This window comes from Thalassospira sp. MCCC 1A01428, assembly GCF_002115825.1.
In the GTDB taxonomy this organism is placed as follows: domain Bacteria; phylum Pseudomonadota; class Alphaproteobacteria; order Rhodospirillales; family Thalassospiraceae; genus Thalassospira.
Genome location: NZ_JFJZ01000009.1, coordinates 115344 through 172431, shown reverse-complemented (window position 1 = coordinate 172431; position 57088 = coordinate 115344). Strand labels below are relative to the sequence as shown.

At 54.0% G+C, this 57088-nt stretch carries 54 protein-coding genes (1 of these 54 running past the window's edge); 19 read left to right on the top strand and 35 right to left on the bottom strand.

What is annotated here, in order from left to right; genetic code table 11:
• Positions 1-85 precede the first annotated feature (85 nt).
• Positions 86-988: an AraC family transcriptional regulator gene (locus tag THS27_RS10170; RefSeq protein WP_210402876.1), complete on the top strand. Its 903-nt coding sequence runs from the start codon at positions 86-88 to the stop codon at positions 986-988.
• A gap of 106 nt (positions 989-1094) precedes the next feature.
• On the opposite strand, the gene THS27_RS10165 is transcribed toward THS27_RS10170, so the two are convergent.
• The 3 genes from THS27_RS10165 to THS27_RS10155 form a co-directional block, all read right to left on the bottom strand.
• Positions 1095-1700: a UbiX family flavin prenyltransferase gene (locus THS27_RS10165; RefSeq protein ID WP_085590425.1), complete on the bottom strand. Its 606-nt coding sequence runs from the start codon at positions 1698-1700 to the stop codon at positions 1095-1097.
• Positions 1701-1968: 268 nt separating this feature from the next.
• Positions 1969-2892 carry an NADP-dependent oxidoreductase gene (locus THS27_RS10160; protein ID WP_168184866.1) on the bottom strand — a complete coding sequence of 308 codons (924 nt, stop codon included), beginning with the start codon at positions 2890-2892 and terminating at the stop codon, positions 1969-1971.
• Entirely contained in the window at positions 2892-3377 is a 486-nt protein-coding gene (locus tag THS27_RS10155; protein WP_085590421.1) for an ester cyclase, read from the bottom strand. The genes THS27_RS10160 and THS27_RS10155 overlap by 1 nt, the downstream gene beginning before the upstream one ends.
• 92 nt (positions 3378-3469) lie before the next feature.
• Between THS27_RS10155 and THS27_RS10150 the strand changes: the two genes are divergently transcribed.
• On the top strand, positions 3470-4378 hold the full coding sequence (locus tag THS27_RS10150; RefSeq protein ID WP_085590419.1) for a LysR family transcriptional regulator: 909 nt from the start codon (positions 3470-3472) through the stop codon (positions 4376-4378).
• Between the two features lie 33 nt (positions 4379-4411).
• On the opposite strand, the gene THS27_RS10145 is transcribed toward THS27_RS10150, so the two are convergent.
• Positions 4412-4996, bottom strand: coding sequence for a TetR/AcrR family transcriptional regulator (locus THS27_RS10145; protein WP_085590417.1), 585 nt, complete (start codon positions 4994-4996; stop codon positions 4412-4414).
• A 156-nt stretch (positions 4997-5152) separates the two neighbouring features.
• Between THS27_RS10145 and THS27_RS10140 the strand changes: the two genes are divergently transcribed.
• The gene (locus THS27_RS10140) at positions 5153-5914 is read left to right on the top strand and encodes an SDR family NAD(P)-dependent oxidoreductase (protein WP_085590415.1); all 762 of its coding nucleotides are present in this window, start codon (positions 5153-5155) and stop codon (positions 5912-5914) included.
• 285 nt (positions 5915-6199) lie between these two features.
• Here the strand turns inward: THS27_RS10140 and THS27_RS10135 are convergent, their stop codons facing one another.
• On the bottom strand, positions 6200-7180 hold the full coding sequence (locus tag THS27_RS10135; protein ID WP_085590413.1) for a GlxA family transcriptional regulator: 981 nt from the start codon (positions 7178-7180) through the stop codon (positions 6200-6202).
• 107 nt (positions 7181-7287) lie between these two features.
• Between THS27_RS10135 and THS27_RS10130 the strand changes: the two genes are divergently transcribed.
• Entirely contained in the window at positions 7288-7929 is a 642-nt protein-coding gene (locus THS27_RS10130; RefSeq protein WP_085590411.1) for an HD domain-containing protein, read from the top strand.
• A gap of 80 nt (positions 7930-8009) precedes the next feature.
• Here the strand turns inward: THS27_RS10130 and solA are convergent, their stop codons facing one another.
• The 6 genes from solA to THS27_RS10100 all read right to left on the bottom strand — a co-directional run bounded on the left by solA (position 8010) and on the right by THS27_RS10100 (position 14224).
• The gene (gene solA, locus THS27_RS10125) at positions 8010-9197 is read right to left on the bottom strand and encodes an N-methyl-L-tryptophan oxidase (protein WP_085590409.1); all 1188 of its coding nucleotides are present in this window, start codon (positions 9195-9197) and stop codon (positions 8010-8012) included.
• Between the two features lie 162 nt (positions 9198-9359).
• Positions 9360-10886, bottom strand: coding sequence for a histidine ammonia-lyase (gene hutH / locus THS27_RS10120; protein ID WP_085590407.1), 1527 nt, complete (start codon positions 10884-10886; stop codon positions 9360-9362).
• Positions 10873-11658 carry an ABC transporter ATP-binding protein gene (locus THS27_RS10115; RefSeq protein ID WP_085590405.1) on the bottom strand — a complete coding sequence of 262 codons (786 nt, stop codon included), beginning with the start codon at positions 11656-11658 and terminating at the stop codon, positions 10873-10875. The genes hutH and THS27_RS10115 overlap by 14 nt, the downstream gene beginning before the upstream one ends.
• 117 nt (positions 11659-11775) lie before the next feature.
• Positions 11776-12510, bottom strand: coding sequence for an ABC transporter permease (locus tag THS27_RS10110; protein WP_085590403.1), 735 nt, complete (start codon positions 12508-12510; stop codon positions 11776-11778).
• A gap of 9 nt (positions 12511-12519) precedes the next feature.
• Entirely contained in the window at positions 12520-13242 is a 723-nt protein-coding gene (locus tag THS27_RS10105) for an ABC transporter permease (protein ID WP_085590401.1), read from the bottom strand.
• Positions 13243-13378: 136 nt separating this feature from the next.
• Positions 13379-14224: a transporter substrate-binding domain-containing protein gene (locus THS27_RS10100; RefSeq protein ID WP_085590399.1), complete on the bottom strand. Its 846-nt coding sequence runs from the start codon at positions 14222-14224 to the stop codon at positions 13379-13381.
• A 214-nt stretch (positions 14225-14438) separates the two neighbouring features.
• Between THS27_RS10100 and hutC (THS27_RS10095) the strand changes: the two genes are divergently transcribed.
• A complete protein-coding gene (gene hutC, locus THS27_RS10095; protein ID WP_085590397.1) occupies positions 14439-15239 on the top strand; it encodes a histidine utilization repressor in 801 nt (266 codons plus the stop codon).
• Positions 15240-15275: 36 nt separating this feature from the next.
• On the opposite strand, the gene hutC (THS27_RS10090) is transcribed toward hutC (THS27_RS10095), so the two are convergent.
• Together hutC (THS27_RS10090) and THS27_RS10085 are read right to left on the bottom strand one after the other, a co-directional pair.
• Positions 15276-16019 carry a histidine utilization repressor gene (gene hutC, locus THS27_RS10090; RefSeq protein WP_085590395.1) on the bottom strand — a complete coding sequence of 248 codons (744 nt, stop codon included), beginning with the start codon at positions 16017-16019 and terminating at the stop codon, positions 15276-15278.
• Positions 16020-16123: 104 nt separating this feature from the next.
• Positions 16124-17476 carry a formimidoylglutamate deiminase gene (locus THS27_RS10085; RefSeq protein ID WP_085590393.1) on the bottom strand — a complete coding sequence of 451 codons (1353 nt, stop codon included), beginning with the start codon at positions 17474-17476 and terminating at the stop codon, positions 16124-16126.
• A 217-nt stretch (positions 17477-17693) separates the two neighbouring features.
• On the opposite strand from THS27_RS10085, the gene hutG reads away from it, so the two are divergent.
• Genes hutG through THS27_RS10070 form a run of 3 tightly spaced genes read left to right on the top strand, consistent with a single transcriptional unit; the run spans position 17694 to position 20782 of the window.
• Entirely contained in the window at positions 17694-18500 is an 807-nt protein-coding gene (gene hutG, locus THS27_RS10080) for an N-formylglutamate deformylase (protein ID WP_085590391.1), read from the top strand.
• Positions 18501-18503: 3 nt separating this feature from the next.
• Positions 18504-20177, top strand: a complete 1674-nt coding sequence (gene hutU / locus THS27_RS10075; RefSeq protein WP_085590390.1) for a urocanate hydratase — start codon at positions 18504-18506, stop codon at positions 20175-20177.
• 2 nt (positions 20178-20179) lie between these two features.
• Positions 20180-20782 (top strand): HutD family protein, encoded by a 603-nt coding sequence (locus tag THS27_RS10070; protein ID WP_210402875.1) that lies wholly within the window; start codon positions 20180-20182, stop codon positions 20780-20782.
• 238 nt (positions 20783-21020) lie between these two features.
• Here THS27_RS10070 and THS27_RS10065 read toward each other — a convergent pair whose 3' ends face one another.
• Positions 21021-21749, bottom strand: coding sequence for an SDR family NAD(P)-dependent oxidoreductase (locus tag THS27_RS10065; protein WP_085590388.1), 729 nt, complete (start codon positions 21747-21749; stop codon positions 21021-21023).
• Between the two features lie 133 nt (positions 21750-21882).
• Between THS27_RS10065 and THS27_RS10060 the strand changes: the two genes are divergently transcribed.
• Positions 21883-22821: a LysR family transcriptional regulator gene (locus tag THS27_RS10060; protein ID WP_085590386.1), complete on the top strand. Its 939-nt coding sequence runs from the start codon at positions 21883-21885 to the stop codon at positions 22819-22821.
• A 57-nt stretch (positions 22822-22878) separates the two neighbouring features.
• On the opposite strand, the gene THS27_RS10055 is transcribed toward THS27_RS10060, so the two are convergent.
• From THS27_RS10055 to glpD, 17 genes are all read right to left on the bottom strand, one after another.
• Entirely contained in the window at positions 22879-24882 is a 2004-nt protein-coding gene (locus THS27_RS10055) for a sigma-54-dependent Fis family transcriptional regulator (RefSeq protein WP_085590385.1), read from the bottom strand.
• Between the two features lie 98 nt (positions 24883-24980).
• The gene (locus THS27_RS10050; protein WP_085590383.1) at positions 24981-26054 is read right to left on the bottom strand and encodes a 2,3-butanediol dehydrogenase; all 1074 of its coding nucleotides are present in this window, start codon (positions 26052-26054) and stop codon (positions 24981-24983) included.
• Positions 26051-26419, bottom strand: coding sequence for a carboxymuconolactone decarboxylase family protein (locus THS27_RS10045; protein WP_085590381.1), 369 nt, complete (start codon positions 26417-26419; stop codon positions 26051-26053). The genes THS27_RS10050 and THS27_RS10045 overlap by 4 nt, the downstream gene beginning before the upstream one ends.
• Entirely contained in the window at positions 26419-27207 is a 789-nt protein-coding gene (locus THS27_RS10040; protein ID WP_085590379.1) for an SDR family NAD(P)-dependent oxidoreductase, read from the bottom strand. The genes THS27_RS10045 and THS27_RS10040 overlap by 1 nt, the downstream gene beginning before the upstream one ends.
• 95 nt (positions 27208-27302) lie before the next feature.
• Positions 27303-28415 carry an acetoin dehydrogenase dihydrolipoyllysine-residue acetyltransferase subunit gene (locus THS27_RS10035; RefSeq protein WP_085590377.1) on the bottom strand — a complete coding sequence of 371 codons (1113 nt, stop codon included), beginning with the start codon at positions 28413-28415 and terminating at the stop codon, positions 27303-27305.
• A gap of 2 nt (positions 28416-28417) precedes the next feature.
• Positions 28418-29425, bottom strand: a complete 1008-nt coding sequence (locus THS27_RS10030; protein ID WP_085590375.1) for an alpha-ketoacid dehydrogenase subunit beta — start codon at positions 29423-29425, stop codon at positions 28418-28420.
• A gap of 69 nt (positions 29426-29494) precedes the next feature.
• Complete coding sequence (locus THS27_RS10025; RefSeq protein WP_085590373.1) at positions 29495-30472, bottom strand: thiamine pyrophosphate-dependent dehydrogenase E1 component subunit alpha; 978 nt, start codon at positions 30470-30472, stop codon at positions 29495-29497.
• A gap of 25 nt (positions 30473-30497) precedes the next feature.
• Complete coding sequence (locus THS27_RS10020; protein ID WP_085590371.1) at positions 30498-31511, bottom strand: ATP-NAD kinase family protein; 1014 nt, start codon at positions 31509-31511, stop codon at positions 30498-30500.
• Positions 31512-31962: 451 nt separating this feature from the next.
• Positions 31963-32817 carry a tetratricopeptide repeat protein gene (locus THS27_RS10015; RefSeq protein WP_246832918.1) on the bottom strand — a complete coding sequence of 285 codons (855 nt, stop codon included), beginning with the start codon at positions 32815-32817 and terminating at the stop codon, positions 31963-31965.
• A gap of 31 nt (positions 32818-32848) precedes the next feature.
• Positions 32849-35104, bottom strand: coding sequence for a methyl-accepting chemotaxis protein (locus tag THS27_RS10010; RefSeq protein WP_085590369.1), 2256 nt, complete (start codon positions 35102-35104; stop codon positions 32849-32851).
• A 245-nt stretch (positions 35105-35349) separates the two neighbouring features.
• Positions 35350-37104 (bottom strand): ABC transporter substrate-binding protein, encoded by a 1755-nt coding sequence (locus tag THS27_RS10005; protein WP_085590367.1) that lies wholly within the window; start codon positions 37102-37104, stop codon positions 35350-35352.
• Positions 37105-37243: 139 nt separating this feature from the next.
• On the bottom strand, positions 37244-37516 hold the full coding sequence (locus THS27_RS10000; protein WP_085590365.1) for a DUF2160 domain-containing protein: 273 nt from the start codon (positions 37514-37516) through the stop codon (positions 37244-37246).
• 24 nt (positions 37517-37540) lie between these two features.
• A complete protein-coding gene (locus THS27_RS09995; protein WP_085590363.1) occupies positions 37541-38344 on the bottom strand; it encodes a carbohydrate ABC transporter permease in 804 nt (267 codons plus the stop codon).
• A 1-nt stretch (position 38345) separates the two neighbouring features.
• Positions 38346-39218 carry a carbohydrate ABC transporter permease gene (locus tag THS27_RS09990; RefSeq protein WP_085590362.1) on the bottom strand — a complete coding sequence of 291 codons (873 nt, stop codon included), beginning with the start codon at positions 39216-39218 and terminating at the stop codon, positions 38346-38348.
• 14 nt (positions 39219-39232) lie between these two features.
• Positions 39233-40327, bottom strand: a complete 1095-nt coding sequence (locus tag THS27_RS09985; RefSeq protein ID WP_085590360.1) for an ABC transporter ATP-binding protein — start codon at positions 40325-40327, stop codon at positions 39233-39235.
• A 15-nt stretch (positions 40328-40342) separates the two neighbouring features.
• Positions 40343-41443 (bottom strand): ABC transporter ATP-binding protein, encoded by a 1101-nt coding sequence (locus THS27_RS09980; RefSeq protein ID WP_085590358.1) that lies wholly within the window; start codon positions 41441-41443, stop codon positions 40343-40345.
• Positions 41440-42981, bottom strand: coding sequence for a glycerol-3-phosphate dehydrogenase (gene glpD, locus THS27_RS09975; protein ID WP_085590356.1), 1542 nt, complete (start codon positions 42979-42981; stop codon positions 41440-41442). The genes THS27_RS09980 and glpD overlap by 4 nt, the downstream gene beginning before the upstream one ends.
• A 416-nt stretch (positions 42982-43397) precedes the next feature.
• Between glpD and THS27_RS26630 the strand changes: the two genes are divergently transcribed.
• The 3 genes from THS27_RS26630 to THS27_RS09965 all read left to right on the top strand — a co-directional run bounded on the left by THS27_RS26630 (position 43398) and on the right by THS27_RS09965 (position 45372).
• Entirely contained in the window at positions 43398-43769 is a 372-nt protein-coding gene (locus THS27_RS26630) for a hypothetical protein (RefSeq protein WP_139835538.1), read from the top strand.
• 75 nt (positions 43770-43844) lie between these two features.
• Positions 43845-43973, top strand: coding sequence for a hypothetical protein (locus tag THS27_RS27585; RefSeq protein WP_256376780.1), 129 nt, complete (start codon positions 43845-43847; stop codon positions 43971-43973).
• Entirely contained in the window at positions 43933-45372 is a 1440-nt protein-coding gene (locus THS27_RS09965) for a TPM domain-containing protein (RefSeq protein WP_371455425.1), read from the top strand. Before THS27_RS27585 ends, THS27_RS09965 begins: the two co-directional genes overlap by 41 nt.
• A gap of 73 nt (positions 45373-45445) precedes the next feature.
• On the opposite strand, the gene THS27_RS09960 is transcribed toward THS27_RS09965, so the two are convergent.
• From THS27_RS09960 to THS27_RS09945, 4 genes are all read right to left on the bottom strand, one after another.
• Positions 45446-45754 carry a hypothetical protein gene (locus THS27_RS09960; protein WP_085590351.1) on the bottom strand — a complete coding sequence of 103 codons (309 nt, stop codon included), beginning with the start codon at positions 45752-45754 and terminating at the stop codon, positions 45446-45448.
• Positions 45755-45756: 2 nt separating this feature from the next.
• Positions 45757-47094, bottom strand: a complete 1338-nt coding sequence (locus THS27_RS09955) for an acyclic terpene utilization AtuA family protein (protein ID WP_085590349.1) — start codon at positions 47092-47094, stop codon at positions 45757-45759.
• Positions 47091-48956, bottom strand: coding sequence for a TRAP transporter fused permease subunit (locus tag THS27_RS09950; protein WP_085590348.1), 1866 nt, complete (start codon positions 48954-48956; stop codon positions 47091-47093). The genes THS27_RS09955 and THS27_RS09950 overlap by 4 nt, the downstream gene beginning before the upstream one ends.
• A gap of 62 nt (positions 48957-49018) precedes the next feature.
• A complete protein-coding gene (locus THS27_RS09945; RefSeq protein WP_085590346.1) occupies positions 49019-49987 on the bottom strand; it encodes a TAXI family TRAP transporter solute-binding subunit in 969 nt (322 codons plus the stop codon).
• A gap of 137 nt (positions 49988-50124) precedes the next feature.
• Between THS27_RS09945 and THS27_RS09940 the strand changes: the two genes are divergently transcribed.
• The 7 genes from THS27_RS09940 to THS27_RS09910 all read left to right on the top strand — a co-directional run.
• A complete protein-coding gene (locus THS27_RS09940; protein ID WP_085590344.1) occupies positions 50125-51054 on the top strand; it encodes a LysR family transcriptional regulator in 930 nt (309 codons plus the stop codon).
• 226 nt (positions 51055-51280) lie between these two features.
• Positions 51281-52270, top strand: a complete 990-nt coding sequence (gene dctP / locus THS27_RS09935; protein WP_085590342.1) for a TRAP transporter substrate-binding protein DctP — start codon at positions 51281-51283, stop codon at positions 52268-52270.
• Between the two features lie 145 nt (positions 52271-52415).
• On the top strand, positions 52416-52904 hold the full coding sequence (locus THS27_RS09930) for a TRAP transporter small permease (protein WP_085590340.1): 489 nt from the start codon (positions 52416-52418) through the stop codon (positions 52902-52904).
• Positions 52901-54331, top strand: coding sequence for a TRAP transporter large permease (locus THS27_RS09925; protein ID WP_085590338.1), 1431 nt, complete (start codon positions 52901-52903; stop codon positions 54329-54331). The genes THS27_RS09930 and THS27_RS09925 overlap by 4 nt, the downstream gene beginning before the upstream one ends.
• Positions 54332-54336: 5 nt before the next feature.
• Positions 54337-55209 (top strand): oxaloacetate decarboxylase, encoded by an 873-nt coding sequence (locus THS27_RS09920; RefSeq protein WP_085590452.1) that lies wholly within the window; start codon positions 54337-54339, stop codon positions 55207-55209.
• Positions 55210-55401: 192 nt separating this feature from the next.
• Positions 55402-55932 carry an RNA polymerase sigma factor gene (locus THS27_RS09915; RefSeq protein ID WP_246832917.1) on the top strand — a complete coding sequence of 177 codons (531 nt, stop codon included), beginning with the start codon at positions 55402-55404 and terminating at the stop codon, positions 55930-55932.
• Between the two features lie 243 nt (positions 55933-56175).
• Positions 56176-57088, top strand: partial view of a FecR domain-containing protein gene (locus THS27_RS09910; protein WP_085590336.1) — the 5' portion only. 47 nt of this gene lie beyond the right edge of the window; only the first 913 of its 960 coding nucleotides appear in the window; the start codon lies at positions 56176-56178; its stop codon lies beyond the right edge, outside the window.

The following is a 57088-nucleotide window of genomic DNA, read 5'->3' as shown; positions in this document are numbered from 1 at the left end:
TAATGAGTCCTGAGCCTAGTTCCTGCTTTGTACTTTTTACCGTCTCGGGCATTCTCGCCCTCTAACCTGATCGGCGGAGGACTGTTTGAACCAATCTGAATCCCTTGCAGAAATTGTCCGTATCATTGAACGCTTCGTTAACGAAGATGGCCAAATCCCGACAGCGATCGACAATCTTATGATCGGTCGCAAAACAGCAACCAATCAACCCGTTCATACCGCCCAGTGGCCCTGTTTCGCCATGATTGTACAAGGGGCAAAACAGGCGACAGTGGGCACACAAAAATTATCCTATGGGCCGGGCGATTATGTGGTGGTCTCGCTTGATATGCCGGTTGAGTCATGGGTTGTTCAGGCAACCCCCGAAAAACCGATGTATGGTTTGGGCATGGCAATTAACCATGATGCCCTGAAAACCGTGATGACGCGGATCGCCTTTGATAAACGGCACCTTGATAAAAATCCCGGTTTTGGCATTGCCGTGCACAAAGCCCCTGATGCCTTGCTTGATGCGGTGTTGCGGATGATGCGTTTGCTTGAACGCCCCGACGATGTCGCAGGTCTGGCCTGCCTGATAGAGGAAGAAATTCTTTATCATTTGTTGCGCGGGCCGTTTGGGGGCACGTTATTACAAATTGCCACTGCACAAAGCCCGGCCAATCGCATCGCCGGCGCAATTGCCTGGCTGCGCGAAAATTTCAAGCAACCCCTGCGTATTGAAGACCTTGCGAAACATGTTGGTATGAGCGCATCATCCTTGCATCACCACTTTAAAGCAATTACCGCGATGACGCCGATGCAGTATCAAAAGCAGTTGCGTTTGCGAGAGGCACGCCGGTTGATGCTGGTGGAAAAACAGGATGTCGGCATGGCCGGGTTTTTGGTGGGGTATGACAGCCCGTCACAATTCAGCCGGGAATATAGCCGGTTGTTCGGCCTGTCGCCGTCGCGCGATATTGCCGCCCAGCACCGCCCCGCGCACACGTAACGCGGCATCCAGCACAAACCGTTTTGCAGGATCGTGCAAGAAAAACAGCCCAAAAAGGGCGAAAAAACCTCAATTAAGCTTGAATTTGTGTCTTTTTAGACCCCGGTTAGTTTGTAAACTGGCCGGGGTCTGTCATTGGGGCTGTCTCGTTTTCTTCGGTCCAGCGTTTTACGACGGGCAGGTGAATGTCGAGCAGGTCCAGGGCGCGGCCGGTGGTTTGAGTGACCATTTCATCGATGGTTTGTGGGCGGCTGTAAAAGGCCGGAACCGGAGGCATGATGATGGCACCGTTTTGGGTGGCTTGCTGCATAAGGTTTATATGCCCGGCATGAAGCGGGGTTTCGCGCAGCATAAGGACAACCCGGCGCCGTTCTTTCAGACAGACATCAGCAGCACGGACAATCAGTTCGTCGTTATAGGAATTGGCGATACCGCTAAGTGTTTTGATCGAGCAGGGGGCAACCAGCATTCCGGCGGTGCGAAATGAACCTGATGACACAGCGGCCCCGATATCGCGGTAATTATAGACCACATCGGCATAGGAACGGATTTCGTCGGCATCCATGTCGATTTCGGCAAGGGCGGTGCGCAGGGCCGAGGGGGAAATAATGGCATGGGTTTCGATATCGGGGACATCACGTAAAAGCTGAAGGGCGCGCACGCCATAGATAACGCCCGAGGCCCCGGTAATGGCGATGATAACCCGCTTCATGTGATGCTCTTTTCAACTGTGATCTGTATTTACCGACGGGCGGTAAACAGGTGGTATCCTTGTTACGCGCAATCTTGTCGCAGATGGCACCGGTTTCAACCATTTTCTTGTTCAATGTGAAAATGATGGCCGTTCATTACCCGGTGAATGAACCACATTATGGCCGGAAATACGACAGGTTACAGATACGACAAGGCCGCCGCCCTGCGAAGGGCGACGGCCAGAAGTGTTTTTTGGGTAGCACTGTTACAGGATAGCCCCGTCCGGATCAGGAGGTTGAGGCGACCATAACAGGTTTGCCTTTGAGGGTGCCGTTAGCGAAATCATTAAAGACAGCGATGCTATCGGCAAGGGCGAATGTCGTGATATTTGGTACGGCAAGGGGCGAGGCAAGCGCCATATTGGCAAGGTTTGCCAGAATGGCGGGATCTGTTTGCAGGAAAACAAAGCCTGTTTTAAGTGCCTTGGCGGTTGCCGTGGCTTCATCAATCGGGACGGAGACAGTGGCAATATGGGTGCCGGGCTGCACGTGATTTAAAACAGCTTTTTGCAAATGCCCACCGGCTGTATCAAGCACATGGGCGGTTTTTGTCATGATGTCGGCAAGGGCGGGGTCGGTTGGTGATACCGGCGTAGCACCAAGATTTGCAACACGGTCCAGACCATCGCCCAAAACATAAATTGGACCCGGACCTTGAGACCGTGCCAGCAAGATTGCCGCCCGGGCCACGGCCCCTGTGCCTGTAATCAGCAAAGGTGCATTTGGCCCGGAATTTAACGTATTAAGAGCCAGTTGCGCAACGCCGGCCGGGGTCGGCAGGCAGGCCGCTGTGGCGGGTGCCAGCCCGGACGGGCACAGCGCGATTAGAGTGTGGTCGAGACAGATTATGTCGGCCATTGCGCCGCCTGCCGTGGGATCAGCACGGCCCAAAACAGTATCACCAATGGCAAAGTTTTTGACCTTGCCGCCCACTGCGATAATTTCACCGGCGAAATCGGTGCCGGGAATGTAGGGGAAGGTGAGCGGGAAAAAGGCCTGCATGACGCCTTGGGACAGTTTGGCGTCAAGCGGATTGAAAGCCGCCGCCTGAACCCGCACGAGAACGTCGTTTTCGCCGGGTGTCGGGTCGGGCAAGGTAACAAGTTGGGCAGACGAAGCCGGTTGGTAGTTTACGACCTGAAGGGCCTTCATTATGCGTCTCCCTGTCCGAGGTTGGGCCATGTACCGATTTGGGCGAACAGGCCAAGCAGGTCTTCGAGGTGCCAGGTGCGTGACAGGCGGTCGCCGGTAAATTCGTGAAATTCATGAATAACGATATCGATGGGCTTGCCAGTCGGGGCGATGCCCATAAGCGGGCCATTATGGGTGCCGGTCATGCGCAGGCGCACTGCGGCGCGGTCGGCCTCGGCGATGATGTTTTCGATGGTCAGGGCCAGGTCGGGAAGGGCAGTGCGAAACATGCGAAAGACGGGTTTGATACCGTCGCGGCCCGGTTGCTGGCCGGGGCCCAGCGGGATGTCATCCCAGTTTTCGGTCAGGGCATGGTCAACAAGATCGACATCGTCGGTTGCAAGGGCCGCATACAGATTTTCCAGGGCGCGTTTTTGGCCGTTGGTAAGTGCCATTGCTTGGGACGAGGGAACGGTTGGAAGGGTTGGAAGGGTTGGAAGGGTCATTTCAGGCTCCGGTTCAAATTATGATGACCTGAAGGTAGGGAATGAATTACCATAATTGAAATCAATAATAGTTATTTGGAATTATCAATTTTATGAATTATGCGGGATTTGATTTAAACCTGATTGTTGCGTTTGATGCCTTGATGGCGGAACGCCATGTGACACGGGCCGCCCAGCGGATTGGACTGACGCAACCCGCCCTTAGCGCCGCCCTGAACCGGTTGCGTCATATTACCGGCGACGAGCTTTTTATTCGGGCACCAAAAGGGTTAATGCCCACGCCCCGCGCGATGGAGCTGGCACCGGCCTTTCGCACCATACTGGCAACGGTGGATGGTGCCTTGTCCTTGCAAACCGATTTTCAGCCTGCGGTGTCACAGCAGGTGTTTTCGCTGGCTTTGGCGGAACATCCTGCGCAGTTATTGCTGGTGCCACTGGAAAAGATGTTGCGTGACGTGGCCCACGGTGTGGATTTGCGTATTCGCGCCTTGCGTAATCGTCAGGATGCCATTCGGATGCTTGATGAAGGGCAGGCTGATTTGGCGATTGGGGTATCGCCGGGCAATGAAGCCCGTATTTTATCGCGACATTTATGGTCTGAGGAATTTGTTGGCATTGCCCGCAAGGGAACCGATGTTTCGCGTTTTGCCCGGTCGATGCGGGAGTATGCCGAAGGGCGGCATGTGCTGTTTTCGCCCGAAGCCGAAGATCGCGGCCTTGTGGATGCAGCCCTTGCCAAAGAGGGGCTTAAGCGCCGCCTTGCTGTAACAGTGGCTTATACATATGCGGTGCCGTCGCTGGTGGCGCAAAGTGACATGCTGGCAACTGTTTTAAGCGGAATTGTGCATGCCAGCGGGTTTTCTGATCGGTTAACTGTTTTTAAGCCACCCTTTGAATTGCCGGGTATTTCCTATCAGTTGCTTTGGCATCGCCGTACCGATGCCCACCCGGCACATTGCTGGTTCAGGGACGTGATTGGACAGCTATGCAGCAATTTTTAGGAAAACCGGCGGGGACGGGTGTTATACCCGCGGTTATGCCGATGGCCAGGTAGACAGGGCCTGTTCCACGATTGTTTCCAGTTTTTCGCGGCTGAACCCGGCCTTTGCTTGCACGGCCATGCCATGTGTTACCGTCATCAGGAATGCGGCCAGGGCGGCGGGTTTCGCTGTTTGAGGCAAATCGCCTTCGGCCTGGGCCTGCTCAAACCGTTTGCGAACTTTTTCTTCGCCATCGGTGCGGGCGTCGATCAGGGCCTGACGCACGGGTTCGGCGTCGTCCGAACCGGCAAGAACACCATTAATGCCCAGGCACCCGGGATGTTCGGGATAGCGGGTATTGAGATCGATTGTTTTATAGAGCAGGTGGGTGGCAACTGCGCGTGCGGTTGGCAATTGTAATGCTTCGGGGATGAAATCCAGATAACGGTCATAATAACGTGTCAGAGCGTGGCGAAACAGTTGTTCCTTGTTGCCAAATGCGGAATACAGCGCCGGGCGTTCAACGCCGGCAGCTTTTGTCAGGTCAGCATAAGACGTGCCTTCATAGCCTTTGCGCCAGAATACGCACACGACGGCATCAAGTGCTTTTTCTTCGTCTATCTTGCGAGGACGTCCCATTAATTCGCACCAATCGTTTTCATAAGGACCATTATTAAACTGCTTGACAGCTTGTGTCCAGTTTCGTAACAGTCATTATATTAATGATCGTTACAAAACTAAATCCCGGATTTTTCCCATCAGGAACGCCGGGATTTTACAAATTAAGGATTGGCTATGACCAAATCTCTGAACGGAAAAGTTGCTATTGTTACCGGTGGATCACGTGGGCTGGGTGCTGTGATTGCCGAACAGCTGGCGGAGCGCGGGGCCGCTGTTGCCATTACATATGCGACATCGGCGGACAAGGCAGAAGCCGTGGTGGCAAAGCTGAAAGCTAAAGAGGCGCGGGCCATTGCGATTAAAAGTGATCAATCAGACCTTGCATCGGCAAAGCCGTTAATTGATGCTGTCATGGCCGAGTTTGGCCAGCTTGATATTCTTGTTAACAATGCCGGTATCGCCATTCAGGGCCACAAGGTTGATGATCCGGCATTGGACGGTGATGCCTATAACCGCCAGTGGCAGGTCAATGTACTGGGCACCATCGCCAATACCCGGGCTGCTGCCCCGAAAATGAATGATGGCGGGCGTATTATTTTTATCGGATCGCTTTTGGGGGCATATGTGCCATTTCCCGGTGTGGCTGATTACGCTGGAACAAAAACCGCCCTTGTTGGTTATGCCCGCGGGATTGCCCGTGATCTTGGCCCGCGCAACATTACCGTGAATGTTATTCAGCCCGGCATTATGCCCACCGACATGGCAGCCGACGTTGCCGGTGAACTGCCCAACCGGGATGCCATCCTTGATATGCACCCGATCCGGCGCATTGCCACCCTGGAAGAAGTGGCCGATGCCGTTTGCTTTATGGCCGGGCCATCGGCCGGTTATATTACCGGTGAAACCCTGAATATGGCGGGCGGCTTGGGTATTTAAGGGCCACCGGTACCCTTATTTCCGGAAAATAACATGACTGAAAAATGCGATGCAACGTTAAGCGTGCACGCGGGCTGGCCCCGAGGTGCCTGACCTGGAAAATGCCGAATTGTCGGGGCCGAAGGCCGAGGCGATGATCAAGGCAACAGACTGGTTTCGGGCAATCAGGGTTAGTTGATGTAAAACAGTCAGACTTTAATAACCTTGTATTGGAAGCGGCAGAAATCCTATGGTTTCTGCCGCTTTTTTGTGTATGGAAACCGGCGTGAAAACGCTTTCACCTTGTTAATCGGTATGGATGATACCGTGACGTTTGCGATAGTCCGCCGGGGTGATGCCAACCCGCCGGACAAAGGCACGTCGGAACGTATCGATATCGCCAAATCCACACAGGGATGCGACCTGTTTGGGGGCAAGATTACCATCGTGAAACAGGGTTTTGGCATGTTCGATCCGCACATTTTCAATCCAGTCGGCCGGGGTGAGGCCCACTTCATCATGAAACAGCCGGGAGAAATGGCGCGGGCTTAAGCCGCTGCGTGCGGCGAGGGAGGCGACGGTGTGTTTTTTGTCTGGCCGGGTGCTGACCCAGCGCTGTACTTCCTGCAAGGCGGCGCGACCGGTTGGTGCGAGAGTGCGGTTACGGCGAAACTGCATTTGCCCGCCCGGACGTTTGAAAAACATTACCAGTTGAGCCGCGATATCCTGGGCGAGGGCGGGGCCCAAATCCTCGGTCACCAGCGCAAGGGCCAGATCCATGCCAGCGGTTACACCGGCAGCTGTGCGTAACCGTCCGTCGCGGGTATGAATGGCATCAATATCGAGAATGATATCGGGAAAGTGCAGCTTTAAGGTGTCGGCGACGGCCCAGTGCGTTGTAACCCGGCGATGGTTGAGCACCCCGGCATGGGCCAGAAAAAATGCCCCGCTGCACACCGACCCGTAGCGACGGGTTGTTTTTGACATATGCGTTAGCCAGGTTTTAAGTGCCAGCGAGGGTGTGATCTGATCAGCGTGCGGGGCGCCTGCTACCAGCAGGGTATCAATACCGGTGCATAGAGTATCGGCAATGGTTAAATCCGGCAGGATTTTTGTGCCTGATGACGTAGTAAGTGACCCCGTATTTTCGGTGATGATTTTCAGGTCATAATAAACACTGCCACGTTGGCGATTGGCTTCGGCAAAGACATCCAGCGGGCCTGAAATATCAAGCATCTGGGCACCATTTGCAGCAAAAATGGCCACGGTTCTGGTTGACGGGGGCATGGCGACCGTATTTATCCTGTTTTGGCGGAAATCGTCGTATTACGATAATTGAGGACAGAATAGGCAAGGCGATACACTTTGGCAATTCACAATTAACGGAGTTGACCATGACCGCTTCACTTGCCGAAATCGCCATTCCTGATAGCGCCCTGACGCGCGAGATTACCGAATTTGTGCGCGACACTGAAACCGATCTTTTGTTTCACCATTCCAGCAGGGTTTATTATTTCGCCGCCGCGACGGGCCAGCGAAAGGGTATGACATTTGACGCCGAACTGCTTTATGCCGGGGCGATGTTTCATGATATGGGCCTGATGCCCGGTCACAGTAGTGCTGATCAGCGATTTGAGGTTGACGGGGCCAATGCCGCGCAGCAGTTTTTAAAGGCGCGCGGCATTTCGCAGCAGGATATCGATATTGTTTGGACATCCATTGCCCTGCATACCACGCCGGGCATTCCGGAACATATGCACCCGGTTGTTGCGCTGGTCACAGCCGGTGTCGAGATGGACGTGCTGGGTATGGAATATGAAAAATTCCCCGATGATCAGCGTCGCGCCATTGTAAAGGCCCATCCGCGCCAATCCCGTTTCAAGGAAGAGATTATTCAGGCGTTTTACGATGGCATTTGCCACAAACCGCATACCACCTTTGGCAATGTCAAAGCGGACGTGATCGCCGATAAGGAGCCCCATTTCCACCGGCATAATTTTTGCCAGGTTATTCGTAATTCACACTGGGCAGGCTGAACATGATACGGCCCCGCAACCGGGTAGTTGCGGGGCCGATCAGGTAGATTTGGCGAATGTGTTTTACCGCGTTGCGGGTATCACCGCGGTAAAACAAGCTCTTCGGTTTTTGTGGCTTTTGCGTGTTCGGCGGCCTTGATCAGGCGATCAAATGTAAAGGCATCCACGGGTAAATCGGTGCCGCCTTTGGTGGCCTGGTCGGCTAGAATTTCGCCGATGACGCTGGTAAATTTAAAGCCATGGCCGGAGCAGGGGGACGCGACGATAACGCGGTTTTCGCCGGGGAGATGGTCCAGCAGGAAATCTTCGCCCGGTAACATGGTGTAGCGGCAGGTGGTTTCGTTTACCCGCCGACCGTCCATGCCGGGCAGGCTTTTGGCGGCAAAGGTGTCAAGAAGGGCGCGGTCAGCGTCGTTGACGGCGGGGTTCGGGGCATCGGGGTTGATGCTTTCCATGAAATGGGCATGGCGGCCAATTTTTACACCATCCGGGCCGATTTCGGGAAAGCCGAAGAACGAACCGTTTTCGCCTTCATCGCGCAAGAACGCGGGCATACGGACCGGGTCGGTGGCGAAACCGTTGGCCGGGCGATACCATGCCACCACCTGACGGATTGGATTGGCGATGTTTTGCAAGGCTGGAATTAATTGCGAGATCCACGACCCGGTGGCAACAATGACCTTGCTGGCACGATAGGTATGTTCGCCCGCAACAATGTTAACGCCATTATCATCGGGGTCGATCTGATCAACCTTTGAGCCCATGTGCAAGGCGGCCCCATCGGCAGCGGCCATGCGCAGATAACCCCAGATGGCGGCTTCGGGTTTCAACCAGCCACCTTGCGGGTCAAGTAAAGCAATTTCATCGTCTTCCAGCCCGAAAACCGGAAATCGTTTACGCATTTGATCTGCGCTAAGTTCATCGCAGGATAAATTGTGCATGTTGCAAGAGGCGCGCGTGCCGGTGATGATTTTGCTGTCGGGTTTGCCGATTTGCAACACGCCGGTAACGTGCAAAATGCGTTCGCGCAGGCGGGTTTCAAGGCTGCGCCAGTTTTCATAGGCACGGTGTAGCAAGGGGACGTAGCTGGGGTCTTCGAAATAACCAAGGCGGATCAGGCGGCTGTCGCCATGCGACGAGCCAAGGCCATGAGCGGGGCTGGCCGCCTCGAACCCGATAACCCGGACACCGCGGGCTGCCAGAAATGAGAGGGCGGCACTGCCCATGGCACCAAGGCCAATTACGGCAACATCATAGCGGGTAGTCATGGGGCAATCCTTTTGGTTTTACCGGTTATACCCGGTTTGATGGCAGCAGGTTTTGATGACCCGGATTTTATATCTTTGCCAGTGATAACAGCCAGTTTTTATTAAGCAGGCACAGCAAACAGGGAAGCGTCGGCTTTGCCCTGTTTGCACGGCACATACGATTTAGGCTGGCGCCGGTATGGGGGCCGGTTCGCTGGTCGCAATAAGGTGGCGCAAGGTTTCGAGGTCGTTACCAAGGGCGTGGTCGTCGCCATAGCTTGGCAACAGATTGCGGACCTGATCATAGATGGCGTTCGTACCCGGTGCGCGCATTTCGGCCCCGTTTTTAACATCGGCAGCAACCAGATCGGCGGCCTGAACGGCAGCGAGCAATTCAATTGCCAGAACCTGTTCGGTATTATCGAGCACCTGAAGCAATTTGTTGGCCGCCGCCGTGGGATGGGCAAGGTAGTCTTCCTGAAGGGCGGAAGTAATGCCGCCATCAAGGCTGGCGGGCGCGCCCAGACGGCGGTTCTCGGCGGCAAGGGCGGCCGCGGTATATTGCGCAATCATAAGGCCGGAGCCAACACCGGGATCGTTGGTAAGAAAGGCGGGAAGGCCGCTGACCAACGGGTTTACAAGCCGGTCCAGACGCCGTTCAGACAGCATGGAAAGCTGGGAAATGGCAATGGCCAGACCATCAAGCGCCAGGGCAAGGGCCGGGGCAACGGCGTGAGCCTCGGAGGCGACCTTGGGGTCGTCCGGGGTGCCATGAACGATGGGGTTGTCGGTAACGGACGCCAGTTCCTGATCGACGATTTGGGCGGTGTTGGCAAAAACATCGCGGACAGCGCCGTGGGCGTGAGGGGTGGCACGCAGGCTGAGCGCATCCTGGGTGCGTTTGCCCAGGGAAAGATCGATCAGGCGGCTATGTGCCAGGCGCGCCCGCAGGGTTTTACCAACATGCTGAATGCCAGTTGATTTGCGCAAGGCAAGGATATTTTCATCAAACGCGGCCATTTGCGCACCTGATGATTCAAGCGTGATGGCGGCAACCGCATCGGCCCAGTCAGCCAGACGATAGGCGCGTGCAAGCGCAAACGAGCCCAGACCGGCAGAACAGGAAGTACCATTTACCAGACTGAGCCCTTCCTTGGCTTGCAAGGTAAGGGGGGCAAGGCCGATTTTTGCCAATGCGTCGGCACCCGGCATTGTTTCGCCGTTCAGGGTGGCCTGACCGTGCCCGATTAATACCAGGGCGATATGGGCCATATGCACCAGATACCCGGCCGACCCTTTGGACGGCACCGAGGGAATGCAATTGTAATTTAGCAACGCCTGAAGGGCGGCAACCGTGGCCGGGCAAACCCCGGAATAGCCATGCGAGAAATTGTTGATTTGAGCGGCAATAATGGCGCGAACGGCAGGGGCGGGCAGCAACGGCCCGGTGCCACAGGCATGGCTGAGGATGATATTGCGTGAAAGCTGCGCCTGTGCGCTGCGGTCCACCACGTTATCGGCCAGCGCGCCAACGCCGGTGGTAATGCCATAGGCGCGAATGCCACGGCTGACCAGCGCATCGACTATCAGGCGACCGTTGGTAATGCGTTCGGCCGGGGCGCGGGCAATTTCAAGCGGGGCGCCATGGGCAATGGCGGAAACATCGTGCCAGGTCAGGCCAGTGTCGAGAACAACATTATGCAGCGTCATTTTCGGTTTCCATATGCCGGATGAATTGCTGGAAATAAGGGGAGCCTTTGCCGCCAAACATATCTTGCGGGGTGCCGTCGCAATCGATCTGGCCTTCGCGCATGAAAATGACACGGTTGGACACATTGCGGGCAAAGCCCATTTCGTGGGTGACGACCAGCATGGTCATTTTTTCGGCTGCCAGGTCGCGCATCACGCGCAAAACTTCGCCCACCAGTTCGGGGTCCAGTGCCGATGTCGGTTCGTCAAACAGGATGACTTTTGGTTTCATGGCAAGGGAGCGGGCAATGGCGGCGCGCTGTTTTTGCCCGCCTGAAAGATGGGCGGGGTAATAATCCTTGCGATCGGCAATGCCGACTTTTTCCAAAAGGGCCTCGGCCTCGGCAACACATTCTGCGCGGGGGCGTTTTTGCACATGAACCGGGCCTTCGATGATGTTTTCAAGAATGGTCATATGTGACCATAAATTAAACGATTGAAACACCATGCCGAGGTTGGTGCGGATGCGGTCCAGCTGTTTGCGGCTGGCGGCACTGCGACCGTGCGAGGTGGTTTTCATGGTGATTTCTTCGCCGTTTACCACAATGTCGCCGTCATCAGCGGTTTCAAGCAGGTTAATACACCGCAGGAAGGTGGATTTACCCGACCCGCTGGCCCCGAGCACACTGATAACATCGCCGTCATGGGCATCAAGCGAGATGCCGCGCAGAACTTCGTGGGCACCAAAACTTTTGCGGATGTTGCGAACGGAAAGCCTGGGAGTGGCAGACATGGGTCGATCCTTTTGAAGAATGGCCGATTTTGGTGGGGGCCGGTTACATCCGGGGCTGATGACGGGGCATGGCGGGATGAAACCGGTTTTGACGGGTTAAAGGCAGTTGTGGCGTTTTTAAGCGCGTGAGCCGAAAAAAGCCGACAGCACAGATGGTTTGCGTTCTGCCGGGCGGCGGTCATGGCGGTTTAGCCGGTGTTCGATCAAAGCCAGAACCTGCAAGATCAGGAAATTAAGGATCAGATACAGGGCGGCGGCGCACATGAAAACTTCCATTGTGCGGTAGGTTTGCGAGATAAGCCGCTGGGCGACACCGGTGATTTCCCAAACCGTAACCAGGCTTGCCAGCGCGGTTGATTTCACCATCAGGACGATTTCGGTGGAATAGGCGGGCAGGGCATGGCGAAAGGCGATGGGCGCGATGATACGGCGCAACAACAAAAAGCCCGACATACCCGCAGCCCGTGCCGCTTCGACTTCGCCTGGCGGAACAGCGCGCAGGCCGCTTCGGAAAATTTCGGCAGAATAGCCGCCGGTACAAAGGGCCAGGGACAGGACCGCACAGACAAATGGTTCACGAAGGGCTGGCCAGACAAAGCTGTGACGAATGACGCCAAATTGACCAAGGCCATAAAAGACTAGAAACATCTGGATCAATAGCGGAGAGCCGCGAAAGACAAAAATGTAACCCTTGGCGAAATTGCGGGCGACGATGTTGTTGCTAACACGCATGGTGACAATCAGCAGGGCCAGCAAACCACCAAAGAAAATGGACAGCGAAAACAACCCAAGCGTGGTGGGCGTTGCCGCAAGCAGGGCCTTCATCGTGGAAAGAAGAAATGGAAAATCCATGACCGGCCCCTATACCTGACCCATGCCGCGCGGCATGGATTTGTTGCTGCGACGTTCGGCGGAATTAAACACCCGTTCGGAGAAGCTGGTCAGTACCAGATAAAGCAGGCCCCCAACGATATAGAACATGAAATATTGCCGGGTAGAGCCAGCAGCGACCTGTGTGGTGCGCATAAGTTCGGCAAGGCCGGTAACCGATATAAGGGCGGAATCCTTAAGCGAAAGCTGCCAGACATTGTTTAGCCCCGGAATGGCAAAGCGCAGGATTTGGGGTAAAATAATGCGGCGAAGGCAGCGCATCGGGGGCATGCCAATGGATGATGCGGCCTCGATCTCGCCTTTGGGAATGGCGCGATAGGCGCCCCGGTAGACCTCGGCCTGATAGGCCGCCGAAATAAGGCCAACGGCAAGCGCACCGGCAAGGAAGGACGGCATACCAAGGAAGCCCTGAATGCCCATGGCCTGACCAATGGCGGTAACGGCACTGGAGCCGCCAAAATAGATCAGATAAATGATCAGCAGTTCGGGAACGCCACGAAAGATTGTTGTATAGGCGGTACCAAGGGCGCGCGCCCACCAGCGATTTGAAAGTTTGGCCGCGGCAATGATGGCACCAATAACGGCCCCGATTGCCAGCGATGCCAGGGTCACACAAAGGGTTAGTGCCATGCCGGTCAGGATGAGTACGCCCCAGCCTTTTTCGCCAAAGCCAAGTAAAGTGAAGATTTCCATGTGCCAGGCCTTCATGTTTCAGGACGGCTTGGGGGCGATACTGCGGACATGGCAGTAACGGGGAAGAACAAGGGCAGAAAGCGCGATGTTAGGGCAAGGGAGGGGCGCGCTTTCTGCTTTTTGGATATGCGCGGAATTATTCCGGGCTGACGTCGGTGCCAAACCACTTCATCGAGAGTTTTTCAAGGGTACCATCGGCAATGGCGGCCTTGATTGCCTCATCGAACATGGCTTTCAGTTCGGTATCTTCCTTGCGCAGGCCCAGGCCTTCGCCGGTGCCAAAAACGTTACCGGCGATTTCGGGGCCGGTGATGGCCATTTCTTCGTCGGCAGTTTTAAAGGATGCAAGAAGATTGGTGGTGTCATCGAAGCCAAGATCGATACGGCCGGTTTGCAGGTCGAGGTCGCGTTCGGCACCGTTTTTGTATTCGCGGATGGTGGCGACATCCTTGAAATTGTCATAGATGAATTTGGCATAGACCGTACCGGCCTGAATGCCAATGGTTGCGCCATCAAATGCCTTGCGCATGGCCGCAATCTGGTCTTTGCCACCGGAATAATCCGGGGCCATTTTGACAACATCACCAGTGCCGACAGCTTTGGCATAATCGCTTTCTACCGGGGCGGCAAAGGCGGCGTGGGTGTTGGCATAGGGAATGGAGAAAGCGATGACTTCCTGACGTTCCGGGGTGATCGACAGGGCATCCATGACCACATCAAATTTGCCTGCATTCAGGCTGGTGATCATGCTGTCCCAGTCAGATGCGACCAGGGTGCATTCCACTTTCATGTGGTCGCACAGATAGTCGGCCAGTTCGGGTTCAAACCCGCCCAGTGATCCGTCGGGGTTGGTGCTGTTCCAGGGGGCATAGGCCCCTTCGAGCGTGATCGTCACGTTTTTCCATTCTTTGGCCTGTGACGGCGTAACACCGGCAACCGCGCACAAAGCACAAGCTGCCAAAAGAACTTTTTTGAACATCATTGGTGAAGTCTCCTTCGAACGACTGAAGCGAATTGGCCCTGATAAAATTCCGGCATACTCTGATATGTTTTTTATAACGGCTTGTCAGCGTCAGAGGTGAGGCCGAAACATTTTCGTCTGTAGTTGTATATGTAACATATGACACTTTTTTGCGCGCATCAAACAAAAAGTGTATTATATGTGCAGTGCAAAAACTACGCAGGAACGGGTTAAAATGACAAAAATCAACGGACAGCGGCCAACCCGACAGAAAAAAGCAACTTCGTTGTTTGCTGGCGAGACATTGCGCGAGGGAAAAGACGGCGGCGGACCTTTGTATCTGGAGGTGAAACAGATGATTCTGGGGCGAATCCATCGCGGAGAATGGCCGCCCAATCATCGGATTCCATCCGAAAATGAACTGGTTTCCGAGCTGGGTATTAGCAAGATGACGGCCAACCGGGCGTTACGGGAACTGGCCCATGAAGGCGAGCTGGTACGGGTGCAGGGGGTGGGGTCTTTTGTGGCCCAGAAAAAGGGTTATTCCGCCCTGTTTGAAGTACGTAATATTGCCGAGGAAATCGCAGAGCGCGGCCATATTCATGCGGCATCCGTGGTGGTTTTGGCCGACCAGGCCGCATCGCCCGATGTTGCCGATGCCCTGGATATCGAGATAGGCGCGCCGGTGTTGCATTCGCTGATTGTGCACCGTGAAAATGATGTGCCGGTGCAGATAGAGGACCGGTTTGTGAACCCCGAACTGGTGCCCGATTATTTGGCGCAGGATTTTTCGGTAATTACGCCGAATGTGTATTTATCGCAGATCGCGCCATTGACCGGATCGGAGCATGTAGTTGAGTCCATTCTGGCCCAGCCATGGGAGGCAAAATTGCTGGTTATTTTGCATAATGAGCCGTGTTTGATGATCCGGCGGCGGACATGGTCGGCAAATGGAATCGTTTCGGCGGCCCGGTTAATTTATCCTGGTACGCGTTATCGGCTTGAAAGCCGACAGGGCAAAACAACTTCCAGCTAAGATTTAGGCAAAATATTGGCTTAGTTGTATATGGAACTAAAAACCCGAGGATTTTCTTGTGGGGTCGGTGGGGGTAAATCGGGCAACCAGGGCGTGGCGGTCGCCCGGATATGTAAGGCGCACATGAGTGACGGGGCCATTGTGGCTCCAGGTGCGACGCTCAATCACCAGGCAGGATGTGCCAGGGGTAACGCCCAATGCGCCACTATACCAGGTATCGGCCCCAACCGATTTGATCAGATGTTCGGCCGTGGTCCAGGGGATGTGACTGGTTAGCCATGGGCCGGGCGCATCGGCAACGAAGTCTTCCTGTTTTGCTTCGGGCACAACGGCAAGGTTGATCAGCCGTTCTTCAAGGCAGAAAACACGCGGGCCTGCATAATGCTTGCCAACCACTTCAACAATATCGGCTGCGTCGGGCAGATCGAGGTTTTTCATATCCCCGGGGCTGCTGATACGCTGGACGCGGCTGGTGCGTGAATAGCGGTAGGGCAGGCCAAGCGACTGGACCTCGGATTTGATATCGTGAATCTCGAGGATGGCGGATTGTGCCTGGGGCTGGGTAACAAAGCTGCCCGATTTTTTGCGCCGTTCAATCAGATTGGCCTTGGCAAGCTGGCTTAGGGCTTTGTTCACGGTCATGCGCGAGCAATTATATTGTTGGGCCAGATCCATTTCATTGGCGATACGGTGGCCCGGCGGCCACGCGCCGGAAAGTATGCATCCTTCGATATCACTGATGATCTGCTTATGCAGGGTGGGGGTTTTTGGTGCCCGCATGGATCCTGTTTCATTCCCGTCTGGTGTGCCTGCACCCCTTTTAGCCGATCGGAAAGAGCAAGGGAAAACAAACTCGTAAAAAAGCGGCTGGGCCGGGGTGGGCGTTATGACGCAAGCAAGTTGCGCATGGTTGTTTGAAAACGCGGTGCAATATGATTGCGGGCGATATGGCGACCATTTTGCACCACTTTTTTACCGCGTACCCACACATCGCCAACTGTTATGGTTTCGGCAAAAATCCAGGCATCAAGTATGTGATCTTCGCTGAGATAAGATGCCTCGTCAGTATTTAGCGAAATGAAATTGGCGGTTTTTCCTGCTGAAATGCCGGTATCGGCTGCCAATGCAGTGGCCCCACCCGCAAGGGCATGATCAAACAGGGTGCGCCCGGTAGACGAGGATACATTGGCAATGGCATTGCGCGAATGGTGGTGCAGACGCTGTGAATATTCCAGCTGGCGCAATTCGGATGGAATGCTGATTTGCACGTTTGAATCCGAGCCGATGCCAAATTTACCATTTTGCGCCAAAAAGGTTTCGGCGGGGAAAGTGCCATCGCCAAGGTTGCCCTCGGTAATCGGGCATAACCCGGCAATGGCACCGGTTTGGGCCATGCGGGCTGTTTCATCATCGGTCATGTGGGTGGCATGGATCAGGCACCATTGCGAGGACAGATCGGTGTGGTTTAGCAGCCATTCAACCGGGCGCTGACCGGACCAGGAAATACAGTCGTTTACTTCAAGAAGTTGTTCGGCAATGTGGATATGAATTGGGTTGGCGCCGACCATTTGCGAGACAGCGGCAAGTTCATCGGGGGTGACAGCACGCAGGCTGTGCGGGGCAACGCCAACGACCATGCCATCGTGATTTTTCGCCGTATTGTTGCAACCGTTAATCAGCTTTTCAAACTGATCAAGGGAATTGATAAAGCGGCGCTGCCCGTCGGTTGGGGCGGTGCCACCAAAACCGGCATGGGCGTAAAACACCGGCAACAAGGTTAAATCGATGCCGGTAGCGACTGCGGCGCAGGCAACACGGTCGGCCATTTCGGCAATATTGGCAAACGGGCTTCCGTTTTTGTCGTGATGCAAATAGTGAAATTCGCCAACGCGGGAAAAACCGGCTTCGAGCATTTCCATATATAACTGGCTGGCGACGGCCTCGACATCATCGGGCGTCATTGACAGGGCAAAGTGATACATGTTGGTGCGCCAGCTCCAGAAGCTGTCGCTGCCGGTGCCGCGCATTTCGGCAAGACCAGCCATTGCGCGCTGAAAGGCGTGACTGTGCAGGTTGGGCATGGCCGGGACAATAACGTTATGGTGTTCGTCGCCTGGTCGGGCGGCGCAACCGGTTTCAAGGCTGGCGATTTTACCGTTAGTCACGGTCAGGCGGGCATCCTTTAACCAGCCATTTTGCCCCAAAAGCGATTTTACATGCAGCGTGACTGTACCCATAGCCGTGTCCCTGATCTTTCGTTAAGGCCCGATTTTTGCGGAGCGCAAGAAATATGTTGTTTTGCTTTCCATTATGTATATACATAAAAACAAGTAAGGAAAAGACTCAATTCCAATCAGGTGATCGCAATTTTTTTAATCGTCGTTATAGCCGGGCTTTAAAAGCCGGTATTTTAGATGGTTAAGGACACGCAAACGAGGCGGGAGACATTCCATCATGAGTGTTTTTGACGTTAAATCCGGTTCGTCGCCGGTGATACTGGCATTTCCCCATACCGGCACTGATGTGCCAGAGGATGTGTGGGCAAAGCTGAACGATAATGGCAAGATCCTTGCTGATACCGACTGGCACATTCACGAGATGTATGGCGATTTATTGCCCGGCAGTTCGTTGGTCCGCGCCCTTTTTCATCGTTACGTGATTGATGCCAACCGCGACCCGTCGGGGCAAAGCCTGTATCCGGGGCAAAACACCACCGGGCTGGTGCCAGATACCGATTTTGACGGTAAACCGATTTGGCAGGACGGGGCAGAACCCGATGAAGCCGAGATCAAACGCCGTTATGAGCTGTTTCATGTGCCCTATCATCAGGCGTTAAAAGCCGAGATTGACCGGGTAAAAGCACAGCATGGCGTGGCGGTTCTTTATGATTGCCATTCGATCCGGTCGCATATTTCGTTTTTGTTTGAGGGCAAACTGCCTGATTTTAACATTGGCACGAATAACGGCACCACATGTGACCCCCGTATCGAACAGGCCGTTGTGGATGTGTGCGAACATGCCAACGGGTTCACATCGGTGTTAAATGGCCGGTTTCGAGGGGGCTGGACGACGCGGCATTATTCGGACAAAGCCAATAATATTCACACCATTCAAATGGAACTGGCGCAATCATCGCATTTGGCGAGCGAAACACCACCATTTGATTATGACCCGGCCCATGCTGCGCCGTTGCGCACACATTTGAAAACCATTTTGCAAAACATTGAAAAGATCGCCTTTGATCTTGCCAAGGGGAACTGAACCATGAGCAATCCGCGCCACAATATCCGTGAAATCATCGCGCCGCATGGCAGTGAAATTACTGCCAAGTCCTGGCTGACCGAAGCACCGATGCGTATGTTGATGAACAATTTGCACCCCGATGTTGCCGAAAACCCCCATGAATTGGTGGTTTATGGCGGCATTGGCCGGGCAGCACGGACCTGGGAAGATTATGACCGCATTATTGCGTCGTTAAAATCGCTGGAAGATGACGAAACATTGCTGGTGCAGTCGGGCAAGCCGGTGGGTATTTTCCGCACCCACAAGGATGCCCCGCGTGTTCTGATTGCCAATTCCAACCTGGTGCCGCATTGGGCAAATTGGGACCATTTCAACGAACTCGATAAAAAGGGTTTGATGATGTATGGCCAGATGACCGCCGGTTCCTGGATTTACATTGGCAGCCAGGGCATTGTGCAGGGGACGTATGAAACCTTTGTCGAGGTCGGACGCCAGCATTACAATGGCGATTTGAAAGGCAAATGGGTTTTAACCGCCGGTTTGGGCGGTATGGGTGGTGCACAGCCCCTTGCGGCTGTGATGGCCGGGGCCTGCTGTTTGGCGGTTGAATGCAACCCTGACAGCATCGATTTTCGCCTGCGTACCGGCTATGTCGATGCGAAAACCGACAGCCTTGACGAAGCCCTGGAAATGATTGACCGCTGGACCAAGGCAGGCGAAGCCAAATCGGTTGGTCTGTTGGGCAATGCAGCGGATATTGTGCCCGAGCTGGTGCGCCGTGGCGTGAAACCGGACCTTGTGACCGACCAGACATCGGCCCATGACCCGGTAAACGGATATCTGCCCAAGGGCTGGAGCATGGGCGAATGGAAAGCCAAGCGCGAAAGCGACCCGAAAGCAGTTGAAAAGGCCGCCCGTGCCTCGATGCGGGTGCATGTTGAGGCGATGCTTGCCTTCCACGAACAGGGCATTCCGACCATCGATTACGGCAATAATATCCGCCAGATGGCGAAGGAAGAAGGGCTGGAAAACGCCTTTGATTTCCCCGGTTTTGTCCCGGCCTGCATTCGTCCGCTGTTTTGCCGTGGTGTTGGCCCGTTCCGCTGGGTGGCCCTTTCGGGTGACCCGGAAGACATTTATAAAACCGATGCCAAGGTAAAGGAAATTTTGCCTGATAACCATCATTTGCATAACTGGCTGGATATGGCGCGTGAACGCATTTCCTTCCAGGGTTTGCCCGCGCGTATTTGCTGGGTTGGCTTGGGCGACCGTCACCGGTTGGCGCTGGCCTTTAACGAAATGGTGGCCTCGGGCGAGCTTAAGGCCCCGATTGTGATTGGCCGTGACCATCTTGACAGTGGCTCGGTCGCATCACCGAACCGCGAAACCGAAGCCATGCAGGATGGATCGGACGCGGTTTCGGATTGGCCGCTTTTGAATGCGCTTCTGAATACCGCATCGGGTGCAACCTGGGTCAGCCTGCATCATGGTGGCGGCGTTGGCATGGGCTTTTCGCAGCATGCCGGCATGGTGATTTGTGCTGACGGCAGCGAAGATGCCGCCCGTCGCCTGGAACGTGTTTTGTGGAACGACCCGGCAACAGGTGTGATGCGCCATGCCGATGCCGGTTATGACATCGCCCTTGATTGCGCGCGCGAACATGGCCTGCGTTTGCCCGGTATTTTGGGTAACTGATCATGAATGATCGTTCGGCCATCCGCGTTTTGCGGGCAAATAACTATCGCCGAATGCCGTGGAAAAACGGCGGCGGGGAAACGGTGGAAATCGCCGTTTTCCCCGCCAATGCCGGGCTGGATGATTTTGCCTGGCGGGTCAGCATGGCAAGCGTTGCCAGTGATGGCCCGTTTTCCAGCTTTCCCGGCATTGACCGCACCTTGTCAATTTTGCAAGGGGCGGGGATGATGTTGACAATTGGGAATGAAGGGCCGGTAACCCTGACACCGGGCGCACAGCCATTTGCATTTCCGGCAGATGTTGCAACATCGGCAGTTTTGATTAAGGGCCCGATTACCGATTTGAACGTAATGACCCGGCGCGGCACATGCGATCACCGCGTAACCCGGCATGAATTTGACGGCAAATGCCAACTTGAAACGCCTGGCAGGGGTGTTCGAATACTCGTTTGCCAAAGCCCGGTCACCATTGCCTGCGGTGATACCGGCCATTATGATATGGGGGCCGACGACGCCCTGATCAGCGAGGATGGGTCCTTGCCAGTTCTGATTGAGAGTTCCGGGTTATCAGTTGTTTACGAGATTGTTTTAACATATAACGACTGACAGATTTAGCGATAAATCACCAGATATTGCACATGAAACAGGTTGTGCAATATGGTGCGACAGGCTGGGATTCACCGTCATTTAAGCGCGGCGATTGCGACCTATAGTGATTTGTTGCAGTTGTTAAAAGCTGCAACAAATTACGGCGCCAAATGCGCAGCCGAATAGACAGTACCCGGGCCGAAATGCCGGTGATTGAAGACATTTCGGCCCGGTTGTAAAACCAATTTTACCCGCGTTACCAGGGAACCGTGCGCCCCTGATAATCCAGATATTCCAGCCCCGGTTTGCCATGTTTTTCCAGCAAAACATTAACAAGGCCGGGGATACTTTCATCAATTGACAGGCGACCTTCCGGCCCGCCCAGATCGGTGCGGACCCAGCCTGGTGCCATTGTGACCAGGGCGCGTGATGTATCGGCGTTGGCGGCCTCGCGGGCGGCGAAACTGCGCATGAACATGTTAAGGGCGGCCTTGGTGCCGCGATAAAGTTCGCGCAAGCCGGTTTCATTATTACTGATACTGCCTTGACCGGATGACATAACCCCGATGGTGCCGGTGGGGGTGACACAGGCTTTTAGTGTTTCAATCACCCGCATCGGGCTTAGGGCGTTAGTGATCATAAGGTCGGTGAAGTCTTTGGTCGATATTTCACCGATTGTCTGACTGGGGTCCGGGTTAGCCGTGCCCGCATTCACAAACAGAATGTCGAATTTGCGATCTGACAGGCGCTGATGCAAAGTGTTGAGCTGGTCTGGTTTGCAAATGTCGAGAATTTCGATTTCAAGCTGGCTTTGATATTCCGATTGTAAATCGTGCAGCAATGTATGGCCGCTGCCTTCACGGACTGTACCAACGACGTTCCAGCCTTTTTTCAGAAATTCTGCTGCCATCGCATGACCGAGGCCGCGTGATGCGCCAATGAGAAGAATTGTTTGTGCAGGGGTGTTGGGGGTGGTGTCTGGCATAATTCAATGTCCTTTGCGAGTGGGGTATAGCGCAAATATAGACAATGACAGAATGGGTGCCAGACGCCTTGAAATCATAATATAGTTGCATCAAACGCTATGTCATACATCACAGATAAGATAGGCTGAGGACATGAAGAATGTTGATATTGATTTGAACCTTCTTGTCGCGCTGGATGTGTTGCTGGCCGAAGGCAGTGTGACGGCGGCGGCACAACGCCTTGGCCTGAGTATTTCGGCGATGAGCCGCACCCTTGCACGATTGCGCGCTGCAACCGGTGATCCGTTGCTGGTGCGTGCTGGCAGGGGGATGGTGCCAACACCGCGCGCAAAGGAGTTGCGCGAACATGTTCATATCCTGACGCGCGATGCGCAGGCTGTGTTGCGCCCGCAAATCGACGAACTCGATGTTGGTGCCCTTGACCTGACATTTACGATACGGGTCAGCGAAGCGTTTATGGAGTTTCTTTCAGCCCGGGTTGTGGCGGCGGTGAGCACGGCAGCACCGGGCGTGTGCCTGCGTTTTGCACCAAAACCCGACAAGGATGCCGGACCGTTACGCGACGGGATAATAGACCTGGAAATAGGGGTGATTGGCACAACTGCACCCGAAATTCGCACCCGGTTTTTATTTAATGATCGTTTGGTCGGCCTTGTGCGAACGGAGCATTGGCTGTTGGCAGGGGGCGATGCGATCCGCCCGGAAGCCTATGCCGCGTGTCACCATATTGCGGTCTCAAAAGATGGTAATACGGCGGGGCCGATTGATACGGCGTTGCACGCATTGGGGCTTTCACGGTCGATCAGGGTTGTTGTTCCCGGATTTCCCGATGCAATGCGAATTGCGCGGCAATCCGATCTGGTGGCGCTGGTGCCGCAATCCTGTGTCGGGAATCATCAAACCCCGGATCATGATGCGATGGTGGGGCTAACCAGTTTTGATCTGCCCGTTGCCACACCTGATTTCAGGATATCGGCAATGTGGCACCCCCGCATGGATGCCGACCCGGCCCATAAATGGTTGCGAGATACCGTGATCGGGGTATGCCGGACAGCTTATCGGCACCGATAGTGGCGGGCCGGTTTGCATGTTGACGACATGTTGAATAGAAAATGGAAGCACGTTGTTTTAAATTCTGTTCACATCGGAAAACCTGTTTTGTTTGATCAGATGGCCCAGACCAAGACGTTGCAGGCGACGATAGATGGTGCTGCGATTGACATTGGCATGACGGGCAACAGCGGAGATATTGCCATCGCAAGCCATGATCAGGGTGCGCAGCGTTGTGGCTTCGTTTTGATCGGTTGCGGGCGGCAACTGGTATGAGGGATAATTGCCATTGGCGGCCAGCAGCGACAATGTTGCAGTTGGCCGGGATTGTGCAACATCCGTGATATCGGGGGGTAAATCATCGGGTGTGACCATGTTACCATCACAAAGGGCCGCACATAACGCACACAGATTGACAATTTCGCGCACATTGCCCGGCCAGGCATGGGACAGCAATATTTCCATGGCATCGGGAGAAAAGTTTGGGGTGCCATCGGTTGTGGCGGCAATGCGCAGGATCAACCATTCTAAATCGGCCCGGTTGCGGACCGCCGGAATATCAAGGGTGAGGCCATTCAGGCGGTAATACAGATCCTGGCGAAATTCACCGCTTGCGACCAATTGGGGCAGATCGCGGTGAGAGGCCGAAATGACATGGATATCAACCGGTTCGGGCCGGTGGCCGCCCACCGGCATAACTTCGCGTTCGGATAAAACGCGCAACAGCCGTGCCTGCATTGCCAGTGGCATATCACCAATTTCATCGAGGAACAGCGTGCCGCCGTGGGATTCACGGATCAGCCCCTTTTTGCCCTTGCCACTGGCTCCGGTAAAGGCATTGGCGGTATGTCCAAACAATTCGCTTTCAATCAGGCTTTCGGGCAGGGCGGCGCAATTAATGGCAATAAACGGACCACGCCGTTGGCTGGCCATATGCATGGCGCGGGCGATAAATTCTTTGCCGGTGCCGGTTTCGCCGCGCAAAATGACGCTGATTTGTCGGTCCACCAGCTTGGATGCCCGTTCGGCCAGTTTTTGCAAGGCCGGGTCGCCGCCATGAATATTTTTCAGCGGTGCCGGAAGCGGATTAATAACCCGCTGTTTTATCGCCGCAACCGGAGGAACCGAGCGGGCAAAGGTGATTTCACCGCTTTGGAGTTCGATCATGCCATCGCCATTACCGCGAGATCGCGACAGTTTTGGCAGATCTTCGGGGTCAAAGGCAAAAAGATCGGAAAAGGTACGACCCACTAAATGATCGGTGATTGAAGTATGGTTTTGGGAAACATCAGAAGAGTCGGGCAGGGATCGTAGCAAGAGTTTGTGCGCATTATGCGTCATGCCGCGAATGCGCCCGTCTGTGCCAATGGCGATGGCAGCCATGGGATCGACATCTAAAAACTCGGCTGAGGGGTGAAGCCGCAAAATCCAGTCTTGCCGGTGGGTGCGAACCAGATTGGCCATTTCGATCCGCCGAACACAGGATTTCATGACTTCAAGGGTCAGCGCCTGGCTCATTTTATCTTGCGGGGCCTGAAGGTGTGACAGATCCAACACCCCGATCAGTGTTCCCTGTGTGTCATGAATGGGCACTGCGGTACAGGAAAGCGGGGTTAAGGTCATATCAAAATGATCGGTGCGGTGAACAATGATTTCACGGCCCGTCATCAAACAAGCCCCAACGCCGTTGGTTCCCACATGGCGTTCATGCCATTCGGAACCGGCGATCAGCCCGGCATGGCGTAATTCACGGTCCAGATCTGCATCGCCAATGGTATCAATCGCCACACCCTGTGCATTGGTAAGCAGCAATATATATCCCATGGCATTCACCCGGCGATAGAGATCCTCCATCCCGTGACGTGCCATGCAAAGCAATTCTTCGGATTCCTGGCGATGATGGCGCAGTTCCTGTTGGGTTACAATACGTACGCCTTCGTACCGGGTCGGATCCAACTGGTGTTCGTTTAAACAGCGCCGCCAGGAAGCCTGCACATCCTCGTCGCGTTGGGGGCTTTTTTGCCCTTCTGCTACGCGCAGAATTTCGAGGGTATGGGGCTGATTGTTATTTAGCCTTCCCATCGTTTCCTCCCATAATATGGGACGACCAAATTATCACCTTTGGTCGCCCCATAGCAAAGGTCTTGTGCGTCGCCACGGCGACGGTGTGGCAGGAACGATCAGGAAGCCAGATCTATCAATATCTTAAGCTCGGACCCGGCAGGATCAAGCAGGGCATCGAACCCGTCACTTACCGCGCGATCAAGCGTGATTTTTTTGGTCACAACGCGTGATGCCGGCACGGCCCCTGACGAAATAAGATCAATCGTGCGCGGCCAGCTATGGGTCGGATAACACCAGGAACCGCGAATTTCGGCATCCTTGAATGTCAGTTGGAAGAAATCAATGCTGCCCTTGCCGGGATGCAACCCGGTCTGGACAATCACCCCCTGTTTGCGAATGGCATCAAGGCAGGATTGCAGGGCATGTTCATTGCCAACACATTCCAGCGCAATATCGCAGCCCACACCATCCTGGCTGTGTGCGCGCACCACATCGCCGACATTATCGGTTTTGGGGTTGATGGTGATCACACCGGGGACAATCTTGCGTGCCAGTTCCAGCCGGGTTTCATTAAGATCGGATACAAACAGTTTGGTCGCGCCATAGGCCCGCGCACATAACAAGGCCAGCATGCCGATGGGACCGGCCCCTGTAACCAGCACACTATCGCCCGCCGTAATGCCTGCCCGGTCACAGGCATAAACACAAACCGCGGTCGGTTCGACAAGGGCGGCTTCCTCGTCACTCATGCTATCGGGGATTTTTTCGACATTATAGTCGTTTAACAAGGCCATTTCCGACATGCCGCCGGAAATCCAGCTCAGCCCGACCAGCGCCAGGCTGCCGGAAAGATTGAACAGGCCACGGTCGGCAAAATATTCGTCGCTGCGTGGCATGATCAAAGGTTGCACCGAAACACGATCACCAATCGCCACCTTGGTCACACCCTCGCCAACGGCAATGACTTCGCCGCCAAATTCATGCCCCAGAACCTGCGGCGATGTTGCGCCGGTAAAGGGATGGGCGTCGGTCGGGACAAAAATGGGGCCGCTGGCATATTCGTGCAAATCGGTGCCACAAATGCCAACATAGCGGTTGCGAATAACAACCTGGCCGGGGCCGGGGGCGGGTGGCTGGTCGATATTTTCAATCCGCAGGTCTTTTGCGGCGTGGAAACGCAGGGCTTTCATCCTTGTTCTCCGTTTTGCAGGGCGTCAAACAGGCTTAGTGCCTTGGCGGCATAGACCGTGCCGGGGCCGCCTGCCATTTCAATGCTGACAGCCAGACTTTCGACAAGCTGTTGCCGGGTGGCACCATGCTTAAGGGCTTCGCTGACATGAAACAGGATGCAATCCTCGCATCCTTTGGCCACCGCGATGGCAACCGCCATCAGTTCCTTCAGGGCGGGGGAAAGCTCGCCTTTTCGAGTGGCGGCCTGCATGACACCGCGAAAGGCGGTCATGGTTGTTTTTTCGGCGGTATACAGGGTCATGGTGCGGGCGTTCAGGGCATTCAGCTTGTCCTGTGCGGTGATCTGGTTTTCATTTTGTGCCATCAGATCAACACCATCCCGCCGTCAATCATCAGGCTTTGGCCGGTCATGTAATCGGAGCCGGACGAGGCAAGAAACATACAGACCCCCACCATGTCATCCGGGCGCGAGGGCCTGCCCATTAAAATATCGGCCGAGAAGCCGTCAAAGGCTTCGTTGTCCTGTTCGGTCAGGCCTTCATCGACAAAGCCCTTGTCGATCAATTTCCACATATCGGTGGCAACCACACCGGGACAGATGGCATTGACATTGATTTTATGTTTGCCAAAGGCCCGTGCGGCGGCCTGGGTTAAGGCGACCACGGCAAATTTGCTGGCGGAATAATGGGCCAGGGGCTCGTATCCCTGTTTCCCGGCAATCGAGGCGGTATTGATGATTTTACCGCCCGTGCCCTGGGCGATAAAATGCTTGGCGGCTTCCTGTGTGCCAATCAAAACACCCATCGCATTCACATCCATCACCCGGTGCCAGTCATCCTCGGTGATGTCGTTGAATTTTTTGACATGCGCGATGCCGGCATTGTTAAACATCGCATCAAGTTTGCCATGTTTCTCGACGGTCTTGGCAATCAGCTCGGTCACACTTTGACGTTTGGTAACATCCACTGTCATGCCAGTGGCCTTCCCGCCCGCTGCCGAAATGTCTTCGGCGGTCTTTTGGGCGGTATCGGCATTGATGTCGGCAACAATCACATGGGCGCCCGCCTTGGCAAGACCGGCGGCAATGGATTGGCCGATGCCCTGTCCCGCACCGGTGACGATGATGGAACGGTCTTTTACCGAATTACTCATATCGTTTCCTCCCGCATTATGGGGTGAACCAGGCCCCCACATGGGCGGGCGACCTGGTATTTGTTTGTTTTGGGATGTTTTGGTTCTAGGCCGGTTTAACTGATGGCGCTGGCGATAATTTTATTAACCTCGCCGGCATGTTCCATCTGGACCATATGCCCGGCACTGCCTAGCACATGGGGCGTTACCCTCTTCAGATTTTCCGCATGGCTAGCGGGGATGATGGCATCATTTTCGCCCCAAATAACCGTGATCGGCAGGTCAAGTGCGGCGAGGTCATCGGCAATGATGCGGGCCTGTTTGCCCGCATTAAACGCCGCTGCCGATAGTTTCGTCAGGAAGTCCTGCACGCCATCAAGGCGTTTATATTTCAGAAGGTCCTGCACCATCGCACGCGACACCAGGCTTTGATTATAAAACAGATGGGTTAGAACCGGTTTCAAATCCTTGCGCCCGGTCGCATTGACAAAGCCATCAATATAATCGGCATTGATGTCTTCGCCTAAACCGGCACTGCATATCAAGGTAAGCGAGGCAACACGGTCCGGGTGGTCAAGTGCGGTTGCCCCGGCAACCAAACCGCCCATCGAATGGCCGACCAGATGGGCGCGCGTGATGTCGCAATGGTCCATAAAATCAAGCAGGGTTTGGGTAAAAATCGCCGGGTCTTGCGGATCAACCGATTTGACCGACTGACCGTGACCGGGCAAATCAATTGCGTATACCGGGGCATGTTCGGCCAGGGCATCAATGTTAAACAGCCAGTTATCCAGATCACCGCCAAAGCCGTGAATCAAAACAATCGGCGTTTGATCGGCCTTGTCACCGGTTTGTTCGGAATAGCGGATTTTCCCAACCGGCAGATCAACAAAATGATAGGCCGGGCCGGTATCTTCGTCTTCCGTGTCATTGGCCGGCATTTCATAGGCATTGACATAGGCCTCGATATCGGCATCGGAAACCGATGACGGGGCCATAACGGCCAGTAAGGCGCGGACGGGGTAAACCTCGCCCGCCGTCCCGACAATCCGGCGTACGGTGCCGCCATCGGCGGCCTCGACCACATTGGTGATTTTGTCGGTTTCCACATCCATGATTTCGTCGCCGACGGAGACCTCGTCACCTTCCTTGATGTGCCAGTCGGTTAATTTGCCTTCTTGCATGGAAAGGCCCCATTTGGGCATCAGGATCGGGGTAATTTCGGTCATACTTAACCCTCCATTGTTTTTCTGGCAGCGTCAGCAATGCTTTGCGCTGACGGGATGTAGATGTCTTCTAACGAAGGGGAGAACGGCACGGGCGAATGCGGGGCCGTGACCATCTGGATCGGGGCCTTCAAGTCATCAAAGCCGTCCTGGGCGACATTGGCGGAAATATCTGCCGCAATCGAACAACGCGGGTTGGCTTCATCCACGCAAACCAGCCGCCCGGTCATTTCGACACTTTCCAGCACGGTATCCATATCAATTGGCGAAAGGGTTCTCAGATCGATGATTTCGGCCTCGATCCCGTCTTTTTTCAGCATATCGGCGGCCTGTTCGGCCCGCTGAACCATTTGCCCATAGGTCACAATGGTCACATCGCCGCCTTCGCGCACGATATTGGCTTCACCAAACGGGATGGTATAGGGCTCTTCGGGCACGTCACAGGTGCTGGCATAAAGGTTTTTATGTTCCAGAAAGATCACCGGGTCGTTATCGCGAATGGACTGAATAAGCAGACCTTTGGTGTCATAGGCGTTTGACGGGCAAACAACCTTTAATCCCGGAATATGGGTGAAAAGCGGGGTCAGCATTTGGCTATGCTGGGCAGCGGCGCGAAAACCCGCCCCGCACATCGCCCGGATAACAACCGGCGTTTCTGCCTTGCCACCAAACATGTAGCGGAACTTGGCTGCCTGGTTAAAAACCTGATCCAGGCAAACGCCGATAAAATCGACAAACATCAGTTCCGCAACCGGTCGCAGGCCTGCCGTGGCCGCACCAATGGCCGCGCCGACATAAGCACTTTCCGAAAGCGGGGTATCAAGCATTTGATTGGGATGTTTATGATAAAGGCCCTTTGACACCCCCAAAACACCGCCCCATGCGTCATCTTCGCCAGGCGCGCCCGATCCGCCCACAATATCTTCCCCCATCATGATAACCGTGGGGTCGCGGCTCATTTCCTGGTCCAGGGCTTCGTTGACCGCGTCTTTCATGCTGATGATCCGTGCCATTTTGCACTCCTGTTTTTTCTGTTTTCATTGGCCGTTCAGGGCCGTTTCCTCTGGCCGTTCGGCCCTGGCTCAGTTCACATAGACGTCGGTGGTTAACTTGGCGGCCCCGGGTTCGGGGGCGGCAATGGCAAGTTCGACGGCTTCGTCAATCAGCTTGCCAACTTCGTCATCAATGGCATCAAATTCGGCTGCGGTGATGACACCGGCATCGGTGACTTTGGCGCGAAACAGTTTCAGGCAGTCATTATGTTCGCGGTTATGCTCGTTCTCGCCCGGGGCCTTGTAGGTTTGGGCATCACCTTCGAAATGGCCGAAAAACCGCACGGTTTTGCATTCCAGCAAGGTCGGACCCGCCCCTTCGCGCGCACGTTTGATGATTTCACCCGCCGCTTCAAACACGGCAAAGAAATCAATGCCATCCACGGTAATGCCCGGCATGCCGAACCCGGCGGCACGGTCAACATAACTATCGGATGCGGTCGCGTAATCAACCGATGTGGCCTCGGCATAGCCGTTATTTTCGACAACAAAAATCGCCGGCAGGTTCCAGATTGCGGCCAAATTCATGCTTTCCAAAACTGTGCCCTGGTTGGCCGCACCATCACCAAAAAAGGTAATGCCAATGCCGTCATGGCCCAGTTTTTGTGCCGCAAGTGCCGCGCCACAGGCCAGCGGGGCACCAGCCCCCAAAATGCCATTGGCGCCCATCATGCCGAGGCTAAGATCGGCGATGTGCATCGACCCGCCTTTGCCGCCACAACACCCGGTGGCTTTGCCGTAAATTTCGGCCATCATTGCCTTGACATCAACGCCCTTGGCAATGCAGTGACCATGCCCGCGATGGGTGGAGGCAATGCGGTCGCGGTCATGCAAATGCATCATGATGCCAACGGCTGCGGCTTCCTCACCGGCATAGAGGTGAACAAAGCCGGGAATTTCGCCACGGGCGAAATCCACATGCAAACGTTCCTCAAAATCGCGGATCGTTTTCATTTTGCGATAGGCATCCAACAGCCGTTCTTTGGGCAACGGGAATGGACTGGACATGAGGAGAACCTCCCTGTGTTTGTTTTCAGTTTCTGGTTTGGATAAAAAGCCCGGCCTGGGCGGCAAAACGCATACATGCCGGGACATTGATGGTGCGAAAGGCATTGGCGACCAGCCGCACCGAAATCTCGTCATCCTGATCAAAGGTAACTTCGCGTTCGCCATCAAAGGCCAGTGTTCCCGCCGGGATTGACGGGGCATGAACGCTGTCAGGTGTCATTTTACTGATGGATTGAATGCCGACTTTTTCCATCAGCCCGGGCGCAATCGGGGCGTTTAAAATCCGGTCGGCATCGGGGGATAAAACGATATGTCGGCCTTCGGGTTCATAGCGATCAACCGGGGCGGTCAAGCCGACGATAGACGACATGCCAATGGCACCGGGCAGGCCAAAGGTGACAAAAAGATCGCGGAAACTTTGTGTTTTCCAAATCGCACGCGCGCCAACAAATCGATCATCGACCACCGCCATATCAACCAGTGCAATATGCCGGTCGCCATTTACCGAAATTTCCAGCCATTTATTGGCTTGATAGGCCAGATCGGCGGGCACCTTGCCTGTGGCGGCCAGGCCAACAGCCAGGCCGGTAATGGTAGGTTCGCGCAAATCGGGAAAGGCATTGTTGGTGCCGGTTGACACACCTGCAACGGGAATATCGGCGCATGCCTGCAAAACGACCCGGTGGGTGCCATCGCCGCCCAATACGATAATGGCGGCAACGTCCTGTTTGGCCATGATGGTGGCGGCACGCGCACTATCATTTGCCGTCATGGTAACAGGCATGTCGATATAGGAAACGCGCGGGAACCCGTGATGGCCCATTTTGCGTTCGCGTTCGATGCTGCGCATCAAATGAAACCGGATGCCGCTATTTTCCGGCATCATCAACACATCCTCGACACCGGTTGCGCCAAGAGCAGCCAACATGCGCAATACGATATTGGCACGGCCATTGATGGGCAGGTTGCCCGCATGTGATATGACCCGTCGAATATCCCGGGCCGAGACTGGATTGGCAATTATGCCTATTTTTTTCATGGTTTCCTCAAACTTTCCTCCCTGAGGTAAAACCATGAATTGCAACTGCTGTGCCAAAAAACAATTTAATATTTTCAGATACTTATATGTTTATCCTGTTGCATGAAATGCAACAGGTGTTGCGCAATGAGTGCTGCAAAACCGCCTTTGTGCGACAGGTTGCGCATATCAGGGGCGATAAAAACTGTGCCAGCATTATTGGCGGGCAAAACACATTAATGCCGCCGACACATGCCGTATTTCTTGTTTGATTATAAGGAAGGAAAAACGCCCGCCAGGTGAGCGGGCGCGTATTGCGGACATATTGCCATCCGTACGAAACATTTGGGCAGAACGCTGTATCGTTATTTATTGAAAGCACGTCGCAGGGCGCGGACAGCTTTTGCAAATGCGATAAAGTTGCCCGTGCGACGGTGCTGTACTGGTATGTTTGCTGTCGTGTGCGGGCAGTTTATTGTGGTTTAACCACACAAGGGCGCCACGGTTGCCACGGTTGGTAACTGGCGAAAAAATCATGCAGGAAAGTGTCGACTTTTTCGCGGTTGGTCGCGCGGGCTTCGGGTTTCATATCGGCATCAAGATGGGCGCAGTTTTTGGTAATTGCGGTGCCAATTTTTTTCCAGTCGATATTGGCGTTATGGCCAGGCAAACCGGATGCAACAGCACACCAGCCAACAGCTTTGACGCGGTCATCGGATTTTTCATAATCCTGTGCGAGATAGGCCGCTGCGTGTAATTCGCCATGTTCGGCAGCCTGGGTAAGCCATCTTTCACGCTCGACCGGGTCGGTGGTGAAACGGGTGGCGATCATGGTGGCAGCACGGGGGTCGCCGGCAGCCCAGGCGTTATCCAGGTGTTGTCGGGCGTCTTCTTTGCGGTCATTTTGCAAATTATCCAGGGCCAGCCACATCGACGCCTGGGCGCTGCCCTTGTTGGCTGCATTTTCATATAGGGTATGAATATCGTGGCGGGACCCTTGCAATGCCTCAAGGCGGCGAGCCTGCAAAATCTCGGCATCGGGGTGGCCCGCCTGTGCGGCATGGTCCAGCATTTCCCAACCGGAATCCTGATCGGCGGGGATACCAATGCCGTTGATCATTTGGCAGGACAGCAGATATTGCGCTGTTGCATTGCCATTTCGGGCCAAAGGCGTAAAAACGCTGGCTGATTTTTTGAAATCGCCATTGCGATAGGCATTTACCCCGTCATCAAGCGAGGAGGCGGCGATTGCAACGCCGGAAAAAGTCAAAAACAGGACACCCGCAAAAGCCGTTTTGCCAAGGGTTGCTGTAAAAGTACGTTTCATGGTGTTTCCTGCGGGGTCATGGTGGCTGGGATCATGTGTTGTGGCCGGGCGTGGAAATGCTGTGTTCGGCGCGAATGGAATTTAAAAATTCGCGCACCCGGGCCGACAGATCGTCGGACTGATGGCGCAAGCGGGTTGTTGCCAGTTGCAAACCATCCATAGCGGCAAGGTTATCGTCGGCAGAACTGCTGACCTGCGCGATTGTAGCGTTCATTTCCTGTGCTGCAAGGGCTGATTGTTCAACATTCGTGGCGATTTCGGTAACGAAATTTTGTTGTTCGCCCACGGCCTGTGACATTTCGTTGACGGTATCGTGGATGCCCGAAATGCTTTGGCCGATGGTGGCAATGGCTTGTACTGCCACACTGGTGGTGGATTGAATATCGCTGATACGCCGTGCAATGCGGTCGGTGGCGGCACCGGTTTGACTGGCAAGGTTTTTAACCTCGCTTGCGACCACGGCAAAACCCTTGCCAGCATCGCCTGCACGGGCCGCCTCGATAGTGGCATTAAGGGCAAGCAGGTTGGTTTGGGCTGCGATATCCTGAATGAGACTCAGGATTTCGCCGATTTCATTGGCACCGGTTTCAAGTTCACGCATGGTTTCGTTGGTTTGGCCAGCCGTATCAACCGCATTTTGCGCCGCATTTAACGATTGGCGGGCGCGTTCGCCGGTGTCGCGGACCCGATCTGACAGGGATTGTGTGGCATGGGAAACCGAGGCCATATTGATGGAAATTTCTTCGGATGCCCCGGCCACCCCGGTGGCATTCCCCGATGCAATTTCGGCGCGATCCCGAACATGGTTTGACGTTGCCTGAATGTCCTCGGCTTCGGTCGAGACATGTTTGGCGACACTTGATATGGAAGCCTCGAATGCATCGGCGAGGGCCAGCATGGTAGCGCGTTTTTCGTCTTCGGCGGCGGCACGTTCACGGGCAACCTGTTGTTCGGCCGCGCGTGCGGAAAGGGCGGTTGCACGAAACTGGCGCAAAATTTCGGCCATAATGCCAATTTCATCGCGGCCATTATCGTTAACTTCGGCATCGAGATTGCCATTGGCAACCTGGCGCAACCCCGCAATGACGCGCAATAACCGTTTAATAAGGTTACCGCGTACATAAAAAACCAGAACCAGTAACGAGACAACAATGACAGCAACGCCGATAAGAGCGATGATGCGTTGATCCCGGGCGACCTTTTGCAGGGTATTGGCGGCTTTGGCATCAATTTCGGCCCGTTTGGCACCGACAAGTTCGGCAATGCTGGCACCTAGTTGTTCGGAACTGGCAAGGGTCGCGTTCAGGGTTTGCTGGGTTTGGGACTGATTTGACCATTCGGTTTCACGCAGGGCAAAAACACCATCATCGCCTTTGCCAAAAGCCAGCAGGGTTTTGGCAAGATCGCGGATTTTGTTGCCGTCGTCATTGTCGGGCAGTTTGGCCAGCGCATCGGTAATGCGTAGTTCGGCCCAGTTCCATTTGTTGCGAACCTCGTCCATTGCGTCCCCCTCAGGCACGGCAATGGCAGCGGTAAGCATGCCAAAGGCAAGGTTTACATTCGCGCGGATATCGGCCAGCAATTGTGAAAAGGCGATGGTTTCTTTCAGGGCGTTGGCGGCATTGCCATCGGCACCCGCAACCCGGCTGATACCCCGTGATACATCGATATCTGTAACCTCGATCAGCGGGCTTAGATAATCGGACAGGTCGGCATAGGCGTACACCATATCCAGGGTCAGATCGCCACGCTGTTTTTTAAGGGCAAGGCGGGTTTCGGTAAGGTTTTGCAGGGTTTGACGCCGGGCAACAATATCGTCAAGGCGGGTTTTAAGATCGTCCAGGGAGGGTGTATTGCGGATTGCTGCATTGGGCGCAGCTGCAATGTCGGCCAGGCGGGCACGCGCACTTTCGATTAACGCATCAAGGCGTTGTTCGGTGGCGGCCAGGTCATCGGCATTGCGCGAAGCCGCCAGAACCGGCGCCTGTGCGGCCAGACCGGTGCCATCCATTGCCAGTTCCATTTGTTTGATAATGGCAGGCAAACTGTTGGTGGCAATTTCGCCAACCAGTTGGCGCGTATTGCCAAAAGACACCCATGCGACAACCGATGAAATGCTGGCAAGGATCAGAATGACGGCAAACGAGGCCATCAGGCGGCCCTGAATACCAAGGGCAATACCCTTGCGCCGGGGTTTTGGCCCCCGCGACGATTTTTTCGACATGTTGGAAGGCAGGTTTGTTGTAACCGCACCCGACGGGCGCAGCGCAGATGTGGCTGTTTTCATGAATTCCTCCCTGTCGAGCCCGCATATTTGATATGGCGGTGATCGGCTTTCCCTGGTCTTTCAGGTACGGTGCATCCGGTTTGCCGAATGTCTTGGGTGGTGCCTGCCAAAGCAGGGCCGCGTAATAGCCAGATTATGAATATGTTACGCGATCGGGACGGATGACGGTGTGATGTCGGAATATTGATAAGGCGGTTAAGCCGAAGGGTGTTTTCTTCGGCTTAACCTGTAGATGTTTCGGGCTGTTAGTTTGCCCGACCTTCACGCCAGGCCTGGATCAGATCGTCATATTTGACGGTCTCGCCCTGGGGCTTTTCGTTATCGATTTTCGGTTTCGGCGCACCGGGCTGGTCAAACCAGTACTGGGCGTCTTTTTCCTCGTTCAGTTTCGGGGCGCAATCGCCACCGATACCGGCACGACCAAGACGTTCCATCACGCGGTCCATCGAATTGGCAAGGTTGTCCATGGCTTCCTGCGGGGTCCGTTCGCCGGTAACGGCTTCGGCCACGTTCTGCCACCAAAGCTGTGCCAGTTTCGGATAGTCAGGCACGTTGGTACCGGTCGGCGACCAGGCAACACGCGCCGGGCTGCGATAGAATTCAACCAGACCACCCCATTTCGGGGCGATGTCGGTCATGGCCTGGGTGTCCAGGTCAGACTGACGGATCGGGGTCAGACCGGTCAGGGTCTTTTTCAGCGAAACCGATTTGGAGGTTACGAACTGGGCATACAGCCAGGCAGCCTTGCGGCGTTCAAGCGGGGTGGACTTCATCAGCGTCCAGGAACCCACATCCTGATAGCCCAGTTTCATGCCTTCTTCCCAATACGGGCCGTGCGGCGAGGGGGCCATACGCCATTTCGGCATGCCCTTATCGTCCACAACGGGGATGCCTTCCTTCACCATGTCAGCGGTAAAGGTGGTATACCAGAAGATCTGCTGGGCGATGTTGCCCTGTGCCGGAACCGGGCCAGCTTCGCTAAAGGTCATACCGGCAGCTTCAGGCGGTGCATAAGCCTTGAGCCAATCGATATATTTGGTCAAAGCATAAACAGATGCCGGGCTGTTGGTGGCACCACCACGGGTGACACTGGCACCAACCGGTGCGCAACCGTCAACGCGGATGCCCCATTCGTCAACCGGCAGGCCGTTCGGCAGGCCCTTGTCGCCTTCGCCAGCCATTGACAGCCACGCATCGGTAAAGCGCCAGCCAAGGGACGGGTCTTTTTTGCCATAATCCATATGGCCATAGACTTTGTGACCGTCGATTTCCTTGACGTCATTGGTAAAGAATTCGGCGATATCCTGATAGGCAGACCAGTTAACCGGCACGCCCAGATCATAGCCGTATTTTTCCTTGAACTGCTTTTGCAGGTCTTCGCGCTGGAACCAGTCGTAGCGGAACCAGTAAAGGTTGGCGAACTGCTGGTCGGGAAGCTGGTAGAGTTTGCCATCCGGGCCAGTGGTGAAGGACAGACCGATAAAGTCCTTCAGATCCAGCGTTGGCGAGGTGACATCCTTGCCTTCGCCATCCATGAAATCGCTGAGCGGTACAACGGCATTATAGCGGAAATGCGTGCCGATCAGATCAGAGTCATTGATATAGGCATCATAGATATTGCGGCCAGATTGCATCTGGGTTTGCAATTTTTCAATGACGTCGCCTTCGCCGATCAGGTCATGGGTCAGCTTGATCCCGGTGATTTCGGAAAAGGCCTTTGCCAGCGTTTTGGATTCATATTCATGCGTGGTCAGGGTTTCTGACACCACATTGATTTCCATACCGCGAAATGGTTCGGCTGCTTTAATCAGCCATTCCATTTCTTTCATCTGGTCTTCTTTACTAAGGCTTGAGGGTTGAAATTCACTATCGACCCACTTTTTTGCCGCATCGGTATACTGGTCGGCCATCGCCGGGTTGGCAAGAACTGCCAAACCCAGTGCGATTGCAACTGCGCTACCCCTGATAACGGCAGAGGAGCCTTTGGCTGTAACGATCATGTCGTTCCTCCCTGTTGGTCTTCCATTAAATTGCCAGCTTTGAATCCGGCACACCAGAACGGGGGAAGACCGATGCCCGCCATGGTGAAGACTGAAAGGTGTTTGCACTGGTGTAGGACACAGCGCAAACACCCGATGATTAACCCCAGCGCATCACGACAAGCAGCCAGACGATCGCAATACCCGATGCGACCAGGACCGTTGTGTCGGTAACAGCAAGCCAGGCAAGATGAATATAAGCCGCGCCAAGAAGGCTAATGAAAAGGCGATCGCCCCGTGTGGTAACCAGCGGCAAAAAGCCCCGGCGCGGAATGGTAGGCGAAACTGCCTGCCAAATTCCCATGCCAATCAGCATTAGGGCGATACAGATGAAGAAACCCGCTGTAACCGGTGTCCAGGCCATCCATGACATTGTTTTAATTCCTTTCTGTACCGATCAGACCCGGCCCATCGCGAAGCCTTTGGCGATGTAATTACGCACAAACCAGATCACCAGCGCCCCTGGAACAATCGTCAACACGCCAGCGGCCGCAAGCACGCCCCAATCCAGCCCCGATGCCGAAACCGTACGGGTCATGGTCGCAACAATCGGTTTGGCGTTAACCGAGGTTAGGGTGCGCGCCAGCAGCAATTCCACCCAGCTGAACATGAAGCAGAAGAATGCCGTTACCCCGATGCCCGACCGAATGAGCGGAATGAAGATGGTGGCAAAGAAACGCGGGAAAGAATAACCGTCAATATAGGCGGTTTCGTCGATTTCCTTGGGAATGCCCGACATGAAACCTTCGAGGATCCAGACGGCAAGTGGCACGTTAAACAGACAATGTGCGAGGGCTACCGCGATGTGCGTGTCAAACAGCCCGACCGATGAGTACAACTGAAAAAATGGCAACAGAAATACAGCAGGCGGTGCCATGCGGTTGGTCAAAAGCCAGAAAAACAGATGTTTATCGCCGGTAAAATTATAGCGCGAAAACGCATAGGCTGCAGGTAATGCCACCACCAGCGAAATCACCACGTTGATCGCAACATAGATCATCGAATTGATATAGCCCGAATACCATGCCGGATCGGTCAGGATGGTGGCGTAGTTTGCCAAAGTCGGGTTATCGGGAAACAGGGTCATGGACCCGAGAATTTCGGTATTGGTTTTGATCGACATGTTGAACAGCCAGTAAATTGGCAACAACAGGAACAGAATGTAAACCAAAAGGGCGATGTGACGTTTCTGGAACTTCATTTTATTGTTCCTCCCGCTGTCCGGCGTTCATAACGACGGTGTAGAAAACCCAGCAAACCAGTAGAATAATCAGGAAATAGATCAGCGAGAATGCCGCCGCCGGACCAAGATCAAACTGGCCCACCGCCATGCGTGTTAAATACTGGCTTAGGAAAGTGGTGGCATTACCCGGACCGCCGCCCGTTAAAACAAAGGGTTCGGTGTAAATCATGAAGCTGTCCATGAAGCGTAACAGCACGCCAATCACCAGAACCGACTGCATTTTTGGCAATTGAATGAACCGGAAAACCGCCCAGCGTGATGCACCATCAATTTTGGCAGCCTGATAATAGGCATCGGGAATAGAGCGCAAACCGGCATAACACAGCAACACAACCAGGCTGGTCCAGTGCCAGACATCCATCACCAGAACCGTCAACCAGGCATCAACCGAGCTTTGGGTGTAGTTATAACTTACGCCCAGCATGTTGAGGATATAGCCGCCCAGGCCGATATCGGCACGACCAAAGATTTGCCAGATCGTGCCCACGACATTCCAGGGAATAAGAAGCGGCAATGCCAGCAGCACCATACAGGCCGAGACGCCCCAGCCCTTGCGCGGCAAGGTTAAGGCAACACCAATGCCCAGTGGAATTTCGATTAAAAGAACGCTGAAAGTATAGCCGATCTGGCGTAGCAGGGCTTCGTGCAGGCGACTGTCATCAAGAACCTGCTGGAACCATTCAGTGCCGACAAAGAACCGGCTGTCTGGCCCGAAAATGTCCTGTACCGAATAGTTTACCACCGTCATTAGCGGAATGATCGCGCTAATCGCGACGATGCAAAATACCGGCAGCACCAGAAACCAGGCTTTGTTATTGGTGATTTTATTCATTTTCCAAGCCCCCCTTACGCGACCAGCTGACTGTCGGCATAGATTTTGGTCCATTCTTGCGGCAATCGCAGAACACCGCTTTGCCCGACAACTTGCTGGTCTTCACCAACCTTTACCTTTAGCTCGGCGTTGCCAAACCGGGTGGTGGCGATTTTATACTGCCCGAGGTCTTCGACCTTGACGATATTGACGGGAATGCCGTCGTCGCCGACGGTGGCGTTTTCGCTTTCAAGGCGAACAAATTCGGGGCGGATGCCAAGTTCAAGTTTGCCCGATGCGTTGCCAAGCGCGGCCAGTTGCGTGTCGGACAGGGCAATGCGCTGCCCATCGATCCAGGCGGCACCGGCATCTATATTGCAGGGCATAATGTTCATGCCGGGGCTGCCGATGAAATAACCGACAAAGGTGTGGGCCGGGTTTTCAAACAGTTCCTGCGGGGTGCCAAGCTGCACGACCTTGCCGCCATACATGACGACAACCTTGTCGGCAAATGTCAGGGCCTCGATCTGGTCGTGGGTGACATAAACCATCGTCGGGCGCAGTTTATTATGAATTTCCTTAAGTTTGCGACGCAGCACCCATTTCAGGTGCGGGTCGATCACGGTAAGCGGTTCGTCAAACAGAATGGCTGAGACATCATCGCGCACCAGGCCACGGCCCAGCGAAATGGTCTGTTTTTCATCGGCCCCAAGACCACGCGCCTTTTGTTTCAGCTTGCCGGTTAAGTCGAGCATATCGGCAATTTCGTGAACGCGGGTTTTAACCTGTGTTTCGGCAATACCACGATTGCGCAACGGGAATGCAAGGTTTTCAAAAACTGTCATTGTGTCATAAATGACTGGAAACTGAAAAACCTGGGCAATGTTGCGCTGTTCCGGGGCCAGATTGGTAACATCTTTGCCATCAAACAGAACTTTGCCGTGGGATGGTGTGAGCAGGCCGGAAATAATGTTGAGCAATGTTGTTTTGCCACACCCCGACGGGCCAAGCAAAGCATAGGCGCCACCATCTTCCCAGACATGCTCCATACGGCGCAGGGCATAGTCCTCGTCGCCTTTCGGGTCCGGGAAATAGGAATGGGCCAGGTTATTAAGATCAATACGTGCCATTTTACGTCTCCGGGCTCAGGCGGCCTTGCCGTTTGCGATTTCAACAGGTGGGGCGGCCTTCAGCCGGTTATCGGCATCAAAAACAAACAGGCGTGACGGATCGAGATAGAAAGTAGATGTTTCGCCCAGGCGCGGATTGTGAACGCCTTCTTCCTGAATAACCCAGGAGACGTCGCTAAAATGCACATGAACAAAGGTTTCAGACCCGGTGATTTCAGCCAGTTCAACATGTCCTTGCAAGGCAACGGCATGCGCGCCGGGATTAACCACGGATAAATGATTGGCCCGGACGCCAACAGTGCAGTTGCCGGTGTTTAAACCCGACAAATGCCCGGAAAGCGGAATGGTATGACCGCTGGCAAGCGACAATGTGTCGTTGCTGATATGGGCCGGGATAAGGTTAATGGGGGGATCGGAAAAAATCAGACCGGTTTCAACCGTGGCCGGATTATGAAAAACACTGGTGGTGGGGCCAAACTGGGTGACACGGCCTTCATGCATAACAGCGCATTTGCCGCCCAAAAGCAGGGCTTCCATCGGTTCGGTTGTGGCATAAACCACAATGGTGTCGCGTTCGGCCAACAGGTTTGGGATTTCTTCGCGCAGTTCTTCGCGCAATTTATAATCCAGGTTCACCAGTGGCTCGTCGAGCAAAAGAAGCGTGCAATCCTTGACCATGGCGCGGGCCATGGCAGTGCGCTGTTGTTGCCCGCCCGAGAGTTCCTGTGGCAAACGGTCCAGCAGATGTTCGATATGCATTAATGCAGCTGTCGAACGCACCCGGCGGTCAATTTCGGCCTTGTCAGTGCCCTGCAATTTTAACGGCGATGCGATGTTGTCATACACATTCATCGACGGGTAATTGATAAATTGCTGATAGACCATCGCAATATTGCGTTTTTGCACACGCTGGCCGGTCACATCGGCATCATTCACCAGGATACGTCCGCTGCTGGGCGGTTCCAGCCCGGCCATGATCCGCATCAATGTGGTTTTCCCCGCCAGGGTTCGGCCCAGCAAAACATTGAACGAACCCGGTTCCAGCGTCATCGACACATCGTCGATATGGGTGACACCTCCCATGGTTTTGGTAATATTTTCAAGTGTTAGGGTCATTTGTCTTCATTTCCTTCGCCCATTGGGGCGGTTAGGATGGAGGGGGCGGTTTTAACAAACCAGTTGGCAATGGCGGATGCGGTATCCCCTGAAACATGCAAGCCGAGTTTGGAACGCCGCCACAAAACGTCTTCCGCGCAGCGAGCCCATTCATGTTGAACCAGATAGCGCAGTTCGTTTTCGTAAACGTCATTCCCCAGATGCAGGCCCAGACCGGAAATATCTGATGCATCAGCGATTATTCTGTTGGTCAGTGTGCCGTAATTTCGCACGTAACGGTAGAGCTGTGCAGCAGGAAGCCAGGAAAATCGTTGCTGCATTGCGGCAAAATAGGCATCAAAATTGCCATCCGGCATATCGCCGCCCGGAAGCGGGGTGCCGCTTGTCCAGGGGCCCCGGGAATTGCCCAGATAGGGTGAAAGGCGGGCAAGGGCGGATTCTGCCAGTTTGCGATAGGTGGTTATTTTGCCGCCATAAATGTTAAGCAGCGGGGCTTCGTCGTTTTTCTGGTCAATTTCCAGAACGTAATCGCGGGTGACGGCGGAGGCGTCTTCGTCGGCATTGCCATAAAGCGGGCGCACCCCGGAATAGGACCAGACAACATTGGCAGGCGTTATCTTATGGGCGAAATAGGTGTTTGCCAGTTCGCACAAATAGGAAATTTCACCATCGCTGATGGCAACTTTTGCGGGATCACCCTTATAATCGCGATCGGTAGTGCCGATCAGGGTGAAATCCTGTTCATAGGGAATAGCAAAAACAATGCGCCCGTCGGGATTTTGGAAAATATAGCAATAATCGTGATCAAACAGTTTGGGTACAACAATGTGGCTGCCCTGCACCAGACGAATGCCCTGTTTTTTATGGGCATCGACCTTGTTTTCCAGCAATTCGGCACACCATGGCCCGGCGGCATTAACCAGGGACCTGGCCCGAATTTGCCGTTCTGTTCCGTTTTGACGCACGGTGACAATCCATAAGTCACCGTCGCGCCGGGCAGAAAGGCATTCGGTGCCAACATTGATTTCAGCACCGCGTTCCTGGGCATCGATTGCATTTAGAACAACAAGGCGGGCATCCTGTACCCAGCAATCGGAATAAACAAAGGCCTTGTTCGTGCCCGGTGCCAGTGGCGCCCCGGCAGGGTGGGCGGCCAAACGCACACCTTGTGACGCAGGCAGTTTTTTGCGGCCCCCGAGATGGTCATAAAGAAACAGACCAAGACGGATCATCCATGCCGGCCGCAAGCCTTTGACATGCGGCAGAACAAAGCGCAACGGCCAGATGATATGCGGGGCAGCGTTTAGCAGAACTTCGCGTTCGATCAGGGCTTCGCGCACCAGCCGGAATTCATAATATTCCAGATAGCGCAAGCCACCATGAATGAGCTTGGTGCTGGCCGAAGACGTGGCGGAAGCAAGGTCGTTCTTTTCGCACAGAAAAACCTTAAGCCCGCGTCCTGCTGCATCCCGCGCAATGCCTGCGCCATTGATGCCGCCGCCAATAATGGCCACGTCATATGTGTCTGAAGTGAGCAACCTGTTCCTCCCTGATTGCCCGGATTGTTGACAGCTGGTGTTAACTGTCGTTCTTTATTTTCACAAACGTTACAAACAAGAGAAATTAAACGCAAGTGAAAATATTTCATTCGCGAAATTTTCAGCTTTGCCGTGCTTTTTCGTTCTTTCAACATATTGTTCCTGAACTATTTTTTGATTCAGAAATTTATGCGTTTTTCCGGCATAACGGACGTGAGACGGTGTGTAATCGGCCGAATTTTCACTGGAATCGTTGGAAAGTGAAAATAACAGATCGCGCCGATATTTCATTTTTGGACCCTGCCGAGGGTGTGTGCTTTTGTAAGTTTGTTGCGGAGAATTGATCCGCGAGCATGGCATTGTCGAAATCTCAGTTTTATAAATAATCATATTTTTCAATTAGTTATGTTAGTTTCATGATGCGAAACGAACCAGGATTCGGTGGATTTTGTGCAATAAAACCCCTTCTTACCATGTGCGACCAGCAAACGAACGTTCATCAGGACGTTGCTGCCAGAACACGGGAAAACAGATGTAATCGCGACATGGTAAGGGGTAGGGCAGGTCATATTTACGTCGTCGAGGATACCTGGCCGCGTATTCACCATTCGCCGGGGATGTTGAACATTCAGGGCGAGATGCGAATTTCGTATGAGAAAGCACTGAAAAATTTTCATAAACGAAATTTTATGCGTAATTTTCCTGACGAAACGATTGCCGGGGTTGAACTCGTTCTCATCATGTTGATGAAGGGGGAATCATTTAACGGTGTAATTTCTTTTGGTTGAATGTTTTTGGTTGTATTTTAAGCTGACGCGCCAAGAAGGTGTGCTGTTAACTGTTGGTCTGTCTGGCCCGTAAATTTGCGTGCAGATGTATTGATTTACGAAGTGGAGAATGCATTTGCAGCCGATATTCGTGCCATGCCGCCTGAAACCCATTGCGGTGACAATGCCGGAGCAGGCTGGCGGCTGGATCAAAAATATCGTTAAAAATTCCGCATTTATGCTTCTTGTGCTGGCGTTTTTGCTAGCTGTTCTTGATGTTGCAAATGCGGCGGCTTACGAGCGCACGGCACGTTATGTCAATGATTATGCGTCTCTTCTTACACAACAGAAAGCGGGTGCCCTTACGTCGTCCCTGAAGGCATTTGAAGATAAAGAACAGATCGAAGTTTCGGTGCTGACGGTTGAAAAGTTCCCGGAGAACGAGGAGGGCATTGATGCATTGCTTGACGATACTTACCGGGACTGGAACATGGGTAAAACGGAAACAGAATCCAGTTCGTATAAACAAAGGGCTCAGGCATTTGCCAAAGAACAGAACCTTGCGGAACAGGTCAGAACCAAATCACTGGAAGAAGTCATTAAGAAATACGCCGGAGTGATGCCGGAGGAACGCCCAGGTGGTCGTGCTGTTTTGGTCATATTTTCAAAAGAAGACAAAGCGGTTCGGGTCATAAATGGTAACGGATTTGGTTTGGCCAAAGGCGAGTGGCGGGAACTTGGCATTTATCAGTTCAGCCCGATTTTGACGCACAACGACATGGCCAAAGCAATCGAATTGATTGTCGATATCGTACAGCGTCGTTCCCTGAACATGTTGGAAACAGCAGATAATTTTTCTGCCGATTATCCGGGGTTTCGTGCGCCGCTTCACCGCTTTTCGTTAAAACGATATGACCGGTATGTAAATGATTTTGCCGGGTTATTGTCGCCTGCAGTAACAGCCAGCCTTACCAGGGACCTGCAAGACTACGAACAAGAAAGCGGCACGGAGATATCGGTGCTGACGGTTCATTCCTATCAGGCGGTTTCGTCTCAGAAAAGTTGGGAAGGTTTTGCCACCGAGGTTTTTCGCGATTTTGACATTGGCGGGAAGAACATTTCTCAATCCGAAAACAAGGGTGTGTTGTTTATCGTTTCGGATGAAGACCGCAAAGTTCGGATTGAAATGGGTGCGGGTTATTCAGGCTTATACGACACCGTTATGAAGCAGGTGGTCGATAACGTTACGCCGATCCTGAGTGATGCAAATTACATTGGGGGAATTACCTATGGCGTCGCGCAAATAATTGACGCAACCCGGGCTAATGTCACCTATTGGCAGTGGTATAAGTGGCCAATTTTCGCAGGCAGTGTTGTTTTTCTATCGCTTGTTGTCGCAATTCGAAATCGCTTGCAAGAATATGTCGCAATTCATTGGCTAATTGCTGGCTGTATTGGCTCGGTTGTCATTGTTGTCTGCCAGGTGCTTTTTAAGGTCTTGAAGGCAATTCCGCATGGAAACCGTAATCGCAATTATCATTATCACGGCGGCATTGATGGTGGTTTTAACGGCGGCAGCGGAAGCGGCGGAAGTAGCGGCGGCGGTGCATCCGGCAATTTTTAACTGTCAAAATGCCGTCATTTGCCAGGTGCGATTTGGGGGCCGCAACAAATTCGTTGCAGGTATGCTTCACTTCCTAACGCCCCGGCATTTCAATTTCCAGCATGGCCGATGCCAGGCATTTGCCATGCGCATCAAGTGCCAGAGACCGTGTAACGCCACCGCCAAGGGCGTTATGCAAAACGAAGTTCAAAGCCCCTAATTGTGGCAATTCGTAGCGTTCTACTGCACCATTGGCGATGCCCACGAGACACTGTTTGACATATGCCGGTGTCAGCAGATCTGCCAGCATTGCGAAATCACGATTGTCATAGGCAATGACGGAAATGTTGGAGATATTGCCCTTATCACCGGTGCGGCAATGGGCGATCTGGTGCAGACGCATGGTTAAACCTCCAGCATTGTAAGGGTTGGTGTGATCAGGGTTTCGTCGATCAGGCCTGATACAATGCCAACAATTTGCCGGGCGGACCGGGTGACGCCGCCGCCTGCCGCCGGGCCATTCAGATACAGGCTTTCGACCTCTTCGCCGATCCGTTGGGCATCAGCCAACGAAGATGTTCGGGCGGTAAAGCGGGCGCGGATTTCGGGGATGGTGGCGATATCGCCGGTATAGGCCCCCAAAACGGCATCGAGCCCTATCAGATCGCAGCGTATTTCCTGACAGTCGACTGCGGTGATTTTCAGGCGTTCGCGCACGATATCGAGCGCGAGACGACCGCGCGCAACACAGCCCACACCGGCATAGGATATTTGCCCTTCGCCAATGAATGAATCGACATAGCCAACCGAAACTTTCAGTGTGCCGGTACGGGCATGACCAGATCCGCCGGTAATGGCAATGCGGTTTGGCGCGACCTGTTTAATCATCACACCGGAAAAATCGGCAATGACGTCGGGTTGTAAATAGCAGGCCGGGTTGTGGACTTCGTATAATAGTTGTTCGGTGCAGGTCGCAACACTGACAATGCCGCCCGTGCCGGGGGTTTTGGTGATGATGGCATCGCCATTTTCAGATACTTCGGCAAGGGGAAAGCCCAAACGGGCGATGTCGGGCACATCCTTTACCCCGGGGTCGGCGAAATAGCCGCCGGTAATTTGTCCGCCACATTCCAGCAAATGCCCAACCAATGTGCCACGCCCGAGTTTTTGCCAGTCATCCATCGACCAGCCGAATTCGTAAATTTGCGGGGCGAGAAACATGGCCGGGTCAGCCACGCGGCCAGTCAGAACAATATCGGCACCGTTTGCCAAAGCGTCAACAATTGGCCCTGCGCCAAGATAGGCATTGGCCGAAATAACCGGTTTGTTAAAGGCCGCCAGTGTTTCGCCGGTTTCCATCAGGGTGAAAGTGTTGGCATCAAGCTGGTTGTGAACATCGTCCCCGCAAACCACGGCAATGCGCAGGCCGGTTAACCCCAGTTCACGGGCGATTTCCAGTGTCCGTTGACCGGCCATAACCGGATTGGCCGCCCCCATATTGGAAATGATACGGGTTTTGTTGCGATGACAAATGGGTAAAACCGCCCGCATCCGGCGTTCCAGCAAGGGATCATAGCCGGCGTTCGGGTCGGCCATCCGGGCCTGTTGGGCCAGGGCGATGGTACGTTCGGCCAGGCATTCAAATACCAGATAATCAAGATTGCCATTTTGCGCCAGTTCGACGGCAGGTTCAATGCGGTCGCCGGCAAAACCGGCCCCGGTACCAATGCGCAGGGTTTTCATGACCTGGCCTCCTGTGCCGGTTTATGGGCACGGGACCAGTAATAACACCCCGCCAACACGGCAACGGCAATGACGGGTGCCAGCACAAATGACCAAATGGCAAGCGCGATGCAAACCAGCAAAATGGCGCGATTCAGCCAGACATGCCCCAGCAACCGCTGCCCGCCCAAAAGGGCCGGAATGGCGAAGACCAGCACCAGTCCCGAGAAGCAGGCATTGCCAATTTCAAGGACACCACCACGCCCTGTCATGCCGGGATAAATCAGCAACAGGAACGGCACGATATAGGTGACGGCACCCAGGCGAACCGCCTCGACCGCTGCAGGCAACCAATTTGTATTGGCAATGCCGGAACCGACAAAAACCGCCACGCAAACCGGCGGGGTAATAACGGAAATGGTGGCGAAATAAAACACGAACAGATGCGCTGTTAACGGATCAACCCCAACATTGATCATGGCGGGGGCCAAAACCGCGGCAACCAGAACATAAGCCGCCGTGGTTGGCAGCCCCATGCCCATGATCAGACAGACAAGGGCAACAATTAACGCAACCAGCACAATGGAATTCCCGGCAATGGCAACGATCATGGAACTCAGCGAGACGCCAATGCCGGTCATGTTGATCATGGAAACCAGAATTTGTGCCCCCGCCAGCAACACCCCGATAATGACCATGCCCTTACCGGCATCGGCGATGCCATCAATCACACGCTGGGCCATGTCAGCCGCAGTGAGTTTGCCAAGTGATGTGACAACAAAGGCTATAAGCAGGCCGACAATGCCATAAAAGGCAGATGTAGCAACCGACCGGCCCATGAAAATGCCAATACCCAGCCCGGTAAGCGCAGCAATGATGGGCAGAACGCGACGCCATTGCAAAATATGCGACCAGGCTGGTAGTTCATCATCGGGGACAAGGCGCAAGCCGCGCCGTACCGAAATGATATGTACAGTCACAAAAACTGACAAATAAAACAGCAGCGCCGGAATAACGGCTGCGACCATGATGTCGACATAGGAAACACCCAAAATTTCGGCCATCACAAAGGCGGCAGCGCCCATAATCGGCGGGGCGATTTGCCCGCCGGTGGAGGCAACGGCCTCGACCGCGGCCGCGAACGGGGCAGGGTAGCCAAGGCGTTTCATCATCGGGATGGTGAAATTGCCGGTGGTGGCGACATTGGCAACGGCAGAACCGGAAATCATGCCAAACAGGCCGCTGGCTATGGTGGCGATTTTGGCAGCACCGCCTGGTTGGCGACCGCCCATGCGCATGGCAAGGTCCATAAAACTTTGCCCGCCGCCAGTATGAAGCAAAAGCGCACCAAATAGCACAAACGCAGCAATGACCGTGGCGGCAACGCCGGTAAGCATGCCCCAGATACCCAGATCGCCGAGAAAGATGGTTTCGGTGACAAAGGCGCTGTCAAAGCCGCGATGGCCCAGAATGCCCGGCAGGTTTTGACCAAACAGGGCATAGGCAAGACCAATGACCACCAGCAATGGAAAAATGATACCAACCGCCCGGCGACCAATTTCAAGAACCGAAATGACAAGGCAGGTTGTTAGCACCATGTCATAGGGTGTGGCCCAGGGCAGGGTGGTCATGATTTTATCGTAGTTAACAACGATATAGCCACAGGCGGTGATCGTAAGGGCAGCAATGAGGATGTCGATCAACAGCCCCATTGGCCGCCATTTTGTATCCTTGCCCAGCGGATAGATCGCCAGACCAAGACAGACCACCAGGGCGAGGAAAATCGCACGCTGTATCAGACTTTCAAATGGGCCAGAGGCGGCAGTATAAAAGACAAAAGCCCCCACAAGCACAGCAAGCCCGTTTTGCACACGCAACAGCATGGCGAATTTCCTCCCGGTTGGTCGTTATTTTTATTGTTATGATTATTGTTGGTTATGCACGATCAGCTTTTGGCAGGGTCCAGACGGGCTGGAATATCGTACCCGTGTTCGCGGAACCATTTGGCCGCCCCGGGATGAAACGGGATGGTGCCGTATTGTAACGTCAGTTTTGCCAGATCGGCCCCCTTGACGCTGGCCATGGCTTCGCCCTGAACAGTTTTGTCGGACATGATCGCATCAACAATTTTATAGGCGGCATCTTCGGACAGTTTCATGCCCGCGGCGACACCGACACCAAAGCTCCAGGTGGAATAGGCCGGGATGCCATCGGATGCGCCAGCAGGAATATCGACCAGCGAAATGTCGGGCATTTTTTCCGTCAGCGTTTTCTTTTGATCGTCGGTCAGGCTGAGAACGCGGATCGGAGTGAAGGTGGCAATATCGATGGTGGAACTATCGAGTTTTTCGCCAGCACCGGATTTTACATAACCCGCCAGACGGTTATCCTTGATCATGTCGACAACATCGGTGGTAGAGCCACGGACATAATCGGCCGTCAGACCCAGGGTCTTAAAGACAGCTTCCGTGGTGCTTTCGGTGGCAGACCCCTTGATGCCGGGGTTAAAGCGGACTTTCGCCAGATCGGTCAGGGATTTGACACCGGAATCTTCGCGAACAATAACGTTTTGTGGCGCACCTGTATAAACCCACAACAACCCGATATCGAGCGGATGGCCCTCAAATTTGTTGGTTCCGGCCACTGCGTGCTGTGCCACATTGGTGGTGACAAGGCCAAGGTCGATCTGGTTGCGTTCAATGCGACGTAAATTATCCATCGTGGCGCCGGTTTCAACAACCGAGGCTTCCAGACCATCGGCCTTTTCGTTGATCAGTTTGGAAACGGCAACGAAATAACCATAGTGGCTGGACGAGGCAGAGGTGGAGCCAACAAGCAGTTTTTGCTGGGCCATGGCGGGAAAAGACAGGCCAATGGCCAACGCGCCCGCAAGCGCAAGTGATTTGAGTTTCATAATTATTCCTCCCGAGTGCCCGGCTGGCGGGCTTTTCTGTTTATTACGACAGATTATTGGTTTTGTTATTCGTAATGTTCAAAAGTGTGCCTGATATATTTTATTGCCTGAAGTGAAAAAAACGCGATAATTGATGCATGAAACGCATCAATGCCGATATTGACGAAATGCGGGCCTTTCGGGCCCTGGTGGACATGGGCAGTTTTCGAACGGCCGCTGAAGATGTTGGCATGTCGCCATCGGCGTTAAGCCGCCAGATTACCCGTCTTGAAAACCGTGTAGGTAGCCGCCTGTTTGACCGCGATACCCGCAATGTCGCACTGACCCCGCAAGGGCAGGTTTTTTTGCGATTGGCAGAACGCATTTTAAACACCACCGAAAATGCCATGCTTGAATTTGCAGCTTATCAGGCGGCACGACGGGGGCGGTTAACCATTGCCGGGTTGCCATCGGTAACGGCAGGGTTATTGCCCAAACTGGTGCAGCAGTTTCTGGATGCGCACCCGGATGTCGATGTACAGATTAATGATGTGCTTTCGAACGGTATTATTCGGGAAGTGGAACTGGGCGAAGCCGACCTTGGATTTACCGCCGGTGCGGTTGAGGTTTCGGAACGGTTATCGTTTCAAAAACTGTTAACCGACCGCTTTGTTGCCGTGGGGGCAGCGGGCGGACCGCTGGAGGAACGCCGGACATATGGCTGGCATGAACTGGTGAATCAGCCTTTTGTGGCGATGGCGACGGGCACCAGTGTGCGAACATTGACCGATGCCGCCTGCGCCCAGCAGGGATTGCTGTTTCGGCCCCGGTTTGAAGTATCGCATCTGGCAACAGCAGGGGCATTTGTATCGCAAGGGTTGGGGGTAACCGCATTACCCGCCCTGACCTTGCCGGTATTAGGGCGCGAGCCGCTTATATTTCGGCCGCTGGGCCAACCGGAATTATTACGTGATATCGGCCTTATCTGGCGGTCTGGCAGGACATTGTCGCCTGCTGCGGTTGCCTTTCTGGAGCTGGTGCGCAAAAGCGACCTTGCGGCACAGATCCCGGACCCGTTCGCGCACTAGATTAATTTACAAACCAGCATGCCGTAACGGTAGCAGGTGTTTCAACGGGAAGGACATGTTTGAAGTTCACGGCGTTTTCGTTGCAGGGCCACGTTCAACCGTAAGTGCCGCCAATTTGTAAAATTTATCAGAAGGGCGAAAAGATGTTGAACAAAAGGGGTAATTTAGACCATCTTCGCGCAGGATTGGAATTGATTGTAATTAAAAAACTCAGAGGGCGTTCATCATGAAAAAAATTGCCATGGTCGCTGCCTTGATGGCAGCGGTAGGAGTGAGCGGGGCAGCACAGGCCGCCGATGTTACCTTGCGGATTGCATCGCAGCTTCCGCCGAAAAGCCACATTGTTCAGAACCTTGAGCTGTTTAAAAAAGAAGTAGAAGAAAAATCGAACGGCGATATTTCTGTCGAAATTTATGATTCAGCGACCCTGTATAAAGACAAGGAAATTCCCAGCGCGGTTGGTTCCGGGTCTATTGAAATGGGTTCGGCCTCGCTAACACGTTATGCTGGTGATGTGCCCGCTGTTGACGTTTTTTATCAGCCGTTCCTGATTGATTCCGAGGCAAAGGTGCGTGCCGCAGTCGCGCCGGACTCACCGGTACGTGGCCCGCTTGACAAAGCCATTGCCGATACCGGATCGACGGTTTTGTGGTGGCAGGCATATGGCGGCACTGTGATGCTGTCCAAAGGTGCGCCGATCCACACACCGAAAGACCTTGAAGGTAAAAAAGTACGTGTATTTGGCAAATCGCTGGGCCAGTTTGTTGAAGCGGCCAATGGCGCACCGACCCTTATTTCAGGTTCGGAACAGTATCTGGCCTATCAGCGTGGCACGGTTGATGTGGGCATGACCGGCATTTCCGGCGTGAAATCGCGGAAATTGTGGGAAGTGATGGACACGGTTACCGTTACCAACATGGCCGATGTCGAGTTTCTGGTCATGATCAATACCGATTTCTGGAAGGGCCTGACCGAAGATCAGCGTGGTATTATTACTGCTGCGGCGCGCGATGCCGAAAAGGACGTTCGCGACCGGATGAGCGCGATTGAAGCCGAGGCATTCAAGGAATCTGAAGAAGCCGGGATGACAATTTACACGCCAACCGACGAAGAAGTGAAACAGTGGCGTGCTGTTTCCCAGCCGGTATATGATTCCTTCCTGAAAGAAGCCGGCCCGCTGGGCAAGGAAGTATTTGACGCGGCGAAAAAACTTTAAGCCTTAATCATTTGGCTAGATGATGATGAAGGGAACACCGCCCATGCCATCGGGCTGGCGGTGTTCCTGTCTGTTTCGTTCCGTATATTCACCATAGGAAAGGTGAGGGTGGCGTTTTGGGCCGCCCGTCACGCATTGTCCCACGATGTATAAAAGATTTATTGTTTCGCTGGCCTGGATCGGAGCGCTGCTGTTTGTGGCGTCTGGACTGATGCTGAGCTGGGAAGTGGTTGCCCGATATTTCTTTGTCAAGCCGACCATCTGGGCGGCGGAGCTATCGCAGCTTTGCCTGATTTGGGGCGCGCTGATCGGGATGCCGTGGGCGTTGGCGACACGGCGCCATATCGCAGTAGATGCCATAACCCGCCTGTGCAGCCCAACGATGCAGCGTGTGCTGGAAATTCTGGCGATGACGATCATTGCGCTTTTTTCAATTATGGTGATGTGGAAAGGCTTTGGCATTTTCTTTGAAAGCCTGGAACGGGGACGGACAACCGGATCTATGCTGGATTTGCCCACCTGGATTTCGGAGTTACCGGTTGTGATCGGTTTTGCCTTACTTGCTGTTCAGGCCGTGATTGAAATTGTGAATGTCCTGCGGGGCAGGGAAATTCCGCAAGGGGCGCACGAATGACCATTATTCTGACGCTGATTGCGCTTTTTGCGATTTTGCTGATCCGTGTACCGGTGGCGTTTGCCCTGGGCGGATTGGGCCTGGCGATGTTGATGCTGGGCGGGTTTTCGCCCCTGATGGCGCCCCAGGCGATTTTATCGACGCTGGATGGCTTTATTTTGCTGGCTGTGCCGTTATTTTTGCTGATGTCGAATGTGTTGCTGCAAGCCGGGGTTGGCAAGGATTTGTTCGCCGCCGTTAGTGCATGGGTTGGACATTGGCCGGGCGGGCTGGCTGTGGCGACAATTTTATCGTGCGGCGTGTTTGCGGCTATTTCCGGGTCATCGGTGGCAACGGCGGCGACCATTGGCACGGTGGCAATCCCGGAAATGATTAACCGGGGTTATAATAAACGCTTTGTTTATGGCTTGCTGGCCGCCGGTGGGACATTGGGCATTTTGATTCCGCCGTCCATTCCGTTGATTATTTACGGGTTTGTTACCGAAGAATCTGTGATTTCGCTGTTTTTGGCCGGGATTGGGCCGGGCATTGCCCTGTTGGTATTGTTTATCATTTTTTCAATGATATATGCCCGTTTTGGCGGCCAGACGCCGGAGCCGAGAAAAAGCTGGAACGAGCGCTGGACAGCCACATTCAAGGCCTTTCCGGCAATTTTGCTGGCTGTGTTGATTATTGCCGGCATTTACGGCGGGGCCTTTACCCCGACTGAGGCCGCCGCAATCGGCTTTTCAGCGTCACTTGCGATTACGGTACCGATTTTACGCCTGCCAGCAACCATGCTGGTGGCGGATGCGCTTTATTATCTGGTTTTTGGCGGGCAGGGGCCGGTTATTGGCTATTTTATCGTGCCGGTGCTTGTTTTTGGCCTGTTTCGGGCCTTTGGCGGGTTGACCAATCGCATGAATATCCGCGTGACCATGCCTGCGCTTGACTGGGAGGGCATTAAACGGGCCGCGTTTGAAAGCATGGCGACGACGGTGGCGGTGATTTTGATCATTGCGGGGGCCAAGGTCTTTGGCAAGGCGATTACCCTGTATCGTATACCGCAGGATATTTCGGTTTTGATCAGCCACAATGTTGATACCCAGCTGGGCTTTGTGCTGGTGGTATCGGTTGTGTTGCTGTTGATGGGGCTGGTGTTTGAAGCCCTGTCAATGGTGCTGATCATGACGCCGGTATTGTTGCCAGCAGCTATGGCATTGGGCATCGATCCGATCTGGTTTGGGGTTTATATGGTGATCATGGTTGAATGCGCCCTGATTACGCCGCCCGTCGGGATGAATTTATATGTTATTCAGTCCGTGGCAAAAACAGCATTGGGTGAAGTGTCAAAAGGGGTGTTTCCTTTCATCCTGTTGATGTTCTTTACTGCTTTCCTTTTATATGTCTGGCCTGATCTGGCCCTGTATATTCCGTTTAAAATGTGATGAAAATGACACCTGCAAATACCCTGCGTGCGATGCTTGCACGCGATGAACTGATTACCATGCCGTGCTGCTTTGATGCGCTTTCGGCCAAACTGGTTGAACAGGAAGGTTTTGGCCTGACATTTATGTCCGGCTTTTCGGCTGCGGCGGCGCGCATTGGCGAACCGGACCTTGGATTGATGTCCTATGGTGAAGTGCTGGACCAGGCACGCAACATTACCGATGCAGTTTCGATCCCGGTAATTGGCGATGGCGACACCGGATATGGCAATGCAATGAATGTGATGCGCACCGTTAAGGGCTTTGCCAAGGCGGGATGTGCAGCAGTGATGATTGAAGACCAGGTTGCCCCCAAACGTTGCGGGCATACCAAGGGCAAGGAAGTGGTGGGCCGCGACGAAGCATTTGATCGTATTCGCGCCGCCGTTGATGCCCGTGACGCCGGGGCCGATATTCTGATTTTGGCGCGGACAGATGCCCGCCATGAACATGGCTTGAGCGAAGCCATTGACCGGGCCGCCAAATTTGCCGAACTGGGCGCGGATATCCTGTTTGTCGAGGCCCCCAAATCGGTTGATGAAATGCGCACCATTTGTGATGCCCTGCCGGGGGCAAAAATGGCGAATATTTTAGAAGGTGGTGAAACGCCGGATTTATCGCCAGTCGAACTTCAGGAAATCGGTTTTAAAATTGCCGCATATCCATTGTCCCTGATGGCGGCAGCTATGAAAGCAATGGTGCAAACCCTGCAACTGTTAAAAGCCGGGTCACCGCGCGACCAGATGTTGATGCAATGGCCGGAATTGCGCCAGCGGATCGGGTTTGATGACTATTATGACCGATCGGCCCCCTATGCAACGTCGCGACGCGATAAATAGGCCAAGATAAATTTTAAAAAATCCTCGTATGGCAATTGTCTGCGGGGATTTTTTTATGCATTGCATCAGGTGCCGCGCGGCTATTTGGAAACTACCGGATTTCCATGATATTGATATTTGCAAGTGATTATCATTACTGATATTGTCCGATGCAAATTGAAATGCTTTATGCCTTGATGCCGTGGATTTGAAATGAAACTGGCGATAACGTTCTGGCGCAAAAACCTTGCGCGGCTGTTTGAAGACCACCGTCGCCAACTGGTATCGATGGCGGTGCGGCGGGTGCGGGACCGTGACGTTGCCGCGGAACTGGTTCAGGATGTTTATGTCCGTCTGATGCAGGCAGGCAGTGCCGGTGCCAATGACGCCGACACCAAAATGCTATATGCGTCGGTTCGCAATGCCGTGATTGACCATCATCGCAGCACGGCCACACGTAACCGGGTTATGGACCATTTAATGCCCAGCCAAATGTGGGTGCGCGAAACCAGTTCACCCCAAGACCATGCCGAAGCGCGCCAGGCCTTAAGCGCACTTGATACCGCCTTAAAGGAAATTACCCCACAGGCCCGCGACATGTTTATTGCGCACCGGATTGAGGGCATTTCAAACGCCGAACTTGCCAAAAAATATGGCATTACGGTAAGTGCAGTTGAAAAACAGCTGGCCCGAACGATGCGCCATTGTCAGGAAAAACTGGCGGACCATCTGGATAGGTCGTGATGCCAGATTGCGTTGATCGACGCCGATCGACCAGACTCATGATGAGCAAACGGCCCTTTTTAACACCGGCCAGATGCGTTGCAGGTTACCGGGTAACATATCCGGGACGTTATTTTGCAACCAGTTCCTATGGCACAGATGCGGTTATTTTCTCGTCATTCGTTTTCGGTTATAGAAGAACAATCGGAGACAGGTTGCGGATACGCCCCTCACCGATTTTCAGTGTTGTTTGACCGGAAGCCCATGCGAAGCGATAGCCAGCCGAGTGAAGACCAGAAGGACGAAGCAGCACTTTGGCATGCCAAACGTGCAGGCGGGTCCATGTCTGCACAGGATGAAGCCGATTTTGATGCATGGATGAATGCCGATAAAGCCAATCGGCTTGCGTTTGACCAAATGCGGGTTTTGTGGGCCCGGATCGAACAACCGGCACAGCGTGCGGCACAAAGCCGCAAACGGTTTGGCTTATCGGGTTTGAAACGTGTTTTCACGAAACGACGGCCGCTTGCGGGTGTTGCTGCCATCGCAATGGTGTGCGGGGTGATATGGGCGGCCAACCCGAACATGATCGTAAACTGGCAGGCCGATATTGTCGCCGGGACAAATGATATTACCACGGTAACCCTGCCAGATGGATCGACGGCGTTACTAGGTGCAAACAGCGCCCTTGCCACTGATTTCACCGGTCATCATCGCGAAGTTCGCCTGTTACGCGGGCAGGTACTGTTTGATGTTGTTCATCGGGACGGAGACGCCTTTCGCGTGCATACATCTGATACCGACATCGAAGTGGTTGGAACACGGTTTAACGTGGATAGCCTAAGCGATAAAACGGTAGTGACAGTTGAACGCGGCGCGGTGCGTGTAAGCAACCAAAAAGACAGGCACGGTGTGCTGCTAGGCCCGGACCAACAGGCACGCAGCAATGGCACCCGTGTGGTAATGACCGACCATGTTGATAGCACGCTGGCTCTGTCCTGGATGAAGGGACGGTTAAGCGTTCAAAACAGCCCTGTTCGGGATGTTGTCGCCAAGCTGCAAAATTACAGCACAGCCCGTTTAATTGTATTGGGAGATGCGGGAAATAGCCGGGTTTCCGGCAGCTTTCCAACCCGCGATGTTGATGGATCGTTAAAAACTGTGGCGGATGCGGTTG

Bases quoted from the DNA above. Each gene is read 5' to 3' on its own strand.
- THS27_RS10020 (WP_085590371.1), bottom strand. From the start codon at position 31,511: ATGAAAAAAATAGGCATAATTGCCAATCCAGTCTCGGCCCGGGATATT.
- solA (WP_085590409.1), bottom strand. From the start codon at position 9,197: ATGACTACCCGCTATGATGTTGCCGTAATTGGCCTTGGTGCCATGGGC.
- THS27_RS10060 (WP_085590386.1), top strand. From the start codon at position 21,883: ATGAAGAATGTTGATATTGATTTGAACCTTCTTGTCGCGCTGGATGTG.
- THS27_RS10055 (WP_085590385.1), bottom strand. From the start codon at position 24,882: ATGGGAAGGCTAAATAACAATCAGCCCCATACCCTCGAAATTCTGCGC.
- THS27_RS10145 (WP_085590417.1), bottom strand. From the start codon at position 4,996: ATGGGACGTCCTCGCAAGATAGACGAAGAAAAAGCACTTGATGCCGTC.
- THS27_RS10110 (WP_085590403.1), bottom strand. From the start codon at position 12,510: ATGGATTTTCCATTTCTTCTTTCCACGATGAAGGCCCTGCTTGCGGCA.
- THS27_RS09995 (WP_085590363.1), bottom strand. From the start codon at position 38,344: ATGAAGTTCCAGAAACGTCACATCGCCCTTTTGGTTTACATTCTGTTC.
- THS27_RS10010 (WP_085590369.1), bottom strand. From the start codon at position 35,104: ATGAAAACAGCCACATCTGCGCTGCGCCCGTCGGGTGCGGTTACAACA.
- THS27_RS10150 (WP_085590419.1), top strand. From the start codon at position 3,470: ATGAATTATGCGGGATTTGATTTAAACCTGATTGTTGCGTTTGATGCC.
- THS27_RS10085 (WP_085590393.1), bottom strand. From the start codon at position 17,476: ATGGGTACAGTCACGCTGCATGTAAAATCGCTTTTGGGGCAAAATGGC.
- THS27_RS09925 (WP_085590338.1), top strand. From the start codon at position 52,901: ATGACCATTATTCTGACGCTGATTGCGCTTTTTGCGATTTTGCTGATC.
- THS27_RS10040 (WP_085590379.1), bottom strand. From the start codon at position 27,207: ATGAGTAATTCGGTAAAAGACCGTTCCATCATCGTCACCGGTGCGGGA.
- THS27_RS10105 (WP_085590401.1), bottom strand. From the start codon at position 13,242: ATGGAAATCTTCACTTTACTTGGCTTTGGCGAAAAAGGCTGGGGCGTA.
- THS27_RS10155 (WP_085590421.1), bottom strand. From the start codon at position 3,377: ATGACCCTTCCAACCCTTCCAACCCTTCCAACCGTTCCCTCGTCCCAA.
- THS27_RS10005 (WP_085590367.1), bottom strand. From the start codon at position 37,104: ATGATCGTTACAGCCAAAGGCTCCTCTGCCGTTATCAGGGGTAGCGCA.
- THS27_RS10035 (WP_085590377.1), bottom strand. From the start codon at position 28,415: ATGACCGAAATTACCCCGATCCTGATGCCCAAATGGGGCCTTTCCATG.
- THS27_RS10000 (WP_085590365.1), bottom strand. From the start codon at position 37,516: ATGTCATGGATGGCCTGGACACCGGTTACAGCGGGTTTCTTCATCTGT.
- THS27_RS10165 (WP_085590425.1), bottom strand. From the start codon at position 1,700: ATGAAGCGGGTTATCATCGCCATTACCGGGGCCTCGGGCGTTATCTAT.
- THS27_RS09980 (WP_085590358.1), bottom strand. From the start codon at position 41,443: ATGACCCTAACACTTGAAAATATTACCAAAACCATGGGAGGTGTCACC.
- THS27_RS09950 (WP_085590348.1), bottom strand. From the start codon at position 48,956: ATGCTGTTGCGTGTGCAAAACGGGCTTGCTGTGCTTGTGGGGGCTTTT.
- THS27_RS10100 (WP_085590399.1), bottom strand. From the start codon at position 14,224: ATGATGTTCAAAAAAGTTCTTTTGGCAGCTTGTGCTTTGTGCGCGGTT.
- THS27_RS26630 (WP_139835538.1), top strand. From the start codon at position 43,398: ATGATGCGAAACGAACCAGGATTCGGTGGATTTTGTGCAATAAAACCC.
- THS27_RS10030 (WP_085590375.1), bottom strand. From the start codon at position 29,425: ATGGCACGGATCATCAGCATGAAAGACGCGGTCAACGAAGCCCTGGAC.
- THS27_RS10045 (WP_085590381.1), bottom strand. From the start codon at position 26,419: ATGGCACAAAATGAAAACCAGATCACCGCACAGGACAAGCTGAATGCC.
- THS27_RS10070 (WP_210402875.1), top strand. From the start codon at position 20,180: ATGAATGATCGTTCGGCCATCCGCGTTTTGCGGGCAAATAACTATCGC.
- THS27_RS10015 (WP_246832918.1), bottom strand. From the start codon at position 32,817: ATGAAACGTACTTTTACAGCAACCCTTGGCAAAACGGCTTTTGCGGGT.
- THS27_RS10025 (WP_085590373.1), bottom strand. From the start codon at position 30,472: ATGTCCAGTCCATTCCCGTTGCCCAAAGAACGGCTGTTGGATGCCTAT.
- THS27_RS09940 (WP_085590344.1), top strand. From the start codon at position 50,125: ATGAAACGCATCAATGCCGATATTGACGAAATGCGGGCCTTTCGGGCC.
- THS27_RS10050 (WP_085590383.1), bottom strand. From the start codon at position 26,054: ATGAAAGCCCTGCGTTTCCACGCCGCAAAAGACCTGCGGATTGAAAAT.
- THS27_RS09955 (WP_085590349.1), bottom strand. From the start codon at position 47,094: ATGAAAACCCTGCGCATTGGTACCGGGGCCGGTTTTGCCGGCGACCGC.
- THS27_RS10135 (WP_085590413.1), bottom strand. From the start codon at position 7,180: ATGCCCCCGTCAACCAGAACCGTGGCCATTTTTGCTGCAAATGGTGCC.
- hutC (WP_085590397.1), top strand. From the start codon at position 14,439: ATGACAAAAATCAACGGACAGCGGCCAACCCGACAGAAAAAAGCAACT.
- THS27_RS10130 (WP_085590411.1), top strand. From the start codon at position 7,288: ATGACCGCTTCACTTGCCGAAATCGCCATTCCTGATAGCGCCCTGACG.
- THS27_RS10115 (WP_085590405.1), bottom strand. From the start codon at position 11,658: ATGTCTGCCACTCCCAGGCTTTCCGTTCGCAACATCCGCAAAAGTTTT.
- hutH (WP_085590407.1), bottom strand. From the start codon at position 10,886: ATGACGCTGCATAATGTTGTTCTCGACACTGGCCTGACCTGGCACGAT.
- THS27_RS10065 (WP_085590388.1), bottom strand. From the start codon at position 21,749: ATGCCAGACACCACCCCCAACACCCCTGCACAAACAATTCTTCTCATT.
- THS27_RS09960 (WP_085590351.1), bottom strand. From the start codon at position 45,754: ATGCGTCTGCACCAGATCGCCCATTGCCGCACCGGTGATAAGGGCAAT.
- hutC (WP_085590395.1), bottom strand. From the start codon at position 16,019: ATGCGGGCACCAAAAACCCCCACCCTGCATAAGCAGATCATCAGTGAT.
- hutU (WP_085590390.1), top strand. From the start codon at position 18,504: ATGAGCAATCCGCGCCACAATATCCGTGAAATCATCGCGCCGCATGGC.
- THS27_RS10140 (WP_085590415.1), top strand. From the start codon at position 5,153: ATGACCAAATCTCTGAACGGAAAAGTTGCTATTGTTACCGGTGGATCA.
- THS27_RS09915 (WP_246832917.1), top strand. From the start codon at position 55,402: ATGAAACTGGCGATAACGTTCTGGCGCAAAAACCTTGCGCGGCTGTTT.
- THS27_RS09945 (WP_085590346.1), bottom strand. From the start codon at position 49,987: ATGAAACTCAAATCACTTGCGCTTGCGGGCGCGTTGGCCATTGGCCTG.
- dctP (WP_085590342.1), top strand. From the start codon at position 51,281: ATGAAAAAAATTGCCATGGTCGCTGCCTTGATGGCAGCGGTAGGAGTG.
- hutG (WP_085590391.1), top strand. From the start codon at position 17,694: ATGAGTGTTTTTGACGTTAAATCCGGTTCGTCGCCGGTGATACTGGCA.
- THS27_RS09965 (WP_371455425.1), top strand. From the start codon at position 43,933: ATGCCGGAGCAGGCTGGCGGCTGGATCAAAAATATCGTTAAAAATTCC.
- THS27_RS09930 (WP_085590340.1), top strand. From the start codon at position 52,416: ATGTATAAAAGATTTATTGTTTCGCTGGCCTGGATCGGAGCGCTGCTG.
- THS27_RS09920 (WP_085590452.1), top strand. From the start codon at position 54,337: ATGACACCTGCAAATACCCTGCGTGCGATGCTTGCACGCGATGAACTG.
- THS27_RS10160 (WP_168184866.1), bottom strand. From the start codon at position 2,892: ATGAAGGCCCTTCAGGTCGTAAACTACCAACCGGCTTCGTCTGCCCAA.
- THS27_RS09985 (WP_085590360.1), bottom strand. From the start codon at position 40,327: ATGGCACGTATTGATCTTAATAACCTGGCCCATTCCTATTTCCCGGAC.
- THS27_RS09990 (WP_085590362.1), bottom strand. From the start codon at position 39,218: ATGAATAAAATCACCAATAACAAAGCCTGGTTTCTGGTGCTGCCGGTA.